This is a genomic window from Achromobacter sp. NPDC008082 (assembly GCF_042957345.1).
Taxonomy (GTDB): domain Bacteria; phylum Pseudomonadota; class Gammaproteobacteria; order Burkholderiales; family Burkholderiaceae_B; genus Achromobacter; species Achromobacter kerstersii_A.
The window spans coordinates 1-57671 of the sequence record NZ_JBIBIB010000004.1 but is presented as its reverse complement, the minus strand read 5'-3'; the positions used below and the strand labels follow the sequence as shown (position 1 = coordinate 57671).

The 57671-nt window shown below is 62.0% G+C and carries 49 protein-coding genes and 3 tRNA genes (1 of these 52 running past the window's edge); 32 read left to right on the top strand and 20 right to left on the bottom strand.

Features of this window, described 5'->3' with window-relative positions:
• Positions 1-35, top strand: partial view of a LysR substrate-binding domain-containing protein gene (locus tag ACFZAI_RS16470; protein WP_175170450.1) — the 3' end only. It extends 898 nt beyond the left edge of the window; the window shows 35 of its 933 coding nt (coding positions 899-933); its start codon lies beyond the left edge, outside the window; it ends in the stop codon at positions 33-35.
• 257 nt (positions 36-292) lie between these two features.
• On the opposite strand, the gene gyrB is transcribed toward ACFZAI_RS16470, so the two are convergent.
• The 3 genes from gyrB to dnaA all read right to left on the bottom strand — a co-directional run bounded on the left by gyrB (position 293) and on the right by dnaA (position 5411).
• The gene (gene gyrB, locus ACFZAI_RS16465) at positions 293-2740 is read right to left on the bottom strand and encodes a DNA topoisomerase (ATP-hydrolyzing) subunit B (protein ID WP_391567912.1); all 2448 of its coding nucleotides are present in this window, start codon (positions 2738-2740) and stop codon (positions 293-295) included.
• A 101-nt stretch (positions 2741-2841) separates the two neighbouring features.
• The gene (gene dnaN, locus ACFZAI_RS16460; RefSeq protein WP_006227714.1) at positions 2842-3951 is read right to left on the bottom strand and encodes a DNA polymerase III subunit beta; all 1110 of its coding nucleotides are present in this window, start codon (positions 3949-3951) and stop codon (positions 2842-2844) included.
• A 2-nt stretch (positions 3952-3953) separates the two neighbouring features.
• Positions 3954-5411, bottom strand: coding sequence for a chromosomal replication initiator protein DnaA (dnaA, locus tag ACFZAI_RS16455; RefSeq protein WP_054420899.1), 1458 nt, complete (start codon positions 5409-5411; stop codon positions 3954-3956).
• A 405-nt stretch (positions 5412-5816) separates the two neighbouring features.
• Between dnaA and rpmH the strand changes: the two genes are divergently transcribed.
• From rpmH to ACFZAI_RS16430, 5 genes are all read left to right on the top strand, one after another.
• Positions 5817-5951 carry a 50S ribosomal protein L34 gene (rpmH, locus tag ACFZAI_RS16450; RefSeq protein WP_003816025.1) on the top strand — a complete coding sequence of 45 codons (135 nt, stop codon included), beginning with the start codon at positions 5817-5819 and terminating at the stop codon, positions 5949-5951.
• A gap of 113 nt (positions 5952-6064) precedes the next feature.
• Positions 6065-6436, top strand: coding sequence for a ribonuclease P protein component (locus ACFZAI_RS16445; protein WP_175170445.1), 372 nt, complete (start codon positions 6065-6067; stop codon positions 6434-6436).
• A complete protein-coding gene (gene yidD / locus ACFZAI_RS16440) occupies positions 6436-6708 on the top strand; it encodes a membrane protein insertion efficiency factor YidD (RefSeq protein WP_082386929.1) in 273 nt (90 codons plus the stop codon). Before ACFZAI_RS16445 ends, yidD begins: the two co-directional genes overlap by 1 nt.
• 48 nt (positions 6709-6756) lie before the next feature.
• Positions 6757-8436 carry a membrane protein insertase YidC gene (gene yidC / locus ACFZAI_RS16435; RefSeq protein WP_391567911.1) on the top strand — a complete coding sequence of 560 codons (1680 nt, stop codon included), beginning with the start codon at positions 6757-6759 and terminating at the stop codon, positions 8434-8436.
• Positions 8437-8703: 267 nt separating this feature from the next.
• On the top strand, positions 8704-10149 hold the full coding sequence (locus ACFZAI_RS16430) for a catalase (RefSeq protein WP_342067520.1): 1446 nt from the start codon (positions 8704-8706) through the stop codon (positions 10147-10149).
• 129 nt (positions 10150-10278) lie between these two features.
• Here ACFZAI_RS16430 and ACFZAI_RS16425 read toward each other — a convergent pair whose 3' ends face one another.
• The 10 genes from ACFZAI_RS16425 to ACFZAI_RS16380 all read right to left on the bottom strand — a co-directional run bounded on the left by ACFZAI_RS16425 (position 10279) and on the right by ACFZAI_RS16380 (position 21036).
• The gene (locus ACFZAI_RS16425; protein ID WP_391567910.1) at positions 10279-11157 is read right to left on the bottom strand and encodes an ABC transporter permease; all 879 of its coding nucleotides are present in this window, start codon (positions 11155-11157) and stop codon (positions 10279-10281) included.
• Positions 11158-11184: 27 nt separating this feature from the next.
• Positions 11185-12027 (bottom strand): ABC transporter ATP-binding protein, encoded by an 843-nt coding sequence (locus ACFZAI_RS16420; RefSeq protein WP_391567909.1) that lies wholly within the window; start codon positions 12025-12027, stop codon positions 11185-11187.
• A gap of 1 nt (position 12028) precedes the next feature.
• Positions 12029-13072 carry an ABC transporter substrate-binding protein gene (locus tag ACFZAI_RS16415; RefSeq protein ID WP_391567908.1) on the bottom strand — a complete coding sequence of 348 codons (1044 nt, stop codon included), beginning with the start codon at positions 13070-13072 and terminating at the stop codon, positions 12029-12031.
• A gap of 59 nt (positions 13073-13131) precedes the next feature.
• Positions 13132-14070, bottom strand: coding sequence for a TauD/TfdA dioxygenase family protein (locus tag ACFZAI_RS16410; RefSeq protein ID WP_391567907.1), 939 nt, complete (start codon positions 14068-14070; stop codon positions 13132-13134).
• Positions 14071-14258: 188 nt separating this feature from the next.
• On the bottom strand, positions 14259-15458 hold the full coding sequence (locus tag ACFZAI_RS16405) for a M20 aminoacylase family protein (protein ID WP_391567906.1): 1200 nt from the start codon (positions 15456-15458) through the stop codon (positions 14259-14261).
• 45 nt (positions 15459-15503) lie between these two features.
• On the bottom strand, positions 15504-16517 hold the full coding sequence (locus ACFZAI_RS16400; protein WP_391567905.1) for an ABC transporter ATP-binding protein: 1014 nt from the start codon (positions 16515-16517) through the stop codon (positions 15504-15506).
• Positions 16514-17524 carry an ABC transporter ATP-binding protein gene (locus ACFZAI_RS16395; protein ID WP_391567904.1) on the bottom strand — a complete coding sequence of 337 codons (1011 nt, stop codon included), beginning with the start codon at positions 17522-17524 and terminating at the stop codon, positions 16514-16516. Before ACFZAI_RS16395 ends, ACFZAI_RS16400 begins: the two co-directional genes overlap by 4 nt.
• 11 nt (positions 17525-17535) lie before the next feature.
• Positions 17536-18456 carry an ABC transporter permease gene (locus ACFZAI_RS16390; RefSeq protein ID WP_391567903.1) on the bottom strand — a complete coding sequence of 307 codons (921 nt, stop codon included), beginning with the start codon at positions 18454-18456 and terminating at the stop codon, positions 17536-17538.
• Positions 18453-19427, bottom strand: a complete 975-nt coding sequence (locus ACFZAI_RS16385) for an ABC transporter permease (protein WP_054420888.1) — start codon at positions 19425-19427, stop codon at positions 18453-18455. Before ACFZAI_RS16385 ends, ACFZAI_RS16390 begins: the two co-directional genes overlap by 4 nt.
• A gap of 22 nt (positions 19428-19449) precedes the next feature.
• Positions 19450-21036 carry an ABC transporter substrate-binding protein gene (locus ACFZAI_RS16380; RefSeq protein ID WP_391567902.1) on the bottom strand — a complete coding sequence of 529 codons (1587 nt, stop codon included), beginning with the start codon at positions 21034-21036 and terminating at the stop codon, positions 19450-19452.
• A gap of 115 nt (positions 21037-21151) precedes the next feature.
• Between ACFZAI_RS16380 and mnmE the strand changes: the two genes are divergently transcribed.
• The gene (gene mnmE, locus ACFZAI_RS16375) at positions 21152-22504 is read left to right on the top strand and encodes a tRNA uridine-5-carboxymethylaminomethyl(34) synthesis GTPase MnmE (protein ID WP_391567901.1); all 1353 of its coding nucleotides are present in this window, start codon (positions 21152-21154) and stop codon (positions 22502-22504) included.
• Between the two features lie 242 nt (positions 22505-22746).
• Here mnmE and ACFZAI_RS16370 read toward each other — a convergent pair whose 3' ends face one another.
• Entirely contained in the window at positions 22747-24141 is a 1395-nt protein-coding gene (locus ACFZAI_RS16370) for a ClcB-like voltage-gated chloride channel protein (protein ID WP_391567900.1), read from the bottom strand.
• Between the two features lie 489 nt (positions 24142-24630).
• Between ACFZAI_RS16370 and ACFZAI_RS16365 the strand changes: the two genes are divergently transcribed.
• From ACFZAI_RS16365 to ACFZAI_RS16345, 5 genes are all read left to right on the top strand, one after another.
• Entirely contained in the window at positions 24631-25308 is a 678-nt protein-coding gene (locus tag ACFZAI_RS16365; RefSeq protein ID WP_175170434.1) for a response regulator, read from the top strand.
• Positions 25298-26782, top strand: coding sequence for a sensor histidine kinase (locus tag ACFZAI_RS16360; RefSeq protein WP_391567899.1), 1485 nt, complete (start codon positions 25298-25300; stop codon positions 26780-26782). Before ACFZAI_RS16365 ends, ACFZAI_RS16360 begins: the two co-directional genes overlap by 11 nt.
• Before the next feature lie 114 nt (positions 26783-26896).
• The gene (locus tag ACFZAI_RS16355) at positions 26897-27895 is read left to right on the top strand and encodes a Bug family tripartite tricarboxylate transporter substrate binding protein (RefSeq protein WP_391567898.1); all 999 of its coding nucleotides are present in this window, start codon (positions 26897-26899) and stop codon (positions 27893-27895) included.
• A gap of 143 nt (positions 27896-28038) precedes the next feature.
• Complete coding sequence (locus ACFZAI_RS16350; RefSeq protein WP_391567896.1) at positions 28039-28476, top strand: tripartite tricarboxylate transporter TctB family protein; 438 nt, start codon at positions 28039-28041, stop codon at positions 28474-28476.
• The gene (locus ACFZAI_RS16345; protein ID WP_391567895.1) at positions 28473-29999 is read left to right on the top strand and encodes a tripartite tricarboxylate transporter permease; all 1527 of its coding nucleotides are present in this window, start codon (positions 28473-28475) and stop codon (positions 29997-29999) included. The genes ACFZAI_RS16350 and ACFZAI_RS16345 overlap by 4 nt, the downstream gene beginning before the upstream one ends.
• A gap of 120 nt (positions 30000-30119) precedes the next feature.
• On the opposite strand, the gene ACFZAI_RS16340 is transcribed toward ACFZAI_RS16345, so the two are convergent.
• Positions 30120-31286 (bottom strand): pyridoxal phosphate-dependent aminotransferase, encoded by a 1167-nt coding sequence (locus ACFZAI_RS16340; RefSeq protein WP_391567894.1) that lies wholly within the window; start codon positions 31284-31286, stop codon positions 30120-30122.
• Between the two features lie 114 nt (positions 31287-31400).
• Here ACFZAI_RS16340 and ACFZAI_RS16335 point away from each other — a divergent pair, with 114 nt between their 5' ends.
• From ACFZAI_RS16335 to ACFZAI_RS16300, 8 genes are all read left to right on the top strand, one after another.
• Positions 31401-32435, top strand: a complete 1035-nt coding sequence (locus tag ACFZAI_RS16335; protein ID WP_391568526.1) for an AbrB family transcriptional regulator — start codon at positions 31401-31403, stop codon at positions 32433-32435.
• A gap of 235 nt (positions 32436-32670) precedes the next feature.
• On the top strand, positions 32671-32877 hold the full coding sequence (locus ACFZAI_RS16330) for a cold-shock protein (RefSeq protein WP_006216596.1): 207 nt from the start codon (positions 32671-32673) through the stop codon (positions 32875-32877).
• 2368 nt (positions 32878-35245) lie between these two features.
• A complete protein-coding gene (mnmG, locus tag ACFZAI_RS16325) occupies positions 35246-37165 on the top strand; it encodes a tRNA uridine-5-carboxymethylaminomethyl(34) synthesis enzyme MnmG (protein ID WP_391567893.1) in 1920 nt (639 codons plus the stop codon).
• Positions 37162-37875 carry a 16S rRNA (guanine(527)-N(7))-methyltransferase RsmG gene (gene rsmG / locus ACFZAI_RS16320; RefSeq protein WP_391567892.1) on the top strand — a complete coding sequence of 238 codons (714 nt, stop codon included), beginning with the start codon at positions 37162-37164 and terminating at the stop codon, positions 37873-37875. Before mnmG ends, rsmG begins: the two co-directional genes overlap by 4 nt.
• The gene (locus ACFZAI_RS16315) at positions 37872-38672 is read left to right on the top strand and encodes a ParA family protein (protein WP_391567891.1); all 801 of its coding nucleotides are present in this window, start codon (positions 37872-37874) and stop codon (positions 38670-38672) included. The genes rsmG and ACFZAI_RS16315 overlap by 4 nt, the downstream gene beginning before the upstream one ends.
• A gap of 9 nt (positions 38673-38681) precedes the next feature.
• Positions 38682-39506, top strand: coding sequence for a GNAT family N-acetyltransferase (locus ACFZAI_RS16310; protein ID WP_391567890.1), 825 nt, complete (start codon positions 38682-38684; stop codon positions 39504-39506).
• Positions 39507-39549: 43 nt separating this feature from the next.
• Positions 39550-40473: a ParB/RepB/Spo0J family partition protein gene (locus ACFZAI_RS16305; protein ID WP_054420874.1), complete on the top strand. Its 924-nt coding sequence runs from the start codon at positions 39550-39552 to the stop codon at positions 40471-40473.
• Positions 40466-41470 (top strand): asparaginase, encoded by a 1005-nt coding sequence (locus tag ACFZAI_RS16300; protein WP_391567889.1) that lies wholly within the window; start codon positions 40466-40468, stop codon positions 41468-41470. Before ACFZAI_RS16305 ends, ACFZAI_RS16300 begins: the two co-directional genes overlap by 8 nt.
• Here ACFZAI_RS16300 and ACFZAI_RS16295 read toward each other — a convergent pair.
• Complete coding sequence (locus ACFZAI_RS16295) at positions 41464-42336, bottom strand: LysR substrate-binding domain-containing protein (protein ID WP_391567888.1); 873 nt, start codon at positions 42334-42336, stop codon at positions 41464-41466. The genes ACFZAI_RS16300 and ACFZAI_RS16295 overlap by 7 nt on opposite strands.
• Positions 42337-42454: 118 nt before the next feature.
• On the opposite strand from ACFZAI_RS16295, the gene ACFZAI_RS16290 reads away from it, so the two are divergent.
• The 4 genes from ACFZAI_RS16290 to ACFZAI_RS16275 all read left to right on the top strand — a co-directional run bounded on the left by ACFZAI_RS16290 (position 42455) and on the right by ACFZAI_RS16275 (position 47028).
• Positions 42455-43042, top strand: coding sequence for a hypothetical protein (locus ACFZAI_RS16290; protein WP_391567886.1), 588 nt, complete (start codon positions 42455-42457; stop codon positions 43040-43042).
• Positions 43043-43044: 2 nt separating this feature from the next.
• On the top strand, positions 43045-44235 hold the full coding sequence (gene metC, locus ACFZAI_RS16285; protein ID WP_391567885.1) for a cystathionine beta-lyase: 1191 nt from the start codon (positions 43045-43047) through the stop codon (positions 44233-44235).
• Positions 44232-45830: a rhodanese-like domain-containing protein gene (locus ACFZAI_RS16280; RefSeq protein ID WP_391567884.1), complete on the top strand. Its 1599-nt coding sequence runs from the start codon at positions 44232-44234 to the stop codon at positions 45828-45830. Before metC ends, ACFZAI_RS16280 begins: the two co-directional genes overlap by 4 nt.
• Before the next feature lie 190 nt (positions 45831-46020).
• On the top strand, positions 46021-47028 hold the full coding sequence (locus ACFZAI_RS16275) for a Bug family tripartite tricarboxylate transporter substrate binding protein (protein WP_391567883.1): 1008 nt from the start codon (positions 46021-46023) through the stop codon (positions 47026-47028).
• Positions 47029-47063: 35 nt separating this feature from the next.
• On the opposite strand, the gene ACFZAI_RS16270 is transcribed toward ACFZAI_RS16275, so the two are convergent.
• The 4 genes from ACFZAI_RS16270 to ACFZAI_RS16255 are packed head-to-tail and all read right to left on the bottom strand — an operon-like array spanning position 47064 to position 51631.
• Positions 47064-47825 (bottom strand): DeoR/GlpR family DNA-binding transcription regulator, encoded by a 762-nt coding sequence (locus ACFZAI_RS16270; protein ID WP_391567882.1) that lies wholly within the window; start codon positions 47823-47825, stop codon positions 47064-47066.
• Positions 47826-47842: 17 nt separating this feature from the next.
• Entirely contained in the window at positions 47843-49525 is a 1683-nt protein-coding gene (locus ACFZAI_RS16265; protein WP_391567881.1) for an ABC transporter permease subunit, read from the bottom strand.
• A 40-nt stretch (positions 49526-49565) separates the two neighbouring features.
• Positions 49566-50573: an ABC transporter ATP-binding protein gene (locus ACFZAI_RS16260; protein ID WP_391567880.1), complete on the bottom strand. Its 1008-nt coding sequence runs from the start codon at positions 50571-50573 to the stop codon at positions 49566-49568.
• 47 nt (positions 50574-50620) lie between these two features.
• Complete coding sequence (locus ACFZAI_RS16255; RefSeq protein ID WP_391567879.1) at positions 50621-51631, bottom strand: ABC transporter substrate-binding protein; 1011 nt, start codon at positions 51629-51631, stop codon at positions 50621-50623.
• 152 nt (positions 51632-51783) lie between these two features.
• Here ACFZAI_RS16255 and hisN point away from each other — a divergent pair, with 152 nt between their 5' ends.
• The 8 genes from hisN to ACFZAI_RS16215 all read left to right on the top strand — a co-directional run.
• A complete protein-coding gene (gene hisN / locus ACFZAI_RS16250; protein ID WP_391567877.1) occupies positions 51784-52590 on the top strand; it encodes a histidinol-phosphatase in 807 nt (268 codons plus the stop codon).
• Between the two features lie 57 nt (positions 52591-52647).
• Positions 52648-54033 (top strand): glutamine synthetase family protein, encoded by a 1386-nt coding sequence (locus ACFZAI_RS16245; protein WP_391567876.1) that lies wholly within the window; start codon positions 52648-52650, stop codon positions 54031-54033.
• A 30-nt stretch (positions 54034-54063) separates the two neighbouring features.
• Entirely contained in the window at positions 54064-55452 is a 1389-nt protein-coding gene (locus tag ACFZAI_RS16240; protein ID WP_391567875.1) for an aldehyde dehydrogenase family protein, read from the top strand.
• A gap of 24 nt (positions 55453-55476) precedes the next feature.
• Positions 55477-56640, top strand: coding sequence for an iron-containing alcohol dehydrogenase (locus tag ACFZAI_RS16235; protein WP_391567874.1), 1164 nt, complete (start codon positions 55477-55479; stop codon positions 56638-56640).
• Positions 56641-56752: 112 nt separating this feature from the next.
• Positions 56753-56839: transfer RNA gene (locus tag ACFZAI_RS16230), tRNA-Tyr, on the top strand.
• Positions 56840-56984: 145 nt separating this feature from the next.
• Positions 56985-57058: transfer RNA gene (locus ACFZAI_RS16225), tRNA-Gly, on the top strand.
• A gap of 12 nt (positions 57059-57070) precedes the next feature.
• Positions 57071-57145: transfer RNA gene (locus ACFZAI_RS16220), tRNA-Thr, on the top strand.
• Positions 57146-57201: 56 nt separating this feature from the next.
• The coding region (locus ACFZAI_RS16215; protein WP_157055419.1) for a GTP-binding protein at positions 57202-57671 on the top strand (470 nt) is incomplete at its 3' end.

Here is a 57671-nt window from a genome sequence, read left to right as displayed (position 1 = left end):
AGATGGCGGACCTGAAGGCGCGGGCGCCGCGGTAGGGTGAAGCGTTAGCGGATCAGAGGGCGCGGGCCCCGCGGTAGGCGCAGGGACTAAGCGGCCTACGCCCGGCCATCCGCATTCTGCGCATCGTGACCAGCCTGCAAATACAAATACGCGCGATTTCCCACTGATGCTTCCCAACCACTCCCGGCGCACCGAAAAAAGCGTCCCGATGCGAATCCGAATTTGAACCACGCCAAAAACAAAGGCCAGCCCCTTCAGGCTGGCCTTCGTCATGCAACTGCGGCAACAACGCTTACGCGTCGATATTGCCCGCCGACAGCGCGTTGCGTTCGATGAACGCGCGGCGCGGTTCGACGTCGTCGCCCATCAGCGTCGTGAAGACTTCGTCGGCCGCAATGGCGTCTTCGATCTGCACGCGCAGCAGGCGGCGCACCTTCGGGTCCATCGTGGTTTCCCACAGCTGTTCCGGGTTCATTTCGCCCAGACCCTTGTAGCGCTGCTTCGAGATGCTGCGGTCGGCTTCGCTGCGCAGCCACTGCATGGCTTCGCGGAAGTCGGACACCGTCTGTTCCTTGCGCTTGTCGCCTTCGCCACGCGCGGCGAGCGAACGCGAACCCACCTTGCCCAGGAAGCTCTTGGCGGCCTTGGACAGGATGGCGTAGTCGGAACCGTTGACGAAGTCGGCGTCGATGATGCTGACGCGCACGTTGCCGTGGTGCATGCGCTGCACCGACAGGCGATGGCGTTCGGTGGCTTCGTCAAACTGCGGCACCACTTCCACGCCGTTGCCGCTGACCGGGTCACGCATGGCGTCGGCCAGGCGCTTGGCGGAGTCGGCGGTGGATTCAGCGGTTTCCAGGTTGATCTCAACGCCTTCGGCCATGGCCGACAGCGCGCCCACGTCGAACACCTTGGCCAAACGCGCAATGACGCCGTCAGCCGCCACGTATTGGCTGGCCAGGTCGGTGAGTTCTTCGCCGCGGATGATGTTGCCGCCCGAGATGATCTCGGCATCCTTCAGCGCCAGTTGCAGCATGAACTGCGCTTCTTCCTGGTCGTCCTTCAGATAGCGTTCTTCGCGGCCAACCTTCACCTTGTACAGCGGCGGCTGGGCGATATACACATAGCCGCGCTGAACCAGCTCGGGCATCTGGCGGTACAGCAGCGTCAGCAGCAGGGTGCGGATGTGCGCGCCGTCAACGTCCGCGTCAGTCATGATGATGAGGCGGTGGTAGCGCAGCTTGTCCACGTTGAAATCGGGGCCGATGCTGGTGCCCAGCGCCGTGATCAGCGTGGCGATCTGTTCGCTGGCGATCAGGCGGTCAAAGCGCGCCTTCTCCACGTTCAGCACCTTGCCGCGCAGCGGCAGGATGGCCTGGAACTTGCGGTCGCGGCCTTGCTTGGCCGAGCCGCCTGCGGAGTCACCCTCGACGATGTACAGCTCGCACAGCGCGGGGTCTTTCTCTTGGCAGTCGGCCAGCTTGCCGGGCAGGCCAGCGCCTTCCAGCACGCTCTTGCGCCGCGTCATTTCGCGGGCCTTGCGCGCGGCTTCGCGGGCGCGGGCGGCTTCAACGATCTTGTTGCACAACGCCTTGGCGTCGTTCGGGTTTTCAAGCAGCCAGGTTTCCAGCGTGCGGGCCACGGCTTCTTCAACGGCCGGACGCACTTCGCTGGAGACGAGCTTGTCTTTGGTCTGGCTGCTGAACTTGGGCTCGGGCACCTTCACCGACAGCACGCAGGCCAGGCCTTCGCGCATGTCGTCGCCAGACGTTTCAACCTTGGCCTTCTTGGCCAGTTCGTTGTCGGCGATGTACTTGTTGATGATGCGGGTCATCGCCGCGCGCAGGCCGGTCAAGTGCGAGCCGCCGTCGCGCTGCGGGATGTTGTTGGTGAAGCACAGCACGCTTTCGCTGTAGCTGTCGTTCCACTGCATCGCCACTTCCACACCCACCGACACGCCGCCTGCGGCCGACTCGGTGCTGACCGAAAACACGTTCGGGTGCAGCACGGTCTTGGCGCGGTTGATGTATTCAACAAAGCCCTTCACGCCGCCGGAGAACGCAAAGTTCTCTTCCTTGCCCTGGCGCTGATCGACCAGGCGGATCTTCACGCCGTTGTTCAGGAACGAGAGCTCGCGCAAGCGCTTGGAGAGAATCTCGTAGTGGTATTCGATGTTGTTGAAGATGATCGGGTCGGCCAGGAAGCGCACTTCCGTGCCCCGCATGTCCGTCGTGCCCGTCACAGCCAGGGGCGCCACGCGCGCGCCTTGGCGGAATTCCATCTGGTGAACCTGGCCGTTGCGGCGGATCGTCAGGCGCAGCCATTCGGATAGCGCGTTCACGCAAGACACGCCCACACCGTGCAGGCCGCCAGACACCTTGTACGAGTTCTGGTCGAACTTGCCGCCGGCGTGCAGTTCGGTCATGACGATTTCCGCCGCGCTGCGGTGGAATTCGTCGTCCTTGTGGATATCCGTGGGGATACCGCGGCCGTTGTCGGTGACCGAGATCGAGTTATCGGTATGGATGGTGACGACGATGTCGTCGCAATGGCCGGCCAGGGCTTCGTCGATGGCGTTATCCACGACTTCAAACACCATGTGGTGCAAGCCTGTGCCGTCGGACGTGTCGCCGATGTACATGCCGGGGCGCTTGCGCACGGCCTCCAGCCCCTTGAGCATCTTGATCGAGTCAGCGCCGTAGCCGCTGTTCTCGGGAGTGGTGTTCTGCTGATCTGACATGTCTGGTTCGATAACGCTTTAAAGAACGGCCTGGCGGCCGGACCGCCCGCGAGCCGTCAGGCCCGCAAGCGGCACAAACCCACAAACGTGTGGGGCGCGGATCAAATCCGCATGGGCATGACGACGTACTTGAACTGGTCGTCTTCGGGCAGGGTGATGAGCGCCGACGCGTTGGCGTCGGGCATGACCGACCACTGGATGTTGTCGACTTTCACGTTGGCCAGCACGTCGAGCAGGTAGCCCACGTTAAAGCCCACATCCAGGGCTTCATGGCCGTAGTCGATGTCGATTTCTTCCTGCGCCTCTTCTTGCTCGGCGTTGGAAGACGAAATCTTCATCTGGTTCTGCGCCAGTTGCAGGCGCACACCCTTGAACTTGTCGGTCGTCAAAATGGCGGCGCGCTGCAAGCTGCCTTGAAGCGCTTCGCGGCCCACCATGAAGTGGCGCGTGTAGTTCGTGGGAATCACACGCGTGAAATCGGGGAACTTGCCTTCGACCAGCTTGGACACCAGCTCGACGTCGCCGAAACGGAAACGGATCTGGCCCGGCGCCACATCAATGGAGACCACTTCATCGGAGTCTTCCAGCAGGCGCTGCATTTCCAGCACGGTCTTGCGCGGCACGATGACTTCGTGGCGTTCAGCAATGCCGTCCGCTTCCGTCGAGCAATGCGCCAGGCGGTGACCATCGGTGGCGACGGCGCGCACACGGCCCGGTTCAAACACCAGCAACATGCCGTTCAGGTAGTAACGGATGTCTTGTTGCGCCATGGCGAAGTGCACCATGTTGAACAGGTGGCGCAGCGTGCGTTGCGGCATCGTCAGCGACACATCCCACTGCTCGGGCTGCGCCACGGTGGGGAACTCGCTGGCGGCCAGCGTCTGCAACGCAAAGCGGCTCTTGGCCGACTGCACCGACAGCTTGTTGCTGGCCAACGCCAGACGCACGTCGCCGGTATCCGGCAGCGCTTTCAGGATGTCGAGCAGCTTGCGCGCGGCAACCGTGGTGGACTCGTTGTCCTGGCCCACGCCGAAGTCGGCGTGCGTGGTGATCTGTACTTCCAGGTCGGTCGCAATAAAGGCAACCTTGTTGCCTTCCTTGCGCATCAGGATGTTCGCAAGAATGGGCAGGGTATGGCGTCTTTCGACGATGCCCGCCACAGTCGACAGCGGTTTCAGCAATGCATCGCGTGTGGTTTGTACGAGTTGCATGTTCATCCTTTTAGAGTTTGTTCCAACACGTGCAGGGTATGGTTGAGCTCCGCTTGCTTTGCGCGGGCGTCGGAAATCTTGCGTACGGCGTGAAGTACGGTGGTGTGATCACGACCCCCGAACAAATCGCCGATTTCCGGCAGGCTTTTCTGCGTCAGCTCCTTGGCCAGGTACATCGCGACCTGGCGCGGCAATGCGATATTGGCGGGCCGGCGTTTCGAGTACATGTCGGCGACCTTGATCTTGTAGAAATCCGCAACCGTCTTCTGGATGTTTTCCACAGTGATCTGGCCGTTGGACACGGACAGCAGGTCCTTCAGGGCTTCTTTGCAGACGTCCACCGTCAGCACATCGCGGCCGTGGAAGCGGGCGTACGCAAGCACCTTGCGCAACGCGCCTTCCAGCTCGCGCACGTTGCTGCGCAGATGCTTGGCAATGAAGAAAGCCACTTCCTCGGGCATGGGCACGCCTTCGGATTCCGCCTTGCGCAGCAGAATCGCCACGCGCATTTCCAGTTCGGGCGGCTCGATCGCCACCGTCAGGCCGGAGTCAAAGCGCGAGATCAGGCGGCTGTCGATGCCCGACAGTTCCTTCGGATAGGTATCGCTGGTGATGATGATCTGCTTGCGCTGGGCCACCATCGCTTCGAACGCATAGAAGAATTCTTCCTGCGTGCGGTTCTTGCCGGAGAAGAACTGAATGTCATCGATCAGCAGCAAGTCCAGCGAATGGTAGTAGCGCTTGAAGTCATCGAACGCCTTGCGCTGGTACGCCTTCACCACGTCGGACACGTATTGGTCGGCGTGCACATAGCGCACGCGTACGCCCGTGCCCGCCGCCACCATGGCGTTGCCGATGGCGTGGATCAAGTGAGTCTTGCCCAGGCCCACGCCGCCATACAGGAACAGCGGGTTGTAGGACGTGCCCGGGTTCTCGGCCACTTGCAGCGCCGCGGCGCGTGCGAGCTGGTTCGCCTTACCCGTCACGAAGTTCTCAAACGTGAGATCCGTATTCAGGCGCGAACGCTCGTACACGATGTTGGCCGCGTCGGCGTTGACCGCCTGGGCAGCCGCCGTGGTAGCGGGCGGGGGTGGGGCGGCCGGAGCCGGGGCCTGCATGGGCGGCGCGCCGCCTGAGGGCTGTGCAGCGGACAGGTGGGACTGATCGGGCTGCGGCGCACGCACGGGCGCGACCGGCATACGCGGGGCGGCTCCATGAGAAGGCAACTCGAACAACACCTGTACTGGTCGCTTGAACCACTCCGCGGCCAACGCTTCAATTTGGTGGGAAAAATTCTTACGCACCCAATCCAGCTTGAAGCGGTTGGGCGCGGCAACGCGCAGCACCGCCTGCGTTTCGTCGTACGCAAGCGGGACCAGCGGTCGTATCCACGCGCTGATTTGTTGGGGGGGGAGTTCCTGCTCAAGACGACTGACGCAGGTCTGCCAGAATTCTTTCATGTCGCTCTTATTCAAACCTCGATTCTACCTTGCCTGGGCTGGGGTTATCCACAGGGTAGGACATAAGCGTCTACACTGCTCAGGCTTAACTGTTTGACAAGACAGGGAAAACTTGCTGAAATGGTGGGCTTTTCCGAATTCTGTCTGTCAGAAGGTTTCACAGAGAGCTTAGCCGGAGTTGTGGCAAGACCCCTCCTTTCATGGGTTGGGGCGCTTACTGCACTGTCCGGTTTTTAGCTTTGCTGAATAGGTCGCCTGGGGAGAAATCCCTTGTCCAGAGCCCCGTCTACGAGTTGTTTTTTGCACCTGTTGCAAAAATGCTCACTAGATACCCGCTGCTGAATCCGCGACCTGGAACCCTCCGGGCAGGTCCCTTCTGACTTTTGTTCTTTTTGTGGATCGTCCATGAAACGTACCTACCAACCTTCCGTTACCCGCCGCAAGCGCACCCATGGCTTTCGCGTGCGCATGAAAACCCGCGCTGGCCGCGCCATCCTGAACGCCCGCCGCGCCAAGGGCCGCAAGCGTCTGGCTGTCTAAGTTCTGGTTTTCCGGTTTTTCCGGAAAGCCGTGACTCTTTGCACGGACCGGCCATATTGCAAGACCTCTCGCAATCTCGTTCTGGTTCCGCGCAAACGCCTGACCCGCAGTCCATGCCGCGCTCCACGCTTCCCCCGGAGGCGCGGTTGCATCGCCCCTCCGAGTTCGCCGCTGCCCTAAAAGGCCGGCGTCTTGCTCGAGGGGCGTTATTCATTGTGACTTCGGCTCCCAATGATCTGCCCCCCGGCCAGGATGCCTGTGCCCGCTTGGGGCTGATCATCGCCAAGCGCTTCGCCGCCCACGCCAGTACGCGCAACGCCATCAAGCGGGTCATCCGCGAAGCGTTCCGCCACCGGCGTCTGGCGTTGCCGCCCAAGGATTACGTCGTGCGATTGCATAGCAAAGTCGCTCCCACCACGCTCACCTCGCTAAAACGCTTGGTCAGAGCCGAAGTGGACGCTCACTTTGAACGGATCGCGCGATGATTTTCAAAGCACTGCTCATCGCCCCCATCCGGTTCTACAGGTTTTTCCTGAGTCCCTGGATCGGCCGGCAGTGCCGCTTTACCCCTACTTGCTCGGCGTACGCGATTGAAGCAATCGAACGCCACGGCGCCTGGCGCGGTTTCTGGATGGCGGTTCGGCGCATTGGCCGCTGCCATCCGTGGTCGCCCGGCGGATGGGACCCGGTTCCGCCAACACGGGGAACCAAAGCGCCCCCGTGCTGTTCCCACAGCCACCGCACCGAGCACGATTGACGCTAAACTGGCGGGCTTTGCTGGCCCGTATTCACTTCAGTAGGCACCATGGATATCCGACGAACCGTCCTCTGGATGATTTTTTCCTTTTCGCTGTTGCTCCTATGGAACAACTGGCAAATCCATAACGGCAAGCCGTCGCTGTTCGGGGGCCCCACGCCCGCGGCCAGCACGGCTGAACCGCAGGCCGGCGCCAACAACGCCACGCCATCGGTGCCCAGCGCGCCAACCACCACGGCTGCTGCGCCGTCGGCCGTTCCTGGCGCCACTGCACCGGCCACCGCACGCTCGGAAGAAGTCGTCATCACGACGGACGTTCTGCGTCTGACGTTCGACACGATGGGCGCCCAACTGGTGCGCGCCGAACTGCTGAAGTACCCGGCAACCGGCCAGCCCGACAAGCCCACCGTGCTGCTGGACCGTTCGGCCGGCCTGAACTACGTCGTGCAATCCGGCGTGGTCGGCGCCCCCAATGGCCAGAGCTTCCCCACGCACCAGACGCCTTTCCGCGTCGTGACGACGGAACGCCAACTGACCGGCGACAACCTGGTCGTCTCGTTCGAAGGCGAATCGGGCGGCGTGAAGGTCACCAAGACGTTCACCCTGCACAAGGGCCGCTACGACATCGACGTGCGCCACGACCTGGCCAACGTCGGCTCCGCCCCCGTGTCGCCCGCGCTGTACTTGCAGCTTGAGCGCGACGGCAACGACCCGGCCGACACGTCGAGCTTCTATCACACCTTCACCGGTTTCGCCGTCTACTCGGAACAAGACAAGTTCCAGAAGAGCACCTTCAGCGACATCGAAAAGAAGAAGGCCAACTACATCAAGCAGGCGGACAACGGCTGGATCGCCGTGGTGCAGCACTACTTCGCCACCGCCTGGGTGCCACCGCAAGGCAAGCCGCGCACGAACGAACTGCTGGAAGTGCAGAAGAACCTGTACGCCGCCCGCAGCATCGAAGCCGTCGGTGAAATTGCTCCGGGTTCCGCGTCGCGTGTCGACTCGCACCTGTGGGTTGGCCCGCAAGACCAGAAGGCCATGGCGGCGCTCGCCCCCGGCCTGGAACTGGTGGTGGACTATGGCTGGCTGACCATCATCGCCAAGCCGCTGTTCACGCTGATGACGTGGCTGCATTCGCTGCTGGGCAACTGGGGCTGGACCATCGTCGCGCTGACCGTGCTGATCAAGGCCATCTTCTACCCGCTGGCCGCCGCAAGCTACCGCTCGATGGCCCGCATGAAGCAAGTGGCTCCGCGTCTGCAAGCGCTGAAGGAAAAGTACGGCGACGACAAGCAGAAGCTCAACGCCGCCATGATGGAGATGTACCGCACCGAAAAGATCAACCCGCTGGGCGGCTGCTTGCCGATGGTGGTGCAGATTCCGGTGTTCATCTCGCTGTACTGGGTGCTGCTGGCCAGCGTGGAAATGCGCGGCGCGCCGTGGATTCTGTGGGTCCATGACCTGTCGATCCGCGACCCGTACTTCATTCTGCCCGCCATCATGATGGCCACCATGTTCCTGCAGATCAAACTGAACCCGACGCCGCCGGACCCCATCCAGGCCAAGGTCATGATGATCATGCCGCTGGTGTTCGGCGGGATGATGTTCTTCTTCCCGGCCGGTCTGGTGCTGTACTGGTGCGTCAACAACACCTTGTCGATCGCGCAGCAGTGGTCCATCACCCGCGCCATGCAGCGCAAGACGGAAGCGGCGGCAAACCGCTAAGCCTTGCTTGCAAGCATGAAGAACCGGCCCCTAGGGGCCGGTTTTTTTATGCGTGCACGGTTTGCAGCGATGACCGCGGCACGCCAGCTGAGGCATTTCTTAATAGCTTTAATCAATTGAATTTGGTACTTCAATCAACTTCCCAAGTGAAACGATGACCCCTATCATGTGTCGGACATATTCCCCGGGCAGTCTCACCGGGGAATATTCACAACACGGCGCGGGCCGACAGGCCACGCGCCCTCCAGATCACGTAGGGAGTGTGCTATGACCGACAAGAAGCAACTGACCACCGCCTCAGGCGCGCCGGTGGCGGACAATACCAACACGTTGACCGCGGGCCCGCGCGGTCCGGCGCTGTTGCAGGACTTCTGGCTGATTGAAAAGCTTGCCCACTTCGACCGCGAACGCATCCCCGAACGCGTCGTCCACGCCAAAGGCTCCGGCGCCTACGGCACCTTCACCGTTACGCACGACATCTCGCGCTACACGCGCGCCAGCATCTTTTCCCAGGTCGGCAAGCAAACCCCGCTGTTCCTGCGCTTTTCCACCGTGGCCGGCGAACGCGGCGCGGCGGACGCCGAACGCGATGTGCGCGGCTTCGCCATCAAGTTCTATACCGACGAAGGCAACTGGGATCTGGTGGGCAACAACACCCCCGTATTTTTCATCCGCGACCCGCTGAAGTTCCCTGACTTCATCCACACCCAGAAACGCGACCCCAAGACCAACCTGCGCAGCGCCACCGCCGCCTGGGACTTCTGGTCGCTCAGCCCCGAATCGCTGCATCAGGTCACCATCCTGATGAGCGACCGCGGCATTCCCGCCAACCTGCGCCAGCAGCACGGCTTTGGCTCGCATACGTTCAGCTTCGTCAACAAGGACGGCGAGCGCTTCTACGTGAAGTTCCACTTCAAGTCGCAGCAGGGCGTCGTCTGTATGAGCGATGAAGAAGCGGCGCAAGTCGTGGCGCATGACCGCGAAAGCTCGCAGCGCGATCTGTTCGAGAACATCGAAAAGAAGAACTTCCCGAAGTGGACGCTGAAGGTGCAGATCATGCCCGAGGCCGAAGCCGCGACATACCACATCAACCCGTTCGACCTGACCAAGGTGTGGCCGCACGGCGACTACCCGCTGATTGAAGTGGGTGTGCTGGAACTGAACAAGAACCCCGAAAACTACTTTGCCGAAGTCGAGCAGGCCGCCTTCACGCCGGCAAACGTTGTGCCGGGCATCGATTTTTCGCCGGACAAGATGCTGCAAGGGCGCTTGTTCTCTTACGGCGACACGCACCGCTACCGCCTCGGGATCAATCACCATCAGATCCCCGTGAACGCGCCGCGCTGCCCGTTCCACAGCTATCACCGCGACGGCGCCAGCCGCGTCGACGGCAACGTGGGCGGCACGCTGAACTACGAGCCCAACAGCGCGGGCGAATGGAAGGAAACCCCGTCGGCCGGCGAACCGCCGCTGGCGCTGGACGGCCAGGCCGCCGCCCGCTGGAACCACCGCGTGGATGATGACTACTACTCGCAGCCGGGCAACCTGTTCCGCCTGATGACGCCGGAAAAGCAGGAGCTGCTGTTCGGCAACATCGGCCGCCACATGGCGGGTGTGCCGGAAGAGATTCAACGCCGTCAGCTGGAACACTTCCGAAAAGCGGACCCGGCGTATGCCGCCGGCGTGGCCAAGGCGCTGGGGCTGAAGCTCTGAACGGCTAGGCTGGATCCATGAATCGCCGGGCGACCTCTGGCGATGTCTGGCGATGTATGGCGATAAAAACAGAGGGGGCGGCTTCGCAAGAAAGCCGCCCCCTCTTTTTGCCTGTGGACAACGCGCCGGCTAGCGCTGCATGCCCCACCGCCGCACCGTCAAACGCTCCAACGTATCGAATCCCAGGTTTTCCACAAGCAGGCCGATGATGACGACGGCCGCCAAGCCTGCGAACACGCGATCTGTGTATAACTCGTTGCGGTTCTGAAAGATGTACCAGCCGAGTCCGCCTTTGCCGCTGGACGCGCCAAACACCAGCTCGGCGGCAATCAACGTGCGCCACGCAAACGCCCAGCCTATCTTCAGGCCGGCCAGAATCGCCGGCAACGCAGCAGGCACCAGAATCTGCAATACGTACCGCAGCCCGGTCAGCCCATAGTTGCGGCCCGCCATGCGCAGCGTTTCCGACACGCCCAGAAACCCCGCATACATGTTCAACGCCAGCGCCCACAGCACGGAATGGATCAGCACGAACACCAGGCTGCCTTCACCCAGGCCAAACCACAGCAGCGCCAGCGGCAGCAATGCAATCGCAGGCAGCGGGTTGAACATCGCGGTCAGCGTGGACAGCAGATCGCGTCCGAAGCGCGTGGACACCGCCAGCGTGGTCAACACGAACGCCAGCGCCACGCCCGCCAGATACCCCTGCACCAACACCCGTAGCGACTGCCAGGCGCGCGCCGGCAGCTCGCCATTGGCGATGCCTTGCACGAAGGCTTGCGCCGTCTGCCACGCCCCCGGCAGCAGCAAGTCATTGTCGGTATAGCGCGCCGCCAACTCCCACACCCCCGCCAGCAAAACCAGAATCAACAGCTTGCGCAGGCTGGCGTGTTGCCACAGCTTTTCGTGCCACGGCAGCGGCGTTTCGGCCGCCTGCGGGGGCAGCGGCGGCAGCTCATATTCCACTTCGGGGCGGATCGGCGGAGAAGCGGCGTGCGCGTGGCTCATCGGTGAACACTCATCATGAAGGCGCTCTCAGGCTGCGGCGCGCTCAGCGGGCGCCGGCGCGGCATCGGGGGTGGGCGATTCGAACAGCAAGTCATGGATGCGCCGCGCCGCCGACTGAAAGCCGGCCGAACCCTGGCTGTGCAAGCCATACGCATGCGCATTCAGTTCTGCGCGCACACGCCCCGGATGCGGCGACAACAGCAGCACACGGCTGCCCAACACCAAGGCCTCTTCAATGGAATGCGTGACGAACAACAAGGTGAAGCGCACGTCTTCCCACAACGCCATCAGCTCTTCCTGCATGCGCCGCCGTGTCAGGGCGTCGAGCGCTGCGAAGGGCTCATCCATGAGCAGCACGCGCGGCTGCATGGCAAGCGCCCGCGCAATCGCCACGCGCTGCTTCATACCGCCGGACAACGTGTGCGGGTAGGCATCGGCAAACGCTGCCAGGCCCACCTTATCCAGATAATGCATGGCGCGTTCATCCGCTTCGCGCCGGTTCAATTTGCGCGAGGCCACCAACGGAAACGCCACGTTCTGCCGCAACGTTTTCCACGGCGGCAACTGATCGAATTCCTGGAACACGACGATGCGATCCGGCCCAGGGCCGGCTACCGTCTGACCATCAATGGCGATGCGTCCTTCGGTGGGCGGAATGAATCCGGCCACGGCTTTCAGCAACGTTGACTTGCCGCAGCCCGATGGCCCCAACAAGATGAAACGGTCCGCGCCATGCACCTCGAAACTGACCTGTTGCGTCGCGCGAACCCGCCGTTCGCGCGTCTTATATTCGATTGTCACCTTATCCACAGCTAGCAGCGGTGACGTCTTTTGAACGTTATCCACAGGGCTTGCGGCGGCGACTGGCATCTCAGCTGCCTTGCGCCGTCAGCGCATCATCGAAGAAGTAGTCGCGCCAGCTGGCCGGCGCATGCTTGATGGCGCCCACCTTGTGCATGAATTCGGCCAGCGCGTAGGTGTTCTGCGGTTCCAGCTTGAATTGCACGTCGGGGTTCTTGATCACCTTGATCAGGAAATCGCGGTCTTGCTTGGCGCCGGTCACGCGCAAATACGTGTCAGCCGCTTTCTCGGGGTTTGCCGTCGCAAACGCCGCGGCTTCCTTCAACGCTTCCTGGAACGCCTTGTACGTCTTGGGATTTTCCTTGCGGAATTTCTCGGTGGCGAACAACACGGTGGACGAACTGGGGCCGCCCAACACGTCGTACGAATTCAGCACGATGCGCGCCTTGGGGTTCTCGGCCAACTCCTGTTCCTGGAACGGCGGGTTGCCAAAGTGACCGGTGATTTCCGTGCCGCCGGCGATGATGGCCGCCGCCGCATCCGGATGCGGCAACGCCACGGAAATCTTGTCCAGCTTGTTGAATTGCGCGTCGCCCCACAGCTTGGCAGAGGCCAGCTGCAATACGCGCGACTGCACCGACACGCCCACCGCGGGCACCGCTATGCGATCCTTATCCGTGAAGTCGGCAATGGTCTTCACATTGGGGTTGTTGGTGACCAGGTAATAGGGAAAGTTGCCCAGCGACGCCACGCCCTTCACATTCTGCTTGCCATGCGTGCGGTCCCAAATCGTCAAAAGCGGCCCCACGCCGGCGCCCGCGATATCCACAGCCCCGGACAACAACGCGTCGTTCACGGCCGAGCCGCCGGATAACTTGGCCCACTCGACCGAGATATCCACACCCTCGGCCTTGCCGTGCTTTTCGATCAGTTGCTGGTCGCGCGCCACATTCAGCAGCAGGTACACAATGCCGTACTGCTCCGCGATGCGGATGCGTCCTTCCGCCATGGCGGGCGTGGGCGAAGCCAGCGCCAGCACCGCCAGAATCAACGCCAGCCCCGCGCCGGTTGCGGTTTGGACCAGACGATCCCGAAGTGCAGAAGACAGTTGCATGGTGTTCCTTGTGGATAAGTGCTTTGCGCCAAATATTGGAGCGTTCGCGGTGCTTTTCTTTAAAACGGCACATCGCCTTCAATGGTGGTGCGGTACAACTTGCGGCGCAGATGATCTGGGGTGCCGCCCGCCAGATGGATCAGCGAACGGTTGTCCCAGAACACCAGGTCATGCGGCTGCCAGCGATGGCGATAGATGTGTTCCGCACGCACGCTATGCGCAAACAATTCGGCCAACAGGGCGCGGCTTTCGTCTTCCGGCAGGCCAACGATGCGCGTCGTAAAGCCTTCGCTCACGAACAGCGCGCGGCGGCCGTTCTCGGGATGCGTACGCACCACCGGATGCACCACTTCCTGCACTTGCGCGATTTGCTGCGCGCTTAAATTCGGACGCCAGTTCCCTTCCTTTTGCAGCTGGCCGTACTGCGCCAGATAGGAATGCACGGCGCGCTTGCCGACGATGGCATTGCGCAACGCTGCGGGCAGCGTGTCGTAGGCCAGATGCATGTTGGCGAACAAGGTGTCGCCGCCTTCTGACGGCAGTTCCTGCGCGTGCAAGAGCGAGCCCAGGCTGGGCAATTCCTTGTACGAAATATCCGAATGCCAGTACTTGCCCGCGTCGCCCAATCCAATAGGCTTGCCGTCTTCCACAATGTTGGACACGGTCAGGATCTCGGGGTGGCCGGCCAGATGAAACTGGTGCAGCACATGAATCATCAGCGGGCCGAAGCGGCGGCTGAAATCGATGTGTTGTTGCGGCGTAATGCGTTGGTCACGGAACACCAGCAGGTGATGATCCAGATGCGCCTGATGCACCCGCGAAAAATCCGCGGGCGCGAGTTCGCGGGTCAAGTCCAATCCGATGATTTCGGCGCCAACCGGGCCGGGCAGGGGGCGCACCTCAAATTGCTGCACGCCGGACTGCTGCACATCAAACTGCTGCGCTTTCACAGCGGGGGCGGCGTCTACTTCGCGCCGCAGGGCGTTGCTCTGGGACATCGATCGCTCCGTTTCGCCTTGCGGCATGTCTGGAACGATCGATTATGGAAACGGCGCCTTGTATCTCAAACGAAGTTATCGGCGTTTGATCAAAGCTTCCCGTCATATAGAAAAAGCCGCGGGGCAACGCCCGCGGCTTCATGCACCAAACCCTATTAGCTAATAGCGTATCGGTTATTAGACCGCGCTTATGCGGCCGGCAGATAGGCCTCGACGAGCTTCACCCAATAGGTCGCGCCCACCGGCAGCAATGCGTCGTTGAAGTCGTAGTTCGGGTTGTGCAACTGGCACGGACCCATGCCGTGATAGCTTTCCATGCGGTGGTCGCCATCGCCGTTGCCCAGGAACAGATAGGCGCCCGGAATCGCTTCCAGGAAGAAGGAGAAATCTTCCGCGCCCATGAAGGGCGGCATGTCGCGCAGCACGTTCTCGGCGCCAAATGCGTCTTCGGCAACCTTGGCCGCGAAGGCCGTTTCGTTTTCCCAGTTCACCAGCGGCGGATATGCGCGCACGAAGTCCAGCTCGCCCGTGCCGCCGTACACCTGCGGCAAGGTGGTGGCGATGCGGCGCATGTCTGCTTCGATCTTGTCTAGCGTCTCGACCGAGTACGTGCGCACGGTGCCGCGCAGCACGGCCTCGCCGGGAATCACGTTGTACGCGTCGCCCGCATGAATCTGCGTGATCGACAGCACCGCTTGCTCTAGCGGGTTCTTGCTGCGCGAAATGACGGTTTGCAGCGCGTGCACCATATCGGCCGCCACGATGATGGGGTCTACCGATGCATGCGGTTGCGCCGCGTGGCCGCCTACGCCCTTGATGACGATGTCCCAGCGGTTGCTGGAGGCCATCGTGGGGCCGGCGCGAAAACCAAACTGGTTGACCGGCATGCCGGGCATGTTGTGGATGCCGAACACGGCGTCACACGGGAATTTTTCGAACAGGCCGTCCTGCATCATGGCGCGCGCGCCGGCGTTACCGCCTTCTTCGGCGGGCTGGAAAATGAACACCACCGTGCCGTCGAAATTGCGATGCGTGGACAGGTACTGCGCCGCCCCCAACAACATCGCGGTATGGCCGTCATGGCCGCAACCGTGCATGCGGCCACTGATGGTGGACTTGTGCGCAAAGCGGTTGTGCTCCGGCATGGGCAGCGCGTCCATGTCGGCACGCAGGCCGATGGTCTTGCCGCCGCTGCCCGCACGCAGCACGCCCACGACGCCCGTTTTTCCCAGCCCCGTATGCACTTCCAGGCCCCATTCGCGCAGGCGTTCGGCCACCAGGTTCGACGTACGCGTTTCTTGGAAGGCAAGTTCGGGATGCGCGTGGATATCCCGGCGCAGCGCGGTCAGCTCAGGATGCGCGCGTTCGATTTCGGCAATGGTTTTCATGGTGGGGATGACGATTCAAAAGAGGGGGGATTTTTAGGGCTAATCCTAACTCATGTCGTTCAAGTGACAAGCGCTGAACTGCCCCGGCGATATCTCGCGCAGCAACGGCCGTTCTACCTTACAGCGCGCCATCGCCTGCGGGCAACGCGGATGAAACGCGCAGCCCGTGGGCGGGTCCAGCGGTGACGGCAGTTCGCCCTTGATGGGCTGGTACGTGCGCCGCCCCGGCGTCAACGTTGGCAATTCCTTCAACAGCGCCTGCGTGTACGGATGGTTGGCGCGCTGAAAAACCGTATCGGTGGGGGCAAGCTCAACCACGCGGCCCAGGTACATGATGGCCACGCGGTCCGAGATATGGCTGACCACGCTCAGGTTGTGGCTGATGAACAGATACGTCAGGTCCAGATCGTCGCGCAGCTGTTCGAACAGGTTCAGCACCTGCGCCTGAATGGAGACGTCCAACGCAGCCACGGCCTCGTCGCAAACGATCACGGAAGGCTTGAGCGCCAACGCCCGCGCGATCCCAATGCGCTGCCTCTGCCCCCCTGAAAACTGATGCGGATAGCGCTGTGCAAAGGCCGGGTCCAGCCCCACCTGCCGCATCAGCCCCGCCACATATTCCGCTTTGTCGCGCGCGCGGATCAAGCCGTGCGCCACGGGCGCTTCACCGATGATTTCACGCACCCGCATGCGCGGGTTAAGCGACGCGTATGGGTCCTGGAAGATCATCTGCACGCCCAGCTCATACGCCCGCCGCTCGGCGCCTGTCATGGCGCGCACGGCCTTGCCCTGGTAGTCCACGTCGCCTGCCGAGGGCGGCAAAATGCCCGACACAATGCGGCCCAGCGTGGATTTTCCACAGCCAGATTCGCCGACGATGCCAATCACTTCGCCCGGCTGCACTTCCAGGTCCACACCCGCCACGGCGTGCACCACTTGGGTCTTCAAGCCCGCGCCCAACAGGTTCGCAATGCGCCCGGCAAAATCCACGGGCTGCACGAAGCGCAGTTCCACACCACGCAGGGACAGAATGGGGGCGTCGCGTTCTGCTGCGCTCATTTGAGGTCTGGGTCTCCGGCATGCCAGCAGCGCACCCATTGCGCCGGGCGAACTTCAACGGGCTGCGGCTCGACCAGACAGGCGTTCGTCGCGCGCGGGCAGCGCCCGCGAAACGCACAGCCTTGCGGCAGGTTCAACAGCGACGGCGTCATGCCGGGAATCGGCACCAGCGGCCTGCCACGCGACTCCGGCGTGGGAATAGAGGCAATCAGCCCATGCGTATACGGATGCATCGGATGGCTGATCACGTCTTGCGTGCTGCCCGTCTCCACGACGCGTCCCGCATACATCACCGACACGCGGTCCGCCAGGCCGGCCACCACCGCCAGATCGTGCGTGATCCAGATCAGGCCCGTGCCGGTCTCGCGGCACAGCTTCTGCACTTCGAAAAGAATCTGCCCCTGAATCGTGACATCCAGCGCGGTAGTGGGTTCGTCGGCAATGATCAGGCGCGGTGAATTCAAGAGCGCAATGGCAATCGCCACGCGCTGGCGCATGCCGCCCGACAACTGATGCGGATAGGTGCGCAAGCGTTCCGCGGGCGACGGAATGCCCACCATCGTCAGCGTCTGCAAGGCCCGTGCGCGGGCCTGTTCACGCGACACCTTGTGATGCGCCTGCACCGCTTCGATCATCTGCGTATCCACACGCAGCACGGGGTTCAGCGTCATCATCGGGTCTTGGAAGATCATCGCGATCTCTTGCCCCCGCAGCTGGCGCCACCGGGCGGGCGTGGCGCCGCGCAGGTCTTCACCATTCAGGCGCAGCTGCCCCTCCACGATGCGGCCCGGCTCGTCCAGCAGGCCCATCAGCGAAAAGCCAGTGATGCTCTTGCCGGAGCCAGACTCGCCCACCAGCCCCAGGATCTCGCCTTCAGCCAATGTCAGGTTCACACCATCCACCGCTTTCACCACGCCGTTGCGCGTGAAGAAGTGCGTCTTCAGGCCCTGTACCTCAAGAATGGTCGGGGGCGTGGCCAAGGGTTTTTCAAGCACGCTTGTCTGCATCGCGTCCGCCTTCAATTCGCGTGGCGCGGGTTAAGCACATCACGCAGGTGGTCGCCCACCAGGTTGATGGCGATGATGGCAAGCGCCAACGCAATGCCGGGGAAGAACGAGATCCAGTATTGGCCCGACAGCAGGTACTCGAAGCCGTTATAGATCAGCATGCCCAGCGATGGCTCGGTGACTGGCACGCCCACCCCCAGGAACGACAACGTGGCTTCCAGCGCGATGGCATGCGCCAGATCGATCGTGGCGATCACGATAAGCGGCGGCATACAGTTGGGCAGCACATGGCGAAACAGCACGCGCCCCCACGACAAAGACATACAGCGCGCGGCCTCCACATATTCCTTGCCGCGCTCCACCAGCGCCGCGCCGCGCGCCGCACGAGCAAAGTACGCCCATTGCACGACGATGAGCGCGATGATCACCTTATCCACACCCTTGCCCAAAATCGCCAGCAGCATCAGCGCCACGAGAATTGCCGGAAACGACAACTGGATATCCACAACCCGCATCAGCAGCGCATCAACGCGGCCGCCGAAGTAGGCCGCGATCAGCCCGACGGTGGCGCCAATGCCAAATGCCGCCAGCACCGACACGGTGGCGACCAGCAGGCTGGTGCGCATGCCATACAGAATGGCTGACAGCAGATCGCGCGCCTGCCCATCGGTGCCAAGCCAGTAATGCATGGACCCATCACCGCTTTCACTGCCCGGTTTGAGCTTGGAATCCATGATGTCCAGCGACGCCAGGTCATACGGATTCTGCGGCGCGATCCACGGCGCCAGCAGCGCGGCGCCCACAATCACCACCAGCATCACCAGGCCGAGCGTGGCGAGCTTGCTGGCGAAGAAGTCCGACACAAAGCGCCGCCAAGGCGTCTGTTCCTTTTTCGCGGCGACGGGCGCGGCGGTGGTGGCGGGGCTTGTCATCGGCGGCTATCCAAACGTACGCGGGGGTCCAGCACCGTGTAGATGATGTCCACCACCAGATTCAACATGACCAGGAAGAACACGATCAAGAGCAGATACGCCACCACCACCGGACGATCCAGGTTGATGATGGAATCGATCAGCAGCTTGCCCATGCCCGGCCACGAAAACACCGTCTCGGTCACGACGGCAAACGCCATCACCTGGCCAAATTCCAGCCCGGCAACCGTCACCACCGGGATCAAGATGTTCTTCAACAAATGCACACCCAGCACGCGCTTTTCCGACAGCCCCTTGGCGCGCGCGAACTTGATGTAGTCCATGGGCAGCGCTTCGCGCGTGGCGGCGCGCGTCACGCGGATGATCATCGCGCACTTGGCGAACGCAATGGTTGCGGCGGGCAATGCCAGGCTCAACCAGCCGTTGAGCGTCAGCACGCTGAGCTCAAGCGATCCGATATGCACGGTCTTGCCGCGCCCGCCTGCCGGCACCCAGCCAAGCATCACAGCGAACACCATGATCAGCATCAGGCCGACCCAGAAGTTGGGCAGCGAAAACCCCAGCACGGACCCCGTCATGATGGCGCGTGAGCCGGGCGCTTGCGGCTTCAAGCCTGCCAGGATGCCAAGCGGCACGCCGATGAGCACCGACAGCAGCATGGCCACACAGGCCAGCTCGACGGTGGCCGGCATGCGCTCCAGGATCAGATGCATGGCGGGCTCGCCCGTCAGGAAGCTGTTGCCGAAATCGCCCCGCACCGCCTGGCCCATGAAGATCAGGTACTGCCGCCACAGCGGCAAGTCCAGACCCAACGATGCGCTGATGGCGGCGCGTTGCGCTTCGGTGGCTTCGGGGCTGGCCAGCATCGATACCGGGTCGCCCACCATGTAAATCCCTGCAAAAACCAACGCCGACATGACGAGCATGACGACGATGGTTTGCAGCAGTCTTCTTACGATTGTTGCCAGCACTGGAGACCGCCTGTGTCGCGCATTACTTCTTCAGCGTTGCAAACTGCGCAAGCGTGACCTGGTCGGGGCGGCCCTGGTAGCGGATGTCGCCCTTCATGGCCCAAACCGACAGTTCGAAGTGCACCGGCAACATGGCGAAGTCATCCATGGCGATGTTGCTGGCCTTGGACAGCAGCTCGGCGCGCTTGGCGTCATCCATCGTGGAAGACGCTTCCTTCACCAATTCGTCCATCTTCGGGTTGGAATAACGGCTGCGGTTGGTGGTGCCCAAGCCCGCTTCCGGATTACGCGTCACCAGCAAGGACGTCAGCGCGTTGGACATCTCGCCGCTGGTCACGGACCAGCCCGCCAGATAGGCCGAAAACGCGTAGCTGTCGCGGTTCTTGAAAAACACCGGGGGCGCCATCGCGTCCACGCTGGTCTTCACGCCGATGCGCGTCCACATCGATGCGATGGCCTGCGCCACCTTCGAATCGTTCACGTAGCGGCCCGACGGCGAACCCAGCGTGATCGAGAAGCCATTGGGGTAACCGGCTTCCTTCAACAGCGCCTTCGCCTTTTCCACATCGGCCTTGGGCGCCTTGGAATGCTCTTTGCTGGAACCGAACATGGGGTAGGGCAGCAGGTTGCCGGCCGGCAGCGCCACGCCACCCATCACGCGTTCCACCAGCGCATCGCGGTTGATGGCCAGGGACAGCGCTTCACGCACGCGCTTGTCCTTCATCGGATTCTTGTCGGTGCCTTGTATGCCCGGCGACGGTTCGGCGTACTGATCCAGCGCCACGTACACGACACGTACCGACGGCGTTTCTTCAACGAAGAGCTTTTTGTCGCCCTTCAGCTTGGGCAGGTCATCGGTGGGGGGATCTTCGATCATGTCGACGTCACCGGCCAACAGCGCGGCCACGCGCGCGGCGGCATTGCTGATGGGACGATAGACCACGCGGTCCCACTCGGGCTTCTTGCCCCAGTAATTATCATTGCGCGCCAATACGAATTCGGCACCGCGCTTCCAGGACACGAATTTGTACGGGCCCGTGCCGATCAAGCCGTCACCGCTATTCAATTCAGTCGTGGTCTTGCCTTCGGCAGCTGGCCCGGAAGCAGCCTTCTTCGACATGATGGGCAGTTGCGCCAGATTCACCAGCAGGTTCGGCGCGACTTCCTTGGTGGTGATGCGCACGGTCATGGGATCGACCGCTTCGGTCTTCGCCACCGAGCCGAGATAAAGCGTGAAGGGCGAGGGGCTGTTGGGCACCTTGGGCACGCGGTCGTACGTGAACACCACGTCTTCCGAAGTGAACGGTGTGCCGTCCGAGAACTTCACGTTCGGACGCAGCTTGAACGTCCAGACTTTGCCGTCCACCGTCCAAGATTCCGCCAGCGCCGCTTGCGGCTTCAATTGGGCGTCGGTTGCGACGAGCGTGTCGAATATGGTTTGGGAGATCTGCGTATTCGGCGTCAACGCGTGGTATTGCGGGTCCATCGATGAGGGCTCGGTCTTCAAGGCGATCACCAGATCGCGAGCCATTGCGGAACTGAATGTGCCAAAGGCCAACATCACCGCGGCGGAGCCGCAGGCCAAGACACGCGAAAACCGAGATGCCATCGTGATCTCCCTGAGTTGTTTCGGGTTTTGAACCTCGGGGCCACATTAACCAGCAAACAAGGGGCCGCGCAACAGTTATATTCCCCTATTGTTCTCGCATCCCCCACGCTCAGATATGTCCGCTTACGCCCCCATTGCCGCTATTGCCACCGCCCCCGGAAGAGGCGGCATCGGCGTCGTGCGCGTTTCTGGTGCGGACCTGTCCGAATTGGTGCGGCGCATCTTTCAGCGCGAACTCACGCCGCGCCACGCGCACTATCTGCCGTTCAAATCGGTAGACGGTGAACTGCTTGATGAAGGCATCGCGCTCTACTTCCGCGCGCCGCATTCCTATACCGGCGAAGACGTGCTGGAACTGCAAGGCCACGGCGGCCCGGCCGTGCTGCGCCGCGTGCTGGAAAGCTGTCTGGCCGCTGGCCGCGACCTGGGCGTGCGCCTGGCCGAACCCGGCGAATTCACCCGCCGCGCCTTTCTGAACGACCGCATGGATCTGGCGCAAGCCGAAGCCGTGGCCGACCTGATCGACGCGTCATCGGTGGCCGCCGCGCGCGGCGCGATGGCGTCGCTGTCGGGCGAATTCTCTGCCCGCGTCAATGATTTATCCGACCGCATCATTCACCTGCGCATGCTGGTGGAAGCGACGTTGGATTTCCCCGAAGAAGAAATCGACTTTCTTGAGAAATACCAGGCCCGCCCCACGCTGGATGCGCTGACGTCGGACCTGTCCAAACTGATCGCACAAGCGCGCCAAGGCGTGATCTTGCGCGAAGGCTTGCACGTAGTGCTGGCCGGCCAGCCCAACGTGGGCAAATCCAGCTTGCTTAACGCATTGGCGGGCGACGATATCGCCATCGTCACCCCGATTGCGGGCACGACGCGCGACAAAGTGGTGCAAGAAATTCATATCGACGGCGTGCCATTGCACATTGTGGACACGGCCGGACTGCGCGAAACCGAAGACACCGTCGAGAGCATCGGCATTGCCCGCACCTGGCAAGAAATCGAACGCGCTGACGTTATTTTGCATCTGCAAGACGCGACCCAACCCGGCGACGAACTGGACGCCCAGATCACGGCACGCCTGCCTCCCCGCACGCCGGTACTGAAAGTTTTCAACAAAGTGGACCTGTTATCCACAGGCTTTACCGCCGGCGCGGGTGAATTGGGCATTTCCGCCAAGCGCGGCATCGGCCTGGATGCCTTGCGCGCCGAACTGCTGAACATAGCCGGCTGGAACCCCGGCGCGGAATCGCCCTGGCTTGCGCGCGAACGCCATCTGCACGCCTTGCAACAGGCGGCGGAACATCTGGAACTGGCGGGCCAACACGCGGAACAAGACGACCGCGTGCTGGATCTGTTTGCAGAAGAGCTGCGCCTGGCGCACGACAGCTTGTCGAGCATCACCGGCAAGTTCACCAGCGACGATCTGCTGGGCGAGATTTTTTCCAGCTTCTGTATCGGGAAGTAGGCTGAATACCAACGGGTTTTATCAAGGTCTAGAGAAACCCTTGGAATGCGCCGAAGATATTGGACGACATCACATCGTCATGCAAGAACGGCTGCGCCAAGGCGATAAACTGAAAAATATGATTAAAGGCTCATATTTTTCATTCGCTCTTGAAGCCCCTTTTTTTCGGCTGTAATTTTCGGCGCTACCTCTCGACGTCAATGCTCGGCGACAATTCTCGATGTGACTGTGACTTCTCGACGTCACCTCTCGCCGTCGCTTCTCGTCGCGACTTTCGCCACCGCACGCTCTGCGCGCTCGTTGTTCGCCAGTGATTTCGCATACACCGATTCCGGGCGTATGCGATGCGCAATCACGTATCCCGTAATGCAGGCCAGCATCAGCGGCAGCATCACTTCATAGCTCAGCGTCATCTCGAAAATCATCAGCGTCGACATCAGCGGCGCGTACGTGGTGGCGGCCAGCAGCGCCCCCATGCCGACGACGGCATAGCTGGAAATTGCCGACACATCCCCCGCCGGCAACACCGCTTGCAAGCCGTTTGCATACAGCGCACCCAAGGCCGCGCCCACAAACAGCGTCGGCGTGAACACGCCGCCCACCGCGCCGGACCCAACGCTGGCGCCCGTGGCCACAATCTTCATCAGCAAGATGGCAGCCACCGCCTGCCATGCCCATTGCGTATGCAGCATGCTGTTGACCACGCTATAGCCGTTGCCCCACACCTCGGGGTTGATGACCGACAAGGCGCCCACCACCAGCCCGCCCAACGCCATCCGCAGCCAAAGCGGGAAAGGCAGCCGTGAAAATGTGGCGCGCGACGCGTCCAGGAATCGCAGGAACTGGGGCGCGACCAGGCCGGCGGCGACACCCAGCCCCAGGTAGTTGATGACTTCCCATCCCGACACAAATTCAAAGTGCGGCATATGGAAGACCGCGTCGTAGTGCAGGATTTGGCGCGTGACGATGTTGGCCACCACCGATGACACCACTAGCGGCACCAGCGTGGCGGACGAAATCACGCCAAAAACGATCTCGGAAATGAACAAGGCGCCCGCAATCGGCGCGTTATAGGCGGACGTGATGCCCGCCGTGGCCCCGCAGGCGACCAATAAGCGCAGATGGCGGGGCGGAAGCAGCAGGAATCGGCCCGTCAACGATGAAAACATGGCCGCCAGCTGGACCATCGGGCCTTCCCGGCCGATCGACGCGCCTGAGCCGATCGAAAAAATGGACGACAAGCTGCGCGCGAGCGTCTGGCGCAGGCCAATGACGCCGCGGCCGATTGAAATGGCTTCCATATAGTCGGCCGCGCCCCGCTTTGGCAGCCATCGGGCGGCCATTTGCAGGATGAGGCCAGCGACTGCGCCCCCCACGGCAGGCATCAGGAACCGTTGCCAGGGGTCCAGCCCGCGCGCCAAAGACACCATGCCGCGCGGCACATCTTCCCCGCCCAGCAACATTTGCGTCCACCCCAGCAGTTCGCGAAACACCACGGTAGCCAGGGCGCCGAATAGCCCCATCAGCGCCGCCGCGCACAAGGTGGCGGGCAGATTGTCGGCCACCAAACGGGCTCTTAAGCCGTGAACCACGCTGAGTTTCGCGCGGGATTTCCTGAATCTTTTTTCGGTAGCCATGGCCGGATTTTACGGCGGAAGCTGCTCACTTTTTGTTCAGTCCCCTGTCAAGAAAGGGCATGGGTACCCCCTCGAATGACCGATTTCCCAAGGGCCTCTGAGGGCGTTTTTGACCCCCTGCAAGGGCGAAAAACCGGGTAGGCAAGGGGCTGTTTTTCGGGGTAAAAGTGCCGCTTTCCACCCCATTTCCCATGGCCGCCCCTGTGGATAACTCCTAAGTAGCCAGGTTGTGCACATTGTGTGGAGGCAAGTTGAACAAGCCGGGCTTTTTGAGGGGGTCCGAAATGTTGTCCAACTTCAACTTTTTTCCCACACAGAGTTCTTGCACAGGCAAAAACGGCTGCAAGCTGATGAAAAGAATGAGGTTTTCAAAGTTAAGGTAGTTATCCACAGGCCTTATTAATCATTAGTCTTTATATAAAGAGAAATAAAGGAAAAGCCAAACATGCTTTCCCATTCCGCCCAGCCACTCCCCCCCGGACTCCGTCCATGCGCATCCTCCTGATAGAAGACGAAGCCGAACTTGCTCGCTGGCTTTCCAGAAGCCTGGCCAGACATGCGGGCTTTGTTGTCGAATGGGCTGACGACGGATTGGTCGCCGAAAGAAGGTTGGCAATCGAAGAATTCGACGCAGTCATCCTCGATTTGGGACTTCCGGGCATGGATGGCCATGCTTTGCTGGCAAAAATTCGCGCGCGAGACGACCGTACGCCGGTGTTGGTCTTGACCGCGCGCGATTCCTTGGCCGAAAAAATCGGAACCTTGCACCTCGGTGCAGACGATTTCCTGCCAAAACCTTTTGTTGTGGAAGAGTTGGAAGCGCGTTTAATCGCACTGATTCGGCGCAGCCGTGGACGCGAACATCCGCGTTTGGCTCTGGGAAACCTGGTTTTTGAGACATCAGCGCAAAAATTCACGGTCTCGGGACAGACTTTGCAGTTATCCCCACGTGAACACGCGGTGCTTCGCGTGCTGATTCAAAAAAGTGGCGAACCGATCAACAAGCAGCAGATCCTTGACCGCATCCTCACGGACGATGCGGACATCAACCTGGAAGCCATCGAGGTGCTGGTGCACCGGTTGCGAAAAAAATTGGCCGATTCCGATGTGCAGATCGTGACCATGCGAGGCATGGGCTACTGCCTGGAGACCCTTGTTGACAACTAGAAATCCGGAAAAAACCGGTTTTTTCGCGCCAAAAAAACGCAATCGCACACTGAAAACGCAGTTGCTCTGGTGGCTGATTCCGACGTTGGTCTTCGTGATGATGGGCGCCTTGTGGCTGTCGAATCATCAACTGCGCAACCAGGTCGACATTGCCTACGACCGTTCCCTTTCCGGAGCGCTACGCGCGATCGACCACAACATATCCACAGCCAGCGGTGGATTAGCCATGGAACAGCCCTACCTGATGCTGGAATTTTTCGAGCTGACGGCCAATGGCAGCGTGTTCTACCGGGTCGCCACCGAGGACGGGCTGGCGGAAATCGGGCATCCAGACCTGCCCATGCCCGACCAACCCCTGGTATCTGGCGAACCGCGTTTTTTTTACGCGACGTATCAGGGGACGCCCGTCAGGGTTGCGGCGCTGGCGCGGCCGATGGACCCGCCGCTGTACGCGAACAAAGGGGGACGGGTTATCGTCCAGGTCGCCGAGGGGCTGGAAAGCCGCCAGGCGTTCTTGCATCAGGTGCTGCTGCGCTCGGTTGAGCGGGACCTGGCCGTGATCCTGATCAGCGTTTTGGTAATCGTCCTGGGGGTTTTTATGGCCTTGCGCCCCCTTGTCAGGCTTCGGCAAGAGGTAGAAGGGCGTTCTGGAGACGATTTAAGCCCCGTCAGCGCGTCCGAGATGCCAGGGGAGGTCCTGCCCTTGGTTGCGGCCGTAAACCTCCACATGGCCCGTTTTGCGGCTCAGGCGAGGGTGCAGAGTCAATTCCTGGATGACGCCTCGCACCAATTGCGCACGCCGTTATCCGTGTTGCGGACCCAAACCGCCTACGCCTTGCGCGAAACAGACCCTCAGGAGGTCCGTACAGCCCTTCTGGCGATGCAAGAGGGGTTGGACAGGGCCGTACGCACCACCAACCAAATGCTCGCGCTGGCGCGCGCTAAGGACGCTTCCGTGGCCGAAGGCGGTTTCACCCCGGAACCGATGGACCTGGTCGAACTGGCCGATGGCGTGATCCGCAGCCTGCTTCCGGCGGCTCGCGCCCGGCAACTGGACATTGGCCTGGAGGCCCATCTGCGCCCCATTCGGGTGAGCGGGGCCGAATGGCTGCTACGCGAAGCGGTCACTAACCTGGTCGACAACGCCATCCGCTACGCCTCGCCGGGCGGCGAGGTGACGGTAACCGTCCAGGCCGAACCGGGGCTTGCCCGCCTGATGGTCGAAGACGACGGCCCTGGCATGTCCGCCGAAGATATCGCCCGCGCCTGCGTCCGTTTTCGCCGGGGAGCCGCCGGCAAGAACAAGACGGGGGCCGGGCTGGGCCTGGCCATTGTGGGCACCATCGCCGGAATACTGGGCGCAAGACTGGTGCTGGAGAACCGGGTTCCGCAGCCGGGATTGCGGGCGGCGTTGGTGTTTTCCCTGGAACCGGCGCCGGATGCTGCGCCGCGTCACGAAAACGGCCGTTTTTGAAAGGTATTGGAAAGCTTCGGTTTTGTACGGTAGCGTCCGCTGGGCCCGATCTGGCATCACCGCAGTTCGGCGCATCCAGCCATACCAAGACCTATAAAACACGGAGACGCAAGAATGCAGACCAGCCTGAAGCTGCGCCTGGCCGCCTTGGCGGCGCTTGGCGCGATGACCTTGTCCCTGGGCGCGGCCCAGGCCGCCGACGAGCCGCGCCGCCCCGAGTGCATCGCCCCCGCGCAGCCGGGCGGCGGTTTCGACTTGACCTGCCGTCTGGCCACTGAAGGCCTGAAGCAGAGCGGGGCGTTGAAGAGCACGATGCGCATCGTCTACATGCCTGGCGGCATCGGCGCCGTGGCCTACAACAACATCGTGGCGCAGCACCCGAACGAACCCGGCACCATCGTCGCGTTCTCGGGCGGTTCGCTGCTCAATCTGGCCCAGGGCAAGTTCGGCAAGTACAACGTTGACGACGTGCGCTGGCTAGCCGCGATCGGCACCGATTACGGCGTGGCGGTCGTGCGCAATGATTCCCCGTACACCGATCTGAAGAGCCTGATGGACGCCTTCAAGCAGGACCCCACCAAGATCGTGCTGGGTGCGGGCGGCACTGTAGGCAGCCAGGACTGGATGAAGGCCGCGCTGACCGCCAAGGCCGCGGGCGTGGATTTCAAGAAAATGCGTTTCGTGGCGTTTGAAGGCGGCGGCGAAGCCGTGACCGCGCTGCGCGGCGGCCATATCCAGGCCTACATGGGCGACGCGGCTGAAGCCTTCACCATGCTGGAAGGGGGCGCCCCCATCCGCGTGCTGGCCGTCTTCAACGACCAGCGTCTGCCGGGCAAGCTGGGCACGGTGCCCACGGCCAAGGAGCAGGGCTACGACATCGTCTGGCCCATCATCCGCGGCTTCTACGTGGGGCCGAAGGTGTCAGACAACGACTACCAATTCTGGGTCAAGGCCTTCAACCAGGCCACGGCGTCGCCCGAATTCGACAAGCTGCGCCAGCAACAAGGCCTGTTCCCGTTCAACAAGACGGGGCCTGACCTGGACGCCTACGTGAAGAACCAGGTCAAGGTCTACGCGGAGCTGGCTGACTCGTTTGGCTTGATCAAGAAGTAAGCCCGAAGCGGCTGACCGAAAAGGGGCTGACCGAAAGGCCGCTTCACCCCCCCCCATCCGATCGCGCATCCGCGCCGCCCACGTCTTGGGCGGCGTTGGGGGCGGCTGCGCCGCGCGATCCCCACAACAACGGAAAGTGGATCATGAACGATCGAATCCTGGGCATCGGCGCGTTGGCGCTGGCGGCCTTCATGACAGCAGCGGGGTGGGGCATTGAAGCGCCCTTCGCGTACGAACCGGTCGGCCCGCGCGCCTTCCCCTTGCTGCTGGCCGGCATCATCGGCCTGTGCGGCTTGTGGCTGGTCTACAAGGGCGGCCACGCCGTCGAGGCCAACCCGCCCGGCGCCAACGGCCGAATCGCGCTGATGATGGCGTTCACCGTGGGCTACGCCTTCCTGTTCCAGTGGCTGGGCTTTGTCGTTGCGACTTCGTTGATGACGGTGTTTGTCGGCCGCTTGTTCGGAGGCGGCTGGGTCAAGTGCGCCATTGGCGGCGTCGTCATGAGCCTTTTCTTTTTCGTGTTGTTCGACAAGGTGCTGGACGTGGTCCTGCCCGGCGGACTGCTGGAGACCCTGATATGAGCGGCATTCTTGATCATCTGGCGATTGGCTTTGGCGTCGCCTTTTCGCTGACCAACATTCTGGTGGCCATGATCGGCTCGTTCATCGGCACAATGGTCGGCGTGTTGCCCGGCCTGGGGCCGGTGAACGGCGTGGCGATGTTGATTCCGATCGCATTCGCGATGAACTTGCCGCCTGAAACCGCGCTGATCCTGCTGGCGGCGGTGTACGTGGGCGCCGAGTACGGCGGCCGCATCACGGCCATTTTGCTGAACGTGCCGGGCGAGGCCAGCGCCATCATGACGACGCTGGATGGCTATCCGCTGGCGCGCCAGGGCTTGGCCAATGTGGCGTTGTCGCTGTCGGCGTGGTCCGCGTTTTTTGGTGCGATCGTGTCGGTGGTGGGCATCATTCTGCTTGCGCCGATGTTGGCGAAGTGGGCGCTGGCGTTTGGGCCTGCCGAGTACTTCGTGCTGATGATTTTCGCGTTCTGCTGCTTGACGAGTTTGCTGGGCAAGCAGCCGGTCAAAGGCGTGTTGGCGGCCATGATCGGATTGTCGATTTCGGTGGTCGGTGTGGACGCGAATTCCGGCGTATACCGCTATACCTTCGAGTCCGTGCATCTGGCCGACGGTATCGATTTCGTCGTTGTCGTGATTGCGCTGTTTGCCGTCAGCGAGATGCTCGAGATGCTCGAAAAAGTGATGGCCGGCCACAGTGTCGAAGTCAAACCCAGCGGCCGCAAACTCTTCAATTTGAAAGAGCTGGCGTTTACCTGGTGGAGCGTGGTGCGCAGCGCCTTGGTGGGCTTTGGCGTGGGCGTGTTGCCGGGGGCGGGCGCGAGCGTGGCGGCCGCCGTCGCGTACTCGCAGGAAAAGCGCATCATCGAAGCGAAAGACCCCGAGGCCAAATTCGGCAAGGGGGATATGCGCGGCCTGGTGGCGCCCGAGGCCGCGGCTACGGCATCGGCGATTGGCTCGTTCGTCCCCATGCTGACGCTCGGCGTGCCCGGTTCCGGCACGACGGCCGTCATGATGGGCGCGCTGACGCTCTACAACATCACGCCGGGTCCGGTGCTGTTTGAATCCAAGCCCGAACTGGTGTGGGGCTTGATCGCGTCGCTGTTCGTCGCCAACGTGCTGCTGTTCATCATGAACGTGCCGCTGGTGCGCTTCTTCTCGAAGGTGTTGTCGGTGCCGGGCTGGCTGATGGTGCCAGGCATTCTGTGCATCAGCTACATCGGCGTGTACGCCATCAACGCCGGCACGTTTGATCTGTTGCTGGTGGCGGGCATCGGCGCGTTGGGCTACTTCCTGCGCAAGTTCGGCGTGCCGATGGCGCCGCTGGTGCTGGGCGTGGTGTTGGGCAACATGATGGAGCAGAACCTGCGCCGCGCCTTGTCGATGACGGATGGCGACGTGGGCGTGCTGTTTGCAAGTCCTGTATCGATGGGCTTGTGGGCCGCCGCAGCGGCGGTGGTGGTGGTGCCGCAGGTGTTGCGTCGGATTCGCAAGTCCAGGAAGCTTGCGGCGGGCGCGGTGTGATGGCGCGGTTTGATGGTGTGTAGCCAGGTGGAAAAAGATAAGGGGCGCTTGCGGCGCCCCTTATTCAATTACGTGCTTCATTCACAAATATGAGCATTTACTCATATTCGTATTTTGGACTTACACCTGCGCCAGTCGTTCCAGCGCCGCGTCCAGCGTTGCGTCTTTCTTTGCGAAGCAGAAGCGAACGATCTTATGGTTGGATTCCGCCGCATCAGGATGGCGATAAAACGCCGAAACGGGAATCACCGTCACGCCATGGTTCACCGTCAGGTCGCGTGCGAAGTCGGCTTCGTTCTGCTTGGAAATCTGGCTGTAGTCGGCCAGCAGGAAGAAGGTGCCGGGGCTGGGCAGCGGGCGAAAGCGCGTCTTGGCCAGGCCCTGCGACAGGCGGTCGCGCTTGGCCTGGTAGAAGTTGGGCAAGTCCAGATAGGGCTTGGGGTCGCGCATGAATTCGGCCAAGGCGAATTGCATGGGCGAGGGCACCGTGAACACCATGAACTGGTGCACCTTGCGCAGCTCGGCGCTCAACTGGCGCGGTGCGCAGCAATAGCCGATCTTCCAGCCGGTCGTGTGGTACGTCTTGCCAAACGACGAAATGACAAAAGCATGTTCGGCCAGCAGCGGGCGCCGCGCAACGCTTGCGTGAGGCTTGCCGTCAAACACGATGTGTTCGTACACCTCGTCCGACACCAGCAGCACGCCGGTATCGCGCACGATGGCTTCCAGCGCGTCCAGATCGCTGTCGTCCAGCACGGCCCCGGTGGGGTTGTGCGGGAAGTTCAGCATCAACAGGCGCGTTTTGGACGTAATGGCGTCACGCACGCGCTGCCAGTCGATGCGGTAGTAGGGGTCGGCTTCGGTGGGGGCGCGCAACGGCACCGGCACCGCTGTGCCGCCCGCCAGGCGAATGGCCGGCAGGTAAGAGTCGTAGCAAGGTTCGATGACGACCACTTCGTCGCCACTGTTGACGGCGGCCAGCACGGTGGCCATCAGCGCTTCGGTAGCGCCGCTGGTGACGGTGATCTCGGTTTCCGGGTCGTAGGCGTGGCCATAGAGTTCGCGCGTCTTGGCGGCGATGGCTTCGCGCAAGGGCGCAACGCCGGGCATGTACGGGTACTGGTTATGGCCGTTGGCCATGGCCTGGGTCACCAGTGCGCACAACGCGGGGTCGGGGTCAAAGTCAGGAAAGCCCTGGCCCAGGTTGATGGCCTTGTGTTCGATGGCCAGGCGGCTCATCACGGTGAAGATGGTGGTGCCGACGTCGGGAAGTTTGGATCGGATCATGGTGGACGCGAAGGTGAACGCTGGTAGGCAGAGAAATTTTTCGTAAGTATCCCACTAACTCATAATTCGTTTTTCGTATTTGCTAAGCACGTGGAAGGGATCGTGGGTCAGAATATGTTGTTAAGAGTGCTGGGCGGTTTGACGATTGCGCTGGCCGGCGCGTTGTTTGCGGTATGGGCGCATCTGCCTTTGCCGTGGATGCTGGGAGCCTTGCTGGTGACCGCGGCGACGCGCATTGCGGGCTTGGGCACCGTCTGCCCGCGTCCGGCGCGCAATGGCGGGCAGTGGGTCATCGGAACGTCACTGGGGCTGTATTTCACGCCGCAGGTCATCGGCCATATCGGCACCAATGCCGGGCCCATCGTTGCGGGCATGTTGTTCGCGCTGGCGCTGGCGTTTTTGGGCACGGCCATGCTGCGCCGTTATACGGATGCGGACTTCAAGACCGCGTGGTTCGCGTCAGCCATTGGTGGCGCTAGTGAAATGGCCAGCCTGGCGGAACGCCACGGTGCGCGCATTGATCGTGTGGCGACGGCGCACAGCGTGCGCGTGTTGCTGGTGGTGGTGACGGTGCCGTTCATTTTTCAATGGTGGGGCGTGGCGGGGCTGGACCCGACGGTGCCTGGGCCGAAAACGGTGGATGACGCAGGTTTGGCCGCGCTGGTCGCGCTGACGTGCATGGGCGGCCTGATCTTCATGAAGCTTCGGTTGCCGAATCCGTGGGTGCTGGGGCCGATGCTAGTGGCGATGATTTTGACGGCCTCAGGCATCGAGCTGTCGGCCTTGCCGGACTTCGTGCCGAAGGTGGGGCAGCTCTTCATCGGCTGGTCGCTGGGCGATCGTTACCGCCCCGATTTCTTCCGCGCAGCGCCGCGATTTATTGCGGTGGTTGCGGCGTTCACGATCAGCGCTTTGGCGCTGGCGTTCGGCCTTGGGGCGCTGCTGTCGTACTGGTCGGCGGCGCCTGTCCCGACGCTGATTCTGGGCACCACACCGGGCGGCATTGCCGAGATGGCGATCACGGCCAAGGTGCTGCAATTGGGCGTGCCGGTAGTCACGGCATTCCACGTGACGCGGATGGTATTCGTGGTGATTGTGACCGGACCCATTTACGCTTTTCTGGCGCGCCGGCAGATGAATTCCGCCTAGCGGTACTTCAGTGCGAGTCTGAAAAAAGAGACATTGGGGTAAACAACAATATGAGCCAGTAATGCCGGATGAGTATGCTGATTCCGCAGTTGATTCAAGCAGCGCGCGGACTCGTTCTGTTGCTCGGCGACGAGCGGGAACGCAGCAGCAACGCAAGGTACTTCTACCGGTCGTTCAGTTCTCACGGCGTCCTTGATTCATTGCATGTCGACTTAATTACAGGACGCTAGAAAAAATGGCTCAGAAGGGCAAAGTTAAGTGGTTCAACGCTGACAAGGGTTACGGTTTCATTACCCCGGATGTGGGTGGAACCGACGTTTTCGCACACTTTTCCGCCATCCAGGGCCGCGGCTATCGCAGCCTGAACGAAGGTCAGGAAGTCGAATTCGAAGTTAAGGATGGTCCGAAAGGACCTCAAGCGGCCGAAATTCGCCCGCTCTAAATCGGGAAATCCCAATTTCCCGTCCGCCAGGTCCGACCTGGCTACAACGCCCCAAGACTTCCCAGTCTGGGGCGTTGTTTCATTTAAGACGCCACTTCGCGCGCGCCATCCCACTGTGAAATCCAGCCGTAGTTAGTGTTCACTAACTTATTCTCGACCCTTGGATAAGTCTGTGGATAATTATTTTTGGGCATCAAGATTTTTGTGCTCATAAATGAAGCAACGGCATTCCCTGGCCAGGGGTTTTGCACAGAAAAACAGGTTTTCGAAACGTGTTTTTTAACGCGGCGCAATGGCGCCTGCGCTCCCTGCCGTGTGCATGTTGCTCAACGTGAAACACGGCCTTTCCCTAGGGAAAACGGGTGTTTAGCGCGATTTTCCACAATGTTTTCAGTCTCGCCAGGCCCGGTAAGCGATGACTTTCTGGGTCACGCTACCGCCCGTTTTTTTAGTTTGCGGGGACGGTTGTTCACAAAGATATCCCCATCCCGGTTATGCACAGAATTTGTCGGCGGAAGACCGAAATGAAGGTGCGCAGCCTGTGGATAGAAATGGGGATAGCGATCGGTTTCTCATTCGAAGAAGCAAAGTTTCTGCCGATAAGCTGGCGAATGATGACCGGAGGATTACCGCTTTGAGACGTCCGAACGAACGTCGCAATTGAGATATGGAAAATGCGCTGTGAAAACCGACAAGCAGGTTTTCGACAGGGATTCACATGAAACTCTGCGCCTCCGCCAAATGGATGATGGCGGACTGGCAAGGCCTCAAGCAAGATAGTTGTGATGATTGGGGAAAGGCGGGATGGGGATAACTGCTGCAGATTGCGCGTCGCACGGGTGTGGATAATCCGCGAGTGGGAAATTTAGCCGCAATTTGACTAAGGCCTATTCCAAGAGTTCCCGCATGATTTTCGATGTCTTATTGGCAAGCCGGTTGCACCGTTGAATCCGTTAATTGGCTCGATAGCCGAATCTTATCCACAAAGTTTTCCACGGTTATTTTGGTGTCGAACCGGGGCCGTAAGAGGCGGCTTGTCACGGGTTATTCCTCGGCACTCAATAGGCACGAAAATCGCAATGTCCCTATGAAACGCGTTGGCGTTTTGTGCGAATTTTAGATTTTGGGGAATCAGGTTCGCGTGTGCCGAGCGCTGATTTCCCACTGTCTTTCCACGCGAAGATTTTCGAGTTATCCCCAAAGTTGTTCATCGTGAAAACAGGCTTTGCCCGGCGCACGCGCGCACGCATTCTGTTGATAACTCCAAAGCCGGTGATGGGGCGAAATTATCGAATTTTCGGCTGCAAAGAGATATCCACCGCTGCTTGTGAATGAGTTCTAAGTCTTCAGCGTAAAGAGAATGCGCCCCGACTTTGTCCGAACCTCCCTGCATTCTTAGAGATTTCTTCAGGCGTAGTTCCTGTAAAGCGCCCGCCTTTATTTGTCGAATCGCATTTTTAGTGGCTTGATGTGTTTCACGTGAAACGCAAAAGAGCGATATTTTCGGCAAGGGGTAGGGTAGGGTCAAAAATATCTCTTTTTTTCTCTAATCCTGGCGCGCGCAGCGATGAGTGATGGCATAGCTGAAATCGTCGCCGTCCCCAAATTTAGTGTGTTTCACGTGGAACAAGGATGACTAGAGGATCGTGAAATTTCATGATTGGGTGGTCGCCCGACTCTGGTTCCACGTGAAACGCGTAATCGCGTCGGCGAAGAAATCGGTGAGGTGGGGGGCCTGAATGGCAAGGTAGATGTTTCACGTGAAACATCGCTAGACGAGAACGAGCTCTAGGTAGTTCGAGTTAGGTCTAGCGGAACCCAATGTTTCACGTGGAACATTCACCAAGAGCGACAACGCCTACGATCATTCGCAGCAGCAGATGCCATGCTGCTTATTCCAAAGAACGTGTTGCTTCGCCGGTTCCGGCGTCAAGCCGGGGGTGAGTCGTCATGTTCCACGTGGAACATGACATGTCGCGGATATGAAGGTCGGGGTCCGTACGCTGTTTCACGTGGATGTTTCACGTGAAACATCGACGAGTAGCTAAAGCGAAACCGACGATGTGTTCACGCTGCGGCGTCTACGCCTCTGCCCAATGTTCCACGTGAAACATCGCTACGCCTAACCCTGCTAGCTGAACCGGTGCATGGCGCGGCGCTAGCCACGTGTTTCACGTGGAACATCCGCTTCGAAACAGAGGCAGATGCCGACATATTTACCCACCGGCTGGCTTGAATCGTTGCCAATTGCCTACGGCAGTGCTGCGCCCATCCCGCCAATATCAGGCCTTGCGATGTTTCACGTGAAACATGCAACCCCTGCCTCTATAATGAGCACCGAACGCCTTCTTATCTTTCCCTCCCCATCATGGACTATCCCCGCGAATTCGATGTCATCGTCGTCGGTGGCGGCCACGCCGGCACCGAGGCCGCCCTGGCTGCTGCCCGCGCTGGCGCCCAGACGCTGCTGTTGACGCACAACATCGAAACCCTAGGCCAAATGTCTTGCAATCCCTCCATCGGCGGGATCGGCAAGGGCCACCTTGTCAAAGAAGTCGACGCCCTCGGTGGCGCGATGGCTTTGGCAACGGACGAAGCGGGGATTCAATTCCGCATTCTTAACGGATCGAAAGGCCCGGCCGTCCGCGCGACTCGCGCCCAGGCCGACCGAGTGCTGTACCGTCAGGCGATCCGTGGCCGACTCGAGAACCAGCCCAATCTGTGGCTGTTCCAGCAGGCAGTGGAAGACTTGATGGTGGAGGGCGACCGCGTCGTCGGCGCCGTGACCCAGGTGGGCTTGAAGTTCCGGGCCAAGACGGTGGTGCTGACCGCCGGCACATTCCTGAACGGGTTGATTCACGTGGGTCTGCAGAATTATTCCGGCGGCCGTGCGGGCGACCCCCCGGCGATTTCGCTGGGCCAGCGCCTGAAGGAACTGAAGCTTCCGCAAGGCCGACTGAAGACGGGTACGCCTCCGCGCATTGATGGCCGCTCGATCAACTACAGCATCCTGGAAGAGCAGCCGGGCGATCTGGACCCGATACCCGTGTTCTCGTACATGGGCAATGTGGCCATGCACCCGCGCCAACTGCCGTGCTGGATCACGCACACCAACGCCTGCACGCACGACATCATCCGCGGGGGCCTTGACCGCTCGCCGATGTACAGCGGCGTGATCGAAGGGGTGGGCCCGCGTTACTGCCCGTCCATCGAAGACAAGATCCATCGCTTTGCCGACAAGGAATCGCACCAGGTCTTCCTGGAACCCGAGGGTCTGGATACGCATGAGGTGTATCCCAACGGCGTGTCGACGAGCTTGCCGTTCGATGTGCAGCTGGATCTGATCCATTCCCTGCGCGGCCTGGAAAATGCGCACATCATGCGCCCGGGTTACGCCATCGAATATGACTACTTTGATCCACGTGGATTGAAGAGCACGCTGGAAACCAAGGCGATCAGCGGGCTGTTCTTCGCCGGCCAGATCAACGGCACTACGGGTTACGAAGAAGCGGCGGCCCAAGGGCTGTTGGCTGGCGTCAACGCCGCGCTGTTGTCGCTGGGCCGCGACCAATGGACGCCGCGCCGCGATGAAGCCTATTTGGGCGTGCTGGTCGATGACTTGGTTACGCGAGGCGTGACCGAGCCGTATCGCATGTTTACCTCGCGCGCCGAGTACCGGCTGAGCCTGCGCGAAGACAACGCCGATCTGCGCTTGACCGAAATCGGCCGCCAGCTGGGTATCGTGGATGACGCACGCTGGGATGCTTTCAACCGCAAGCGCGACGCGGTGGCTGCGGAAGTTGAACGGTTGAAATCCTCGTGGGTGAATCCGCGCGTGATGCCGGCTGAAATTGCCGAACCCTTGCTGGGCAAAGCAATTGAACGTGAGTACTCACTAGCTGATCTGTTGAAACGCCCGAATGTTTCATATGGAGCATTGATGGCGGCGCAGAACGCGGATGGTTCGCTGCTGGCCGGCCCCGGCGTGGTTGCGGATGACGTCTTGGCCGAGCAGGTCGAGATTCAGTTGAAGTACGCCGGCTACATCGCGCGCCAGCAGGATGAAGTCCAGAAGCAGATTTCGCACGAACAGCAGCCCATCCCGGCCGACGTGGATTACGACGCCGTGACGAGCCTGTCGTTCGAAGTGCGCCAGAAGCTGAAGACGCATCGTCCGGAAACGGTGGGCCAGGCGGCTCGCATTTCCGGCGTGACCCCCGCTGCAATTTCGTTGCTGCTTATCCACCTGAAGCGCCTGCATTACGGCTCGCGCAAGCAAGCCGCATGACCGCCCATACCGATCAGGCCGGCGCTGACATGGCCGGCCGCCTCTCTCGCGCTTGCGAGCAGCTGGGGCTGCGCGCTGACGCCGCCGCACAAGCCAAGCTGCTGAACTATCTGTCGCAGATGCAGCGCTGGAACCGCACGTACAACCTCACCGCCATCCGCGATCCGCAGCAGATGCTGATTCAGCATTTGTTCGACAGCCTGGCCGCCGTCGGGCCATTCAGCGACGCGCTGGGCGCCGATCGCCACGCGGCCAAGGTCTACGACGTGGGATCGGGTGGCGGCCTGCCTGGCGTCGTTCTCGCCATCATGCGGCCCACGTGGTCTGTGACCTGCATCGACGCCGTTGAAAAGAAAACCGCATTCGTGCGCCAGATGAGCGGCGCACTGACGCTGCCCAACCTGCAAGCGCGCCATGCACGCATTGAAACGCTGGACCCGGCCGAGTGCGACATCGTTACGTCGCGGGCCTTCGCATCCCTGGATGATTTTGCGCAGCTTGCGGGTCGCCACGTGCGCAACGATGGTACCCTCGTCGCCATGAAGGGCAAGGTCCCCGAAGAAGAAATTCAGGCTTTGCATGCGCGCGGGGAATGGCAAGTCGACCATATTCAGCCGCTCCAGGTGCCGGAGCTGCAAGCAGAGCGCTGTCTGATCTGGATGCGCCGCAACGAAGAACGCAGCGAAGGACGCAGTCAAGGAACCCTATGAAGAACTTACCCCCCAGCACAACCGCCCGCGTCTTCTGCATTGCCAACCAGAAGGGCGGTGTGGGCAAGACGACGACCGCCATCAATTTGGCGGCGGGCCTTGCCACGCACAATCAGCGCGTGCTGCTGGTGGACCTGGACCCCCAAGGCAACGCCACGATGGGCAGCGGCATCGACAAGAATGCGCTGGAGTCGAACCTGTACCAGGTGCTGATCGGCGAGGCTACGATTGAGCAGGCCCGCGTGAAGTCGGAATCCGGCGGCTACGACGTGCTGCCCGCCAACCGCGAGCTGTCCGGCGCCGAGATTGACCTGGTTCAGATGGAAGAGCGCGAGCGCCAGTTGAAGGCCGCGCTGGACACTGTCGCCACGCAATACGATTTCGTGCTGATCGATTGCCCGCCGACCTTGTCCCTGCTGACGCTGAATGGTCTGGCCGCCGCCCACGGCGTCATCATCCCGATGCAGTGCGAGTACTTCGCGCTGGAAGGCCTGTCTGACCTGGTCAACACCATCAAGCGGGTTCACCGCAACATCAACGACGACCTGCGCGTTATTGGATTGTTGCGTGTGATGTTCGATCCGCGCATGACGCTGCAACAGCAAGTGTCGGCGCAGCTTGAAGCGCACTTTGGCGACAAGGTCTTCAAGACCGTTGTGCCGCGCAACGTGCGTCTGGCTGAAGCACCCAGTTACGGCATGCCGGGTGTGGTGTATGACCGCGCGTCACGCGGCGCGCAAGCCTATATCTCGTTCGGCGCTGAAATGATCGAGCGCGTCAGAAAGGACTTGAAGTAAGTCGTACCCATGTCCGTTGCCGCGCTCTTTTCTCCGACTGCATCGCAAGCCTCGCACACGCCGCCCGCCGACGTGCGCGACAGCTTGCGCGTGCGTCTTGAAGAGGCCGCGCTGAACGCCACGGCGGTCGGTGCGCAGCTGCTCTATGATGGCTGGCTGGTGCGCTTCTCGCGTTCGGAAGCCAAGCGCGTGCGCAGTGTGAACGTGCTGGGGTTATCCACACGTCCGCTGGACGAGCGGCTGGCGTATTGTTCTTCGTTGTATGCGCGCCATGGCTTGCCCATGGTGCTGCGCATTACCTCCATCGGCCCCGATTTTTCGCTGGACGCCGAGCTGGAGTCCCGCGGCTATACCTTCACCGGTGAGACCCGAGTCATGAGCATGTCGCTCGCCCCCAGGCCTGGCGTCCGGGGCGGCCTGTTTTTCAGGAAAGTCGACACCGGCCGCTTCGCGCAAGCGGTCGGGGCAATGCGCGGCTCGGCGCCCGAACATATCGGCGAACATCAAGCGCGTCTGCAAGGGCTGGCTGTGGATAAGCAGCCGGTGCTGGTTTTTGACGCGCACGAGCAATGCGTCGCCGCGGGCTTGGCCGTTCGCGATGGTGACTTGCTCGGTCTGTTCGACATCGTCACCGATCCGGGGCAACGGCGTAAAGGCTACGCCGACGCCCTGGTAGATCATCTATTGACCGAAGGCGCCGCCGGCGGCGCCACGACCGCATACCTGCAGGTTGAGCCGGAGAATACCGCCGCGCGGACCTTGTATGGCCGCTACGGTTTCAAAGACTGTTACGCGTATTGGTACCGTCTGCCCGCCGAGCAGACGGACGCCTGAGCCTGGCTCGGGATACAAAAACAGAAGGAAAGAGGATTTAACTATGGCCACCAAGAAACCCAAGGGATTGGGTCGCGGACTGGACGCCTTGCTTGGCGCGGACGCGCCTGCGATCGACAACATCGGCAAGGCCGTCGCGGCCAAGCCCGAGGGTCCGCCATCTACCTTGCCCATCTCGAAGATGCGCGCCGGCAAGTATCAGCCGCGCACGCGCATGGACGAGGGCGCCCTGGGTGAGCTGGCCGAATCGATCCGCACACAAGGCATCATGCAACCCATTCTTGTGCGCGCACTGGGCGAGACCGCGCCCGGCCATTACGAGATCATCGCAGGCGAACGCCGCTACCGCGCCGCGCAGATTGCCGGCTTGAAGGAAGTGCCGGTGCTCGTGCGTGAAGTGGCCGACGAGAACGCGGCCGTCATGGCGCTGATTGAAAACATCCAGCGCGAAGATCTGAACCCGCTGGAAGAGGCGCACGGCGTGCGCCGCCTGCTGGACGAATTCGGCCTGACCCATGAGCAGGCCGCGCAAGCGATCGGCCGTTCGCGTTCCGCCACCAGCAATCTGCTGCGTCTGTTGAATCTGGCCGCGCCCGTGCAAACGATGCTGCTGGCGGGCGATGTCGACATGGGCCATGCCCGCGCGCTGTTGGCCGTGGATGCGGCCACGCAGATCCAGCTGGCCAACCAGATCATTGCGCGCCGTCTGTCGGTGCGGGAAGCGGAAAAGCTGGTCGCGAAGACCGCCAAGGACACGGAGTCTGCTGCCTCCCCGCGTAAAAAGACCAACGGCGTATCGCGTGATCTGACGCGTCTGGAAGAAGCCTTGTCCGACCACCTGGGCACGCGTGTCGCCCTGAAGGTGGGCGCAAAAGAGAAAGGGCAGATCGTCATCGACTTCCATGGCTGGGAACACTTGAACTCGCTGCTGGAACGCCAAGGCTTGTCCGGAGTCGTGGATGCTTGAGCAAGCCTTGCCGGTGATCGCCGTGCTGGCCACGGGCGGCACCATTGCGGGCGCCCAGGCCGACGCCACGTCTGCCGGCTACAAGGCAGGATCGTTCTCGGTGAACGACTTGCTGGCGGCTGTGCCTCAGTTGTCAGGCATTGCCGAGATCCGCGCCGAACAGGTCGCGAATGTGGGCAGCCAGAACATGACGCACGCCGTGTGGCGCGCGCTGGCCGAACGTGTGAATACCCTGTGCCAGGACGCGTCGGTGGCCGGCATCGTCATCACGCACGGCACCGATACGCTTGAAGAAACCGCGTACTTCCTGAGCCTGGTCATCCAGCACGACAAGCCTCTCGTGCTGGTGGGCGCCATGCGTCCCGCCACGGCGTTGGGCGCGGAAGGTCCGGCCAACTTGTATAACGCGGTGGCGCTTGCCCGCCACCCCGACGCGCGCGGCCGTGGGCCGCTAGTCGTCATGAATGAAGACGTGCATTACGCGCGCGAAATCCAGAAGATCGCCAGCGCAGGCCTGTGCGCATTTGCGTCGCCCAATCGTGGCCGCGCAGGCGTCATGCATGGCGGCGCGCCGTGCTTCTATTCGCGCAACACCACTGCACACACCACACAAAGCGAGTTTTCACTCGCATTATTGGAAAGGGCGGGCTGGCCGCGCGTGGATATCGTCTACGCCCATGCCAACCTGCAAGCCGATTTGATCGAATTCCTGGCCGATAGCGTGGATGGCATCGTGCTGGCCGGCGTGGGCGATGGCAACGCCACGGATCTTGCCATCGGCGCATTGAGCCGTGCGGCAGATAGCGGCGTGGCCGTGGTGCGGTCCAGCCGCACCGGCAGCGGCTTCGTGGCGCGCGATGTTGAGCTGGACGACGGCAGCCTGGGCTTTATCGCGGCGCGTGATCTGAATCCGCAAAAGGCGCGCATCCTGCTGATGCTGGCCCTGTCCGTCACCCGCGACGTGGCCGCCGTGCAAGCGGTGTTCGACCGCTACTGAGCGTCGCCGTGCTGCGCCAGCCCCAGGTTGGTTCGCAGCATGTCATAGACCTGCCGCGTCAGCGGATTGATCAGATCACGTCTTATCCACAGGAAGTAGGTGACGTCCGGCAAGGGCGGCAGCCCTTCCTTTTCTCCCAGCACGCGCATTTCCGGCCCCAGCAGCTCCACGCTGCGGGCCGTGACACCCAGCCCGGCGCGCAACGCCGCTTTGATGCCCACCAGGTTCGGCGCCACATAGTTGGTGTGCCAGCGAACCTGCGCCTGCTCCAGCGCATTCAAGGCCAGACGGCGAAAGATGCTGGGCTCATCGGCCAGCACCAGCGGCACGGGCGCGTGCACATCGTGCACATAGTCGGCGGACGCCAGCCACACCGTGGGCGACGTGCGTAGCGCCACGCCTTCGAAATCCTGATCAAAACGCGTGGAGATGGTGAGATCGATTTCGCCAGCGCGCAGGGCATCCATCAGGAAGGGGCTGCGATCCACGCGAATCTCGAGCTTCACTCGCGGCGCTGACCGCGCGATGTGCGTCAGCAGGGTGGGCAGGATGGTGTCCGCCACGTCCAGCGGCGCGCCCAGCCGCAAGTCCCCTTCCAGCGGACCATCCTGCAAGGCGCGCAGCGCTTCATCGTTGATGGCGAGCATGTGCCGCGCATATTCCACCAGCCGGCGGCCATGCGATGACAGCACCTTGTTGCGCCCCTGCTTTTCAAACAGGGGCAAACCGATGGTGGACTCCAGCCGCTGCATCTGCTGCGTAATCGCCGACTGCGTTTTATGCAGCCGGTTGGCGGCTTCCGAGAACGTCTCGTGCTGGGCGATGGCCGCCAGCGTACGAAGCAGGTCCAGATCCAGATTGCGCATGTCATGCCCTAAAAGTATTAGCAATGCTAATGGGATGTTAAGGCAATTTAAATTGTTGGCGCAGGGGCCGAGCGATACATTAAGTGCAATAACTCATGAAACAAGAGGGAAAACCAAAGTGAGCACCGCACATCCTCATCAGGCCGGTATCGATAGCGCCATCGGAAATATTAAAAAAACTGTAGGAAATAAGGGGCTGAACCGCGACAGCCTGAACGACGTGCTGCAAGAGCTGGTGGGCTTGGCCGCGCACACGGACTGGTGGACGGGCGACCGCTACGCGCCGCCCGAAGATGGTGAGCGCCAAGCGCGCTACCTGATCGCCGAAGACCCCGACAAGAGCTACGCGCTGTACTTGAACGTCATGCGCCCCGGCAACAAGATCGTGCCGCACAACCACACCACCTGGGCCTGTATCGCTGCCGTGGAAGGCGTGGAATACAACTACGTCTACGACCGCCTGGATGATGGCTCGGTGCCAGGCGTGGGCAAGCTTGCGAAGACGGGCACCGTCGTCGTGGGCCCGGGCGCCGGCATCGCCTTGATGCCCGACGACATCCACGCCGTTGAAATCCAGGGCGACAGCGTCATCCGCCACTTGCATATGTACGGCCGCGCACTGGAAACGCTGAACGAACGCCTGGGTTTCGACCTGGAAGCCGGCACCTGCAAAGTCATGCCGATCGGCGTGAAGACGCGCCGCTGATCATGAGCAAGCCCTACCAGTCCACCACGCGATTGCTGCGCGCCGGGCGTCCCCATCAAGGATGGGTCAATACGCCGGTGACGCGCGCCAGCACCTATGTCTTCGAAAGCGTCGAAGCCTGGCGCGATACGCGTGCACGCCGCGAAGCAGAGCGCCTGCCGTCCTATGGCGCGCGCGGCACGGACAGCACGCATGCATTGGAAGACGCGCTGGTGGAGCTGGAGCAGGGCTTTCGTGCGGCGCTGTATCCCACGGGGCAGGCGGCGATCGCCACCGTGTTGCTGGCCTATCTGCGCGCGGGCGATCACGTCCTGATCACCGACGCCGTGTATGAGCCGGTGCGCCGCTTCTGCGCCGAACATCTGACGCGTTTGGGCATTGAGCACACGTTCTACCGGCCGGATGGCGTGGGCATCGAAGCGCTGATGCAGCCGAACACCAAGATGGTCTACGCCGAAGCCCCCGGCTCGCTGACGTACGAATTTCCGGACCTGTGCGACTTATCCACAGCCGCCAAAAAACACGGCTGCTGGCTGGCTGTGGATAACACGTGGGCGTCGGGTTTGATATACAAACCGCTTACGCTGGGCGCCGATATTTCCATTCTGGCCGCCACCAAATATCTGGGCGGACACGCCGATGTGATGATGGGCGCCGTGGTGGTCAACGCGCGCGCCTGGCGCCCGCTGGAACGCGCCAGCATCGACTTCGGCCAGACCGTCGGCGCCGATGATGCGTTTCTGGTGCTGCGCGGCATGCGTTCGCTGCCGCTGCGCATGGCGCAACACGCCAAGAACGCGATGCAGGTTGCGCAGTTCCTGCTGGAACGCCCTGAAGTGGCTCGCGTGTTGTGCCCCGCCTTGCCCGGCGATCCGTCGCACGCCATCTGGCAGCGCGATTGCTCCGGCGCCAATGGCCTGCTGACCGTCGAACTGAACGACGGCTTCACGGCGGCAGACGCCGATCGGCTGATCGACAGCCTGCGTTTGTTTGGCATCGGCGCCTCGTGGGGCGGCTTTGAAAGCCTGGTGATCCCCGTGCAACTGGCCTCGCGCGCACTGCCTGACGCAACGCCTCGCGGCGCCATGCTGCGCCTGCATATCGGCCTGGAAGCGCCCGAAGACCTGATCGGCGACCTTGAACAAGGCCTGTCCGCCATGACCCAATCCTCTCGTTCCCTTCGAATCTCATGATGCACCCGACCTCCGCTTCTTCCTTTGCAGACATCGACGCCCACACGCTGAAGCAGTGGTTGCACGACGGCCACGAGATCGCCTTGCTGGATGTGCGTGAACACGGCCAGTACGGTGAATCGCATCTGTTCTATGCTGCGCCCGTGCCGTACAGCCGGCTTGAAATCGACATTGTGCGATTGGCGCGGCGGCGCGACGTGCGCGTGGTGGTGTACGACAACGGTGGCGATGACGACACCGCGGCGCGCGCCGCCCGCGCGCTGGTCAAGCTGGGCTATCGACAGGTGCATCGCCTGGCCGGCGGCATCGCGCAATGGCAGCAAGCTGGCTACGCCGCCTTCGCCGGCGTGAATGTGCCCAGCAAAACCTTCGGCGAATTGGCCGAAGAAGTTTTCCACACCCCTCGCATCGGCGCGCGTGAACTGGCCGAACGCCAGCAACGCGGCGATGACCTGATCGTGCTGGATGGCCGGCCTTACGCCGAATACCAGAAGATGAGCATTCCCGGCGGCATCTGCTGCCCGAATGGCGAACTGGCGCTGCGCGCGCACACGCTGGCCAAGCGCCCCGAGACCACCATCGTGATCAACTGCGCCGGCCGCACGCGCAGCATCATCGGGGCGCAGACGCTGATCAACCTGGGGGTGCCTAACCCCGTCTACGCGCTGGAGAATGGCACGCAGGGCTGGTATCTGGAAGACCTGCAACTGGAACATGGTGCGCGCCGCCGTTATGACGATGGCGTGGCGGCCGAAGACCTGCCTGCGTTGGCCAGCCGTTCGGCGCAACTGGCCGAACGCCATGGCGTGCCGTCCGTCAGCGCCGCCACGGTGCAGGAATGGCTGCACGATTCAACGCGCAGCACCTTCCTGTGCGATGTGCGCAGCGCCGAAGAATTCGCAGAAGGCTCGTTGCCGGGGGCGCAGCATACGCCGGGTGGGCAGCTGGTGCAGGCCACCGACCAGTACCTGGCCGTGCGCGGTGCGCGCATCGTGGTGTTCGACGCCGAAGGCGTGCGTGCGCCAGTCGTGGCCAGCTGGTTGCGGCAGATGGGCTGGGACGCCAGCGTGCTGCAAGAAGGTATCAACGCCGCGTTGACGCACCAGACGCCCGAGGTCCAAACGCCCGTCGTTTCCATGCTGTCTGATGCCGGCCTGGCAAGCGCCTTGGCGCAAGGCGCGCAAGCCGTCGACGTTCGCCCCGGCATGCGTTATCGCGCGGGCCACATCGTGGGGGCGCAGTGGTCGATCCGGCCGCGCCTGGATCGGCTGGCGCTGGACCCCGCGCGCGCCGTGGTGCTGCTGGCCGATGACGTTGCGGTGGCGGCGTGGGCCGCAGAAGATTTGCGCGCGTTGGGCGTGCAAGACATCAAGGTGAACACCGGCACGCCGGCCAGCTGGAAGGCCGCTGGCATTGCGCAAGAGGCCACGCCTGCCGTGCCGGCCGACGACGAATGCATCGACTACCTGTTCTTCGTGCACGACCGTCACGATGGCAACAAGGCGGCGGCGCGCCAGTACCTGGCGTGGGAGACCAACCTGGTCAAGCAGATCGATGAACGAGAATTGGCGGGCTATCGCTTTCCGGCGCGCTGACGCCGCCCATTCACGCCGCGTCCGTTAGGGCGCTTGCCGCAACGGCCCGCAGAGGCCGCGCGGCATACCCAATGCATCAACGCAATCAATACGCCCCGGCGGCAGGTGCCGGCGGGGTGCGGACGGTTCATGGCGAACCGGAATGCAGGGACGGCCGAGTATCCGGCCGCCGACACAAGGGGAAATCCAGATGAAGCACCATGCATTGCACACTTGCGGCGCGGCCGCGTTGGCCATTGCCGGCTTGATGTTGGGCGCAGGCGTTCACGCGCAAACGCCGTCGCTCAAGGCGCCCGCCGACTATCCCAAGCAGGCCATCACCGTCGTCTCGCCATTCCCGCCCGGTGGCGGTAATGACAACGTGGCGCGGCTGATTGCGCAGGAGCTGGGCGCCATCACGGGCCAGAGCGTCGTGGTGGAAAACCGCTCTGGCGCGGGCGGCAACGTTGGCACGGCGCAGGTGTCGCGCGCCAAGCCCGACGGCTACACGCTGGTGATGTCGCAGACGAGCGTCATGGCCGTCAACCCGCGTTTGTACAAGAACGTGGGCTTTGATCCGGTTAAGGACTTCACGCCGATCTCGCAGATCACGTCCGCGCCGCTGGTGCTGGTTGCGCGCACCGAAAGCCCGTACAAGACCTTGGCCGACTATCTGGACGCCGCGCGCAAGCAGCCGGGCATCATCACGTATGCGACGCCCGGCAACGGCACGATGAGCCATCTGATGGGCGCGCTGGTGTCGAAGAAAGCAGGCGTGAATCTGGTGCACGTGCCGTATCGCGGCGCGGCGCCCGCCATCACCGATTTGATGGGCGGTACCGTCGATATGCTCATCACGTCACCCGCGTCGGCCGAACCCATGGTGGCCGCAGGCAAGCTGCGCATCCTGGCCTTGAGCCACGAGAACAGCATCGGCATTTTCAAGGGGGCGCCGACGTTGAAGCAAAGCGGGCTGGACGGCATTACCGCCGATGATTGGTATGGCCTGTTTGCACCGGCCGGCACGCCGCCCGAGCGCGTCGCCTACCTGGCGCAAGCGGTCGGACAAGCCATGAAGTCGCCCAACGTGATCGCCAAGATCAACAGCGGCGGCAGCTGGCCCGTGGGCAGCCAGCCCGATGCGTTCAAGACGCGCTTGCAGGAAGACACGGTGTATTGGGCCGACATGGTGAAGACGGCAGGGGTATCGCTGGACTAGTTCTAAGGCCAAGGTCTGGGCGCAGGGCAACGGGCTTACACCGCCAGCACGTTGCCCACCGCTGCTTCCAGCGCCGTATAGGCCGCCGACTTCTGCGCGCTGGTGTTCGTCACCAGATGATCAATGCGGTCAGCGCCGCAGAATGACACGCGGCTGCACAGGCCGATCTTGCTGAAGTCAGCCAGCAGCACCAGTTGCTTGGCATTGGCCGTCATTGCGCGCGCGACCTCGGCTTCGCGCAGGTCATAGTTGGTGGCGCCGCATTCGGCATCCACGCCCACGGGCGACAGCAACGCGAAGTCCGCGCGGTAGCGGTGGATTTCGGCAATGGTGATGTCGCCCGCGGTGGCGCATACCGGCCCGCCGACAGACCCGCCCAGCATCAACAGCTGATTTGCGCCGTTGCCTGCCGCGCCCACCTTCAACGCCACATCGAACGAATTGGTGATGATGGTTAGCCCCGACAACTTCGCCAATTCATCGGCCAGCACGCTGGTGGTGCTGCCCGCATCCAGGAACAAGGTCTGGCCGCTTGCCACCAGCCCCGCTGCCGCGCGGGCAATGGCGCGTTTGTATTTGACGCGCGTGTGTACGCGTTCAGCGATAGGCGGCTCGCTGTGCACCGGCACCGCGCCGCCATGCACGCGGCGCAATTCGCCCATTGCTTCCAATTCGAGCAGATCACGCCTGACGGTTTCGCGCGACACGCCGAGCTCGCCGACGATGCGGTCGGTTGATACCTGCTGCAATGAAGACAGCAGGGCGCGGATTCTTTGATACCGCTCTTCTTGCCACATATCCGATGCTTCCTAATCTATCTCCGCCGCCGCGCCGCGCCGGCGATCAACGCGCGCATGGCCAGCAGAGAACCTCCAACGACCAGCATGATAAGCGTGGAATACGCCGCCGCCTGCGAAACGAATCCGGCTTCGTCCAGCCGCAGCACTGATACCGGCGCCACGCTGACCGATGGGGTCACCAGGAAAATCACCGCCGACAGCGTCACCATCGACCGCATGAACAGAAAGAAGAACACGCCCAGCACCGTGGGGGCGATCAGCGGCAGCACGGCGTCTCGCAGCACTTGCATCGTGCCGCCGCCCAGGCAGCTGACCGCTTCCTCCAGGGCTTGCGGCACAGCGCGCATGCCCGTCATCATCGTCAGGAATCCTTGCGTGTGATAGTGGTAGAAGTTGCATAGCGCGATCAGCGCCGCGCTGCCATACAGCGCATACAGGGGCGTGCCGGGCGCGTTGAACGCGAAGATGTACGACAGCCCCAGCACCAGGCCCGGCACTCCCACCGGCAAGACCGACACCAGATAGATCAGCTTCGCCCAGCCGCGGCCGATGCGGCAGACGCCGAAGCTCAGGAAGAACAACAGCAGCACGCCGCCGCCTGCGGCCGCCAGCGAGAGATACAGCGACGTCCACAACGGCGCATAGCCGCCGCTGACGGTGATGTCGTAGTGCTTGAGCGTCCATTCCATCCGGTACGGCCATAGCCGCATGAAACTTGCGAAGACCACGGTGACGACGGTCAGGATGATCGTGCCGCAGGCCAGCAGCACGCCGATGCCAAACGCCAGATCGCGCGCGCGCGCCGGCTGCGGCGCTACGCGTATGCCGCTGGGCGACGCCGAGCCGAATTGCCGCTGCGACGCCACGCGTTCGATCTGCACGGAAATCAACGATGGCAGCAAAAGCAGGATGCCCACCACCGAGCCCATGCCGAAATTCATTTGCCCCGATACCTGGCTGTAGATCTCCGTGGCAAGAACCCGGTAGTTGCCGCCGATGACCGCCGCGTTTCCGAAGTCGGTGATGGTGATGACGAACACCACGAAGCCTGCGCTCAGCAAGCCGAACTTGCAGTTGGGCAACGTAATGTCGAAGAACTGGCGCGTGCCGGATGCGCCCATGACTTCGGCTGCGTCGTAGTAGCGGGCGTCCGTGTTGCGCAGCGCCGCTTGCAGGATCAGCACGGCCTGGGGCAGGGCATAGAACACGTTCGATATCAGCAGGCCCCAGAACCCGTAGATATCGATTTCCCAGCCGGTCCACCGGTGCACAAGCCCATTGCGTCCCAGGATGAAGATCAGGCCCAGCCCTTGCACGAGCGACGGCGCCAGTAATGGCAACACCAGCGCAAGCCGCACGATGCGCTTGCCGCGCATGCAGCTGCGGTCCAGTCCATACGCGATGGCGAAGCCCGCGGTGATGCTGATCAGCGTGGTCGCCGCGCTCATCACCAGGCTGTTTACCGTGGCGGTCAGGATGCCGCGGGTGGCGAATACTTCGGCGTAGTTGCCCAGTCCGACCGAACCGTCTTTTTCGATCAGACTGCGCCACGCGACGGTGGCCAGCGGATACAGGAAGAACAGCGCCAGGCCGGCCAACGGGATCGCGACGCAGGTCCATAGCAACAGCCGGTCGGCGGACCAGGGCGCGCGTCCGGCGGGCGTGGCGATGGCGGCGCCCGCTTGCAGCGTGCTCATGCGGATTTTCCCTTTGGCGCAGACATTTTCTTTGGCGCGTTCATACCGCCACCCAGGCGCAGTGGCCGGGCTCCATCTCCAGCCGCACCGCCGCGCCGCGCGACAGCCCTGCCGCGCCATGTTGTTCCACCACCAGCTCACGCCCCAGCCAGGCGACGCGCAAGCGGGTCAGGTTGCCCATGAATGTCATGTCCTGCACGCGTCCGGGGCCGTGCCCATCGGCGGCGATGCGCAGGTTCTCGGGCCGCAAACAGGCTTCGAAGCGATCGCTCGCGCCATCGGGCCGCGTCGCCAGCAGTTGCGGCATGGCGTCGCGCACCCAGTCGGTGGGCAGCAGATTGCTCAGCCCCACGAAGTTGGCCACGAAACGGGTGCGGGGCCGCAGATACAGATCTGAAGGCGATCCCACCTGCTCGATGCGCCCATCGTTCATGCAGACAATCTTGTCGGCAAGCGTCAGGGCTTCTTCCTGATCATGCGTCACCATGATCGTGGGGATTTTCAGGCGGCGTTGCACCTCGTGTATTTCCGCGCGCATGTCGGTGCGCACGCGGGCGTCCAGCGCCGACAGCGGTTCGTCCAACAAGATCAGCGCCGGGTCCACCGCCAGCGCGCGCGCCAACGCCACGCGTTGCTGCTGGCCGCCCGATAACTGGTGTGGATAACGTGCCGCATAGTCGGGCAGCTTGATGAGCGTCAGCAATTCGGCGACGCGCGCCGCAATGCGCTCGCGCGATTCGCCGCGAATACGCAGCCCGTAGCCCACGTTTTCGGCCACCGTCATGTTCGGAAACAGCGAGTACGACTGGAACACGATGCCAAAGCCGCGCTTGCGTGCGGGCAGCCCGCTCAGGTCGCGCCCGCCCAGCGTGATGGCGCCGCTATCAAAGGGAAGTAGCCCGGCAACGATGCGCAGCAAGGTCGTCTTGCCGCAGCCGCTGGGCCCAAGCAGGCAGACGAACTCGTGTTCGCCGACAGACAGGTCGATATCTTCCAGCGCCACGGACGCGTCGAAGGTTTTCCGTATCCCGCGCAATTCCAGATACATGAGGTCTCCCGGGCAAATGGCGGCGGGCGGCGCCCGCCGCGCAGGCGTCAGCGCTTGATGGTCTTTTGCCAGGTCTTGATGGTGGCGTCGCGCTCGGCGGCGGACGTCTGGAAGTTCACCGGATACAGCACTGTCGTCAGATCTTTCGGCAAGCCCGCGGCCTCGGCCGCTTTGTTGGGGGCGGCCCCGGGCAGGGTGACGAGCTCCTTGTACTGGCTGTACAGGGCGCCCGCTTGCGGCGACAAGGTCCAATCCAGGAAGCGTTTGGCGTCGGCGGGATTCTTGGCGGTCTTCATCAGCCCGGATGCCTCAAGCTCATATCCCACCCATTGCTTGGGAATGACCATCTTGACGGGGTAACCCTCTTCGATGGATTGCATGGCGGGGAACGCGAACGACACGCCAATGGCATATTCGCCTGCGCGCGCCATCTTGCACGGGCGCGACCCCGATGGCGTGTACTGCGCCACGTTCTTGTCCAGATCCTTCAGCAATGCCCAGCCTTTCTCCTGGCCCAGCCCTTGCAACAGGGCGACGATCTGCAAGTAGCCGGTGCCGGACGCCGCCGGGCTGGGGATAACGATTTCGCCCTTGTAGACCGGCTTGGCCAGGTCTTCCCAAGACGTCGGCATCGGCAGGTTCTTGGATTTCAGCCGATCGGTGTTCACACAGAATGCCGCAACGTAACCGGTCGCGGCGAACCACTTGTTGTCTGCGCCTTTGTACTGGGCGGGCAGGGCGTCGCTGCCTTTAGCCGCGTAGGGCTCCAGCAGATTCTGCAAGCGCGGGTCCAGCATGTTGCTGACGGCAAAGCCCCAGATCAAATCCTGCTGGGGGTTGGCGGCTTCGGCGATAAGGCGCGCGCCCAGGTCGCCGGTGGACAGGCGCAGCACGTTGACCTTCACGTCCGGCATGGCCGCGTTGGCCGCCTTCAGGTAGGCGGCAATCTCGTCTTCTTCCAGCGCGGTGTAGACGGTGATGGCGCCGGCGTGGGCGGCTTGTGCACAACTTAGGGAAATTACTGCAACCACAACGCTAAGCTTCTTCATACATTGCATGATGGAACTCCGGTGGGGAATACACGGCAACGGTGGCGAGCTGCTGATGCGTACGGCGACTTCATATGACAGCGGTGAAGTTGCAGTTTTAGGTATATTTGCAAATTTGGGGCAACGTGTCTAGACTGGAAAAACCCCCTGGGAGCTCACTGATGCAAACGTCCGCCGCCCTGTCGGCGCAGGAATTGGCCGACTATTCCTCGTTCGCGCAAACCCTCGCGGATCAGGTGCGGCCGTTGTCCCGCAAGTGGTTCCGCCATCCGCTGTCCATCGATACCAAAGCCGACGAAAGCCCCGTCACGCAAGCTGACCGCGAAGTCGAATCCGCCTTGCGCGAGGCCATCGCGCAGCGCTATCCCCAACATGGCATCTTCGGTGAAGAGTTCGGCGCCCAGCATGCCGAGGCCGATCTCGTGTGGTCGCTTGACCCCATCGACGGCACGCGGGCCTTCATTTCGGGCAACCCGTTGTGGGGCACGCTGCTGGCGCTGCTGCATCGCGGCCGCCCGGTGTTGGGGCTGATCGACATCCCCATGCTGCAAGAACGCTGGATCGGCGCGTCCGATTCGCCCGCCCGCTTAAACGGCGAGGTCTGCCAGGTCAGTGGCTGCACCGAATTGCGCAACGCCATCCTGTACGCCACCTCGCCCGATATCTTCGAAGGCGCCGAGCTGGCGGCGTTTGACGCCCTGACCGGCGCTGCGCGCATGCGCCGCTACGGGGGCGACTGCTACAGCTATGGCTTGCTGGCCAGCGGCCATGTCGACCTGGTGGTCGAAGCCGGCTTGCAGCCGTATGACTATCTGGCGCTGATGCCCGTGATTGAAGGCGCGGGCGGCGTCATTACCGATTGGTCGGGGCAGCCGCTTGGCCTCGAATCGCAGGGCCGCGTCGTCGCGGCCGCCACGCCGCAGCTGCATCGCCAGGCGATGCGGGTGCTGGAGGCGGCCATGACCTGAACGCCGCGCCGCCCGCCCGCAGTTCAACGCAACGCTTCAGCCACAAGGTGAACAAGCATGCATGCACTTGGGGTAGCAACGGTGGAAGACGCGGAGCGGCTGGTGCAGACCAGCCCGCTCTCGCATATCAAGGTGGGCCTGTCTGACGTCGACGGCGTCATGCTGGGCAAGTATTTGCGGCGCGACAAGTTCCTGGGCGCGTTGCGTTCGGGCCTGGCATTCTGCGATGTGGTGTTTGGCTGGGATCTCGATGACCAGCTCTACGACAACACCAAATACACCGGATGGCACACCGCCTATCCCGATGCGAAGCTGCGCATCGTGCCGCAAAGCGCACGCCGCTTGCCGCTTGAGCAAGGGCCTGGCGGCGAAGACATGCTGCTGTTCCTGGCCGAGTTCGAAGGCGATGCGGGCAACATCTGCCCGCGACGGCTGCTGCACCGCACGCTGGATCGCGCTGCAGGCATGGGCTTCGACGTCTACGCCGCGCTGGAATACGAGTTCTTCATGTTCCGCGAAACGCCCCACTCGGTGCGCGCCAAGCACTACCGCAACATGGAAAACTGGACGCCCGGCAACTTCGGCTATTCCGTGTTGCGCAGCACGGTCGAAGGGGACTTCTACCGCAAGCTGCTGGATATGTGCGAACGCATGGATATGCCCATCGAAGGGCTGCACACCGAAACCGGGCCGGGCGTGCTGGAAGCGGCCCTCGCGGTGGACCTGGCGGCTGATGCTGCCGACAAGGCCTTTCTGTTCAAGACCTTCACCAAAGCCCTGGCGCAGCAAAACGGCTTGATGGCCACCTTCATGGCCAAGTGGTCGCACGATCATCCCGGGCAAAGCGGCCACATCCATCTGTCGCTGCGTGACAAGAAGAGCGGCCGTTCGGCGTTCTATGACGAATCCCAACCGCATGGGATGAGCGCGGCGCAGGTCTCGTTCATGGCTGGCGTGCAGCGCTATTTGCCGGAGTTCATGGCGCTGTATGCGCAGACGATCAACAGCTATTCGCGCCTCGTGCCTGGCTACTGGGCGCCGCTGGACGCAACCTGGGGCATGGAGAACCGCACCACCGCGTTGCGCTTGATTCCAGGCAGCGACAAATCCCAGCGCGTCGAAGTGCGCATCGGCTCGGCGGACGCCAACCCCTATCTGGCGCTGTCTGCCGCATTGGCCTCGGGGCTGTATGGCATCGAACAAGGCCTGAAACCCGAACCCATGGTGCAAGGCAACGCGTACACCCAGCAGTTTCCCCCGCATCTGCGCTTGCCTACGACGCTGTGGGACGCGGCGCAGCGCTTGCGCGAATCCGAAGCCGCGAATCATCTGTTTGGCGCGCCGTTCGTCGAGCACTATGTTGCGACCCGGGAATGGGAAGAACGCCAGTTCCGCCGCCACGTGACCGACTGGGAGCTGGCGCGCTATTTCGAAATCATCTGATCCCCGTCCACCTGTTTGCATAGGGCCGATATGACCCAGGAACTCATCACCATCAGTCCCATCGACGGGCGCGAGGTTGTGCGGCGCGCCTATGCCAGTGAAGCGCAGATTGCGCAGGCGTTGGCGCAGGCTAAGGCGGCGCAGCCGGCGTGGCAGGCATTGGGCATTGCGGAACGGGGGCGCATCGTGTCGGCGGCGGTCGACCGTTTTGTGGCCGCACGCGATGACATTGCGCGGGCCATCACCATCCAGATGGGCAGGCCGTTGCGTTATACGCCGGGCGAGGTCAGCGGCTTCGAATCGCGCGCGCGCCACATGATCGCGATTGCGGAGGAAGCCCTGGCGCCCATTCGTGTGCCGGAACAAGCCGGCTTTACCCGTTTCATCAGCCGCGAACCGATCGGCGTGGCGCTGACGATCGCGCCGTGGAACTATCCGTTGTTGACGGCGGTGAACAGCATCGTGCCGGCGCTGATGGCGGGCAACACCGTCATCCTGAAGCATTCGGATCAGACGCCCTTGTGCGCCGAGTTGATCGAACGGGCGTTCCGTGAGGCCGGCGCGCCCAAGGGTGTGTTCCAGTACCTGCATGCGAATCACGACACGGTGCAGCGCCTGATCCGCGCGCCCGAGATTGGCTACGTGTCCTTCACGGGTTCCGTGCGGGGCGGGCGCATCATCGAAGAAAGCGCGGCGGGGCGTTTCATCGGCGTAGGGCTCGAGCTGGGCGGCAACGATCCGGCATACGTGCGGGCCGACGCCAAACTGGAGCACGCCGTCGAGACCTTGGTGGATGGCGCATTTTTCAACTCGGGCCAGTCTTGCTGCGGGATTCAGCGCATCTACGTCGCCCGCCCGGTGTTTGACGAGTTTGTCGAACGCGCCGTGGCGTTGACGAACGATTACGTGCTGGGCAATCCGCTGCATGCCGATACGACCTTGGGGCCGGTGGTTCGCGCCCGCGCGGCGGCCGAGATTCGCGAGGTCATTGCTGAAGCTGTTTCGGCCGGTGCGCAAAACCTGATTGATCCTTCACATTTTTCAAATGCGAGCGAAAGCTCGCCTTATGTTGCACCCGCGTTGCTTACGCGAGTAAACCATCGCATGCGCATCATGAGTGATGAGTGCTTTGGCCCGGTGGTAGGAATCATGCCGGTAGAGACCGATGACGAAGCCGTAGCATTGATGAACGACAGCCCCTATGGTTTGACGGCGGCGGTGTTTACGCAAGACGAAACGGCTGCGCTGGCGCTAGGCCGCCAAGTGCAGACCGGCACCTTCTTCATGAATCGCTGCGATTACCTGGACCCGGCGCTGGCCTGGACTGGCGTGAAGAACACAGGGCGGGGCGTGTCCCTGTCCGTCGTGGGCTACGAGCGACTTACGCAAGCGAAATCCTTCCATCTGCGCAGCGTCTGACACGACGCATTCAGGAATCGAATCATGACTGTGCCCAGCGTCAATTGGAACTATCCCACTGCGATCAAGGCCGGCCCCGGCCGCGTTAAAGAATTGCCTGATTGGTGCCGCGAGCTAGGCATGCAGCGGCCGCTGCTTGTCACGGACCCCGGCTTGGCCGCGTTGCCGATGGTGGGCGACACCGTGCGTGCTTGCCGCCAATCCGGGCTGGAATGCGGGCTGTTCCACGAGGTCAAGGGCAACCCCACCGGACGCAACGTTGAAGACGGTGTCGCGGCTTATCAACAGGGCCGCCACGATGGCGTCATTGCATTCGGAGGCGGCTCGGCATTGGATGCGGCCAAGGCGATTGCGTTGATGGTGGGACAAAAGCGTCCCTTATGGGACTTCGAAGATATCGGCGACAACTATCAGCGCGTGAATGTGGCTGGCATGGCGCCGGTGGTGGCTGTACCGACCACTGCGGGTACGGGGTCGGAAGTGGGGCGCGCATCGGTCATCACGGACGAGGCCGCCGAGGTCAAGCGCATCATTTTCCATGCGCGCATGCTGCCCGCCATTGTGATCCTCGACCCGGAGCTGACGGTAGGCCTGCCGCCCAAGATCACCGCGGCAACCGGCATGGATGCGCTGTCGCACAACCTTGAGGCGTACTGTTCGCCGTTCTTTCATCCGATGGCGGCGGGCATCGCTATTGAAGCCATGCGGATGATCAAGGAATACCTGCCGCAAGCGGTGGCTGATGGCTCGGATTTGCAGGCCAGGCAGCAGATGCTGGTTGCGTCCTGCATGGGCGCCACGGCATTTCAGCGCGGGCTGGGCGCCATGCACGCGCTGGCGCATCCGCTGGGCGCGCTGTACGACGCGCATCACGGCATGTTGAACGCGATCCTCATGCCCTATGTCTTGAAAGCCAATCAGCACGCGGTCGCGCCCCGTTTGGAAGCGCTGGCGCGTTATCTGGATCTGCCCGCCACGGGGCCGGGCGCGGTCCTGGATTGGGTGCTGCGTCTGCGCGAGACCGTCGGCATCCCCCATACGCTCGCCGACATCGGCATTGATGAGGCGCAGGCCGAGCGGGTAGGGCGCATGGCCAGTGAAGATCCGTCAGGCGGAACCAACCCCATTATTTTCACGGCCGACGACTATTCGCAGCTTTTGCGTGCATCAATTCGCGGAAACCTGTAAGATTCGGCCCCTCTGCGCGGAAACGCGAGTGGTTGAACAAAAGTTTTGAATATTTTCATCCGAAGGGTTTGACACCGGATTCGAAAGTGTTCATAATCTCAAGTTCTCCGCTGGAGGGGTGCCCGAGTGGTTAAAGGGGGCAGACTGTAAATCTGTTGGCCTTGCGCCTACATTGGTTCGAATCCAATCTCCTCCACCAGAGACCCAACTCTATATCCAGGCGATGTCTGCCTGGATTTTAAAATTAGGCCTAGGGAACTGGGCGGCCTTTGCAAAAAAGGCTGTAAGGTTCCCCGGGCCTTGATTTTGAAGAGTCTGGGATGAGAGAAGGTGATGGGTATGCCGCGGGTGTAGCTCAATGGTAGAGCAGAAGCCTTCCAAGCTTACGACGAGGGTTCGATTCCCTTCACCCGCTCCAAGATTTTTAAATGCCCATGTGGCTCAGTGGTAGAGCACTCCCTTGGTAAGGGAGAGGTCGCGCGTTCGATCCGCGCCATGGGCACCACAAATTTCCAAGTTCTTTTCTTCAGTCTGAAGCGCAATCCAGGTCAGGAGTCAGCCATGGCAAAAGGCAAGTTTGAACGTACCAAGCCGCACGTGAACGTGGGTACGATTGGTCACGTTGACCACGGCAAAACGACGTTGACGGCAGCTATCACGACCGTTCTGTCGAACAAGTTCGGTGGCGAAGCCAAGGGCTACGACCAGATCGATGCGACTCCTGAAGAAAAGGCTCGCGGCATCACGATCAACACCGCCCACGTCGAGTACGAAACGGAAGCGCGTCACTACGCTCACGTTGACTGCCCGGGCCACGCTGACTATGTGAAGAACATGATCACGGGCGCCGCGCAAATGGACGGCGCAATCCTGGTTGTGTCGGCCGCTGACGGCCCGATGCCGCAAACGCGTGAACACATCCTGCTGAGCCGCCAAGTTGGCGTGCCGTACATCATCGTCTTCCTGAACAAGGCTGACATGGTTGACGACGCCGAGCTGCTCGAGCTGGTGGAAATGGAAGTTCGCGAGCT

Excerpts from the sequence above, each read along its gene's own strand:
- mnmG (WP_391567893.1), top strand. The coding sequence starts at position 35,246 with ATGGACTATCCCCGCGAATTCGATGTCATCGTCGTCGGTGGCGGCCAC.
- ACFZAI_RS16310 (WP_391567890.1), top strand. The coding sequence starts at position 38,682 with ATGTCCGTTGCCGCGCTCTTTTCTCCGACTGCATCGCAAGCCTCGCAC.
- dnaA (WP_054420899.1), bottom strand. The coding sequence starts at position 5,411 with ATGAAAGAATTCTGGCAGACCTGCGTCAGTCGTCTTGAGCAGGAACTC.
- ACFZAI_RS16410 (WP_391567907.1), bottom strand. The coding sequence starts at position 14,070 with ATGTCCCAGAGCAACGCCCTGCGGCGCGAAGTAGACGCCGCCCCCGCT.
- yidC (WP_391567911.1), top strand. The coding sequence starts at position 6,757 with ATGGATATCCGACGAACCGTCCTCTGGATGATTTTTTCCTTTTCGCTG.
- ACFZAI_RS16280 (WP_391567884.1), top strand. The coding sequence starts at position 44,232 with ATGATGCACCCGACCTCCGCTTCTTCCTTTGCAGACATCGACGCCCAC.
- ACFZAI_RS16255 (WP_391567879.1), bottom strand. The coding sequence starts at position 51,631 with ATGCAATGTATGAAGAAGCTTAGCGTTGTGGTTGCAGTAATTTCCCTA.
- ACFZAI_RS16430 (WP_342067520.1), top strand. The coding sequence starts at position 8,704 with ATGACCGACAAGAAGCAACTGACCACCGCCTCAGGCGCGCCGGTGGCG.
- ACFZAI_RS16395 (WP_391567904.1), bottom strand. The coding sequence starts at position 17,524 with ATGCAGACAAGCGTGCTTGAAAAACCCTTGGCCACGCCCCCGACCATT.
- hisN (WP_391567877.1), top strand. The coding sequence starts at position 51,784 with ATGCAAACGTCCGCCGCCCTGTCGGCGCAGGAATTGGCCGACTATTCC.
- rpmH (WP_003816025.1), top strand. The coding sequence starts at position 5,817 with ATGAAACGTACCTACCAACCTTCCGTTACCCGCCGCAAGCGCACCCAT.
- ACFZAI_RS16345 (WP_391567895.1), top strand. The coding sequence starts at position 28,473 with ATGAGCGGCATTCTTGATCATCTGGCGATTGGCTTTGGCGTCGCCTTT.
- ACFZAI_RS16445 (WP_175170445.1), top strand. The coding sequence starts at position 6,065 with ATGCCGCGCTCCACGCTTCCCCCGGAGGCGCGGTTGCATCGCCCCTCC.
- ACFZAI_RS16275 (WP_391567883.1), top strand. The coding sequence starts at position 46,021 with ATGAAGCACCATGCATTGCACACTTGCGGCGCGGCCGCGTTGGCCATT.
- rsmG (WP_391567892.1), top strand. The coding sequence starts at position 37,162 with ATGACCGCCCATACCGATCAGGCCGGCGCTGACATGGCCGGCCGCCTC.
- ACFZAI_RS16390 (WP_391567903.1), bottom strand. The coding sequence starts at position 18,456 with ATGACAAGCCCCGCCACCACCGCCGCGCCCGTCGCCGCGAAAAAGGAA.
- ACFZAI_RS16270 (WP_391567882.1), bottom strand. The coding sequence starts at position 47,825 with ATGTGGCAAGAAGAGCGGTATCAAAGAATCCGCGCCCTGCTGTCTTCA.
- ACFZAI_RS16420 (WP_391567909.1), bottom strand. The coding sequence starts at position 12,027 with ATGCCAGTCGCCGCCGCAAGCCCTGTGGATAACGTTCAAAAGACGTCA.
- ACFZAI_RS16405 (WP_391567906.1), bottom strand. The coding sequence starts at position 15,458 with ATGAAAACCATTGCCGAAATCGAACGCGCGCATCCTGAGCTGACCGCG.
- ACFZAI_RS16400 (WP_391567905.1), bottom strand. The coding sequence starts at position 16,517 with ATGAGCGCAGCAGAACGCGACGCCCCCATTCTGTCCCTGCGTGGTGTG.
- ACFZAI_RS16340 (WP_391567894.1), bottom strand. The coding sequence starts at position 31,286 with ATGATCCGATCCAAACTTCCCGACGTCGGCACCACCATCTTCACCGTG.
- ACFZAI_RS16330 (WP_006216596.1), top strand. The coding sequence starts at position 32,671 with ATGGCTCAGAAGGGCAAAGTTAAGTGGTTCAACGCTGACAAGGGTTAC.
- ACFZAI_RS16235 (WP_391567874.1), top strand. The coding sequence starts at position 55,477 with ATGACTGTGCCCAGCGTCAATTGGAACTATCCCACTGCGATCAAGGCC.
- ACFZAI_RS16350 (WP_391567896.1), top strand. The coding sequence starts at position 28,039 with ATGAACGATCGAATCCTGGGCATCGGCGCGTTGGCGCTGGCGGCCTTC.
- ACFZAI_RS16295 (WP_391567888.1), bottom strand. The coding sequence starts at position 42,336 with ATGCGCAATCTGGATCTGGACCTGCTTCGTACGCTGGCGGCCATCGCC.
- ACFZAI_RS16365 (WP_175170434.1), top strand. The coding sequence starts at position 24,631 with ATGCGCATCCTCCTGATAGAAGACGAAGCCGAACTTGCTCGCTGGCTT.
- ACFZAI_RS16370 (WP_391567900.1), bottom strand. The coding sequence starts at position 24,141 with ATGGCTACCGAAAAAAGATTCAGGAAATCCCGCGCGAAACTCAGCGTG.
- gyrB (WP_391567912.1), bottom strand. The coding sequence starts at position 2,740 with ATGTCAGATCAGCAGAACACCACTCCCGAGAACAGCGGCTACGGCGCT.
- ACFZAI_RS16355 (WP_391567898.1), top strand. The coding sequence starts at position 26,897 with ATGCAGACCAGCCTGAAGCTGCGCCTGGCCGCCTTGGCGGCGCTTGGC.
- ACFZAI_RS16260 (WP_391567880.1), bottom strand. The coding sequence starts at position 50,573 with ATGTATCTGGAATTGCGCGGGATACGGAAAACCTTCGACGCGTCCGTG.
- metC (WP_391567885.1), top strand. The coding sequence starts at position 43,045 with ATGAGCAAGCCCTACCAGTCCACCACGCGATTGCTGCGCGCCGGGCGT.
- ACFZAI_RS16380 (WP_391567902.1), bottom strand. The coding sequence starts at position 21,036 with ATGGCATCTCGGTTTTCGCGTGTCTTGGCCTGCGGCTCCGCCGCGGTG.
- ACFZAI_RS16425 (WP_391567910.1), bottom strand. The coding sequence starts at position 11,157 with ATGAGCCACGCGCACGCCGCTTCTCCGCCGATCCGCCCCGAAGTGGAA.
- ACFZAI_RS16415 (WP_391567908.1), bottom strand. The coding sequence starts at position 13,072 with ATGCAACTGTCTTCTGCACTTCGGGATCGTCTGGTCCAAACCGCAACC.
- ACFZAI_RS16245 (WP_391567876.1), top strand. The coding sequence starts at position 52,648 with ATGCATGCACTTGGGGTAGCAACGGTGGAAGACGCGGAGCGGCTGGTG.
- ACFZAI_RS16305 (WP_054420874.1), top strand. The coding sequence starts at position 39,550 with ATGGCCACCAAGAAACCCAAGGGATTGGGTCGCGGACTGGACGCCTTG.
- ACFZAI_RS16240 (WP_391567875.1), top strand. The coding sequence starts at position 54,064 with ATGACCCAGGAACTCATCACCATCAGTCCCATCGACGGGCGCGAGGTT.
- ACFZAI_RS16315 (WP_391567891.1), top strand. The coding sequence starts at position 37,872 with ATGAAGAACTTACCCCCCAGCACAACCGCCCGCGTCTTCTGCATTGCC.
- dnaN (WP_006227714.1), bottom strand. The coding sequence starts at position 3,951 with ATGCAACTCGTACAAACCACACGCGATGCATTGCTGAAACCGCTGTCG.
- ACFZAI_RS16335 (WP_391568526.1), top strand. The coding sequence starts at position 31,401 with ATGTTGTTAAGAGTGCTGGGCGGTTTGACGATTGCGCTGGCCGGCGCG.
- ACFZAI_RS16265 (WP_391567881.1), bottom strand. The coding sequence starts at position 49,525 with ATGAGCACGCTGCAAGCGGGCGCCGCCATCGCCACGCCCGCCGGACGC.
- ACFZAI_RS16300 (WP_391567889.1), top strand. The coding sequence starts at position 40,466 with ATGCTTGAGCAAGCCTTGCCGGTGATCGCCGTGCTGGCCACGGGCGGC.
- mnmE (WP_391567901.1), top strand. The coding sequence starts at position 21,152 with ATGTCCGCTTACGCCCCCATTGCCGCTATTGCCACCGCCCCCGGAAGA.